The organism is Vibrio sp. 661 (assembly GCF_033339315.1).
Taxonomy (GTDB): Bacteria; Pseudomonadota; Gammaproteobacteria; order Enterobacterales; family Vibrionaceae; genus Vibrio; species Vibrio alginolyticus.
In genome coordinates this window covers 115,344-171,824 of sequence record NZ_JAWOUJ010000002.1, presented here as the reverse complement: position 1 = coordinate 171,824, position 56,481 = coordinate 115,344, and the positions used below count along the sequence as shown (strand labels likewise).

At 44.9% G+C, this 56,481-nt stretch carries 60 protein-coding genes and 1 pseudogene (2 of these 61 running past the window's edge); 19 read left to right on the top strand and 42 right to left on the bottom strand.

The genetic code is table 11. The annotated features are described in order from the left end of the window. The 3 genes from R7P69_RS05065 to R7P69_RS05055 all read right to left on the bottom strand — a co-directional run. On the bottom strand, nt 1-1,517 hold the 5' portion of the coding sequence (locus R7P69_RS05065) for an ABC transporter substrate-binding protein (protein ID WP_238952769.1). It extends 151 nt beyond the left edge of the window; only the first 1,517 of its 1,668 coding nucleotides appear in the window; it begins with the start codon at nt 1,515-1,517; its stop codon lies off the left edge, out of view. 160 nt (nt 1,518-1,677) lie between these two features. Continuing rightward, complete coding sequence (locus R7P69_RS05060; RefSeq protein WP_005373936.1) at nt 1,678-2,292, bottom strand: outer membrane beta-barrel protein; 615 nt, start codon at nt 2,290-2,292, stop codon at nt 1,678-1,680. 180 nt (nt 2,293-2,472) lie between these two features. Then, complete coding sequence (locus R7P69_RS05055) at nt 2,473-3,357, bottom strand: LysR family transcriptional regulator (protein ID WP_005387224.1); 885 nt, start codon at nt 3,355-3,357, stop codon at nt 2,473-2,475. A 93-nt stretch (nt 3,358-3,450) separates the two neighbouring features. Here R7P69_RS05055 and R7P69_RS05050 point away from each other — a divergent pair, with 93 nt between their 5' ends. After that, the gene (locus tag R7P69_RS05050; RefSeq protein WP_238952770.1) at nt 3,451-4,332 is read left to right on the top strand and encodes a DMT family transporter; all 882 of its coding nucleotides are present in this window, start codon (nt 3,451-3,453) and stop codon (nt 4,330-4,332) included. 63 nt (nt 4,333-4,395) lie between these two features. Here the strand turns inward: R7P69_RS05050 and R7P69_RS05045 are convergent, their stop codons facing one another. The 4 genes from R7P69_RS05045 to pncB form a co-directional block, all read right to left on the bottom strand. After that, nucleotides 4,396-5,175: a methyltransferase domain-containing protein gene (locus R7P69_RS05045; protein WP_017819786.1), complete on the bottom strand. Its 780-nt coding sequence runs from the start codon at nt 5,173-5,175 to the stop codon at nt 4,396-4,398. Between the two features lie 170 nt (nt 5,176-5,345). Further along, nucleotides 5,346-5,864: a glycine zipper 2TM domain-containing protein gene (locus R7P69_RS05040; RefSeq protein ID WP_005373945.1), complete on the bottom strand. Its 519-nt coding sequence runs from the start codon at nt 5,862-5,864 to the stop codon at nt 5,346-5,348. Between the two features lie 214 nt (nt 5,865-6,078). Next, on the bottom strand, nt 6,079-6,438 hold the full coding sequence (locus R7P69_RS05035) for a hypothetical protein (protein ID WP_005373947.1): 360 nt from the start codon (nt 6,436-6,438) through the stop codon (nt 6,079-6,081). 321 nt (nt 6,439-6,759) lie between these two features. Beyond that, nucleotides 6,760-8,070 carry a nicotinate phosphoribosyltransferase gene (gene pncB / locus R7P69_RS05030; RefSeq protein ID WP_005373949.1) on the bottom strand — a complete coding sequence of 437 codons (1,311 nt, stop codon included), beginning with the start codon at nt 8,068-8,070 and terminating at the stop codon, nt 6,760-6,762. Nucleotides 8,071-8,368: 298 nt separating this feature from the next. On the opposite strand from pncB, the gene R7P69_RS05025 reads away from it, so the two are divergent. The 4 genes from R7P69_RS05025 (at nt 8,369) to R7P69_RS05010 (ending at nt 11,214) form a co-directional block, all read left to right on the top strand. After that, entirely contained in the window at nt 8,369-9,094 is a 726-nt protein-coding gene (locus R7P69_RS05025; RefSeq protein ID WP_005373953.1) for an NUDIX domain-containing protein, read from the top strand. A gap of 32 nt (nt 9,095-9,126) precedes the next feature. Continuing rightward, nucleotides 9,127-9,780: an isochorismatase family protein gene (locus tag R7P69_RS05020; protein ID WP_054579245.1), complete on the top strand. Its 654-nt coding sequence runs from the start codon at nt 9,127-9,129 to the stop codon at nt 9,778-9,780. A gap of 29 nt (nt 9,781-9,809) precedes the next feature. Beyond that, nucleotides 9,810-10,166, top strand: coding sequence for a VOC family protein (locus tag R7P69_RS05015; RefSeq protein ID WP_042523322.1), 357 nt, complete (start codon nt 9,810-9,812; stop codon nt 10,164-10,166). 154 nt (nt 10,167-10,320) lie between these two features. Beyond that, nucleotides 10,321-11,214: a DMT family transporter gene (locus R7P69_RS05010; RefSeq protein ID WP_005373960.1), complete on the top strand. Its 894-nt coding sequence runs from the start codon at nt 10,321-10,323 to the stop codon at nt 11,212-11,214. Here R7P69_RS05010 and R7P69_RS05005 read toward each other — a convergent pair whose 3' ends face one another. After that, nucleotides 11,215-11,955, bottom strand: coding sequence for a DNA-binding transcriptional regulator YciT (locus R7P69_RS05005; RefSeq protein ID WP_054701518.1), 741 nt, complete (start codon nt 11,953-11,955; stop codon nt 11,215-11,217). Between the two features lie 217 nt (nt 11,956-12,172). On the opposite strand from R7P69_RS05005, the gene R7P69_RS05000 reads away from it, so the two are divergent. Next, complete coding sequence (locus tag R7P69_RS05000; protein ID WP_054701515.1) at nt 12,173-12,652, top strand: peptide-methionine (S)-S-oxide reductase; 480 nt, start codon at nt 12,173-12,175, stop codon at nt 12,650-12,652. A 38-nt stretch (nt 12,653-12,690) separates the two neighbouring features. On the opposite strand, the gene R7P69_RS04995 is transcribed toward R7P69_RS05000, so the two are convergent. The 4 genes from R7P69_RS04995 to R7P69_RS04980 form a co-directional block, all read right to left on the bottom strand. Beyond that, nucleotides 12,691-13,746, bottom strand: a complete 1,056-nt coding sequence (locus tag R7P69_RS04995) for an NAD(P)H-dependent flavin oxidoreductase (protein ID WP_170896882.1) — start codon at nt 13,744-13,746, stop codon at nt 12,691-12,693. Between the two features lie 187 nt (nt 13,747-13,933). Then, on the bottom strand, nt 13,934-15,337 hold the full coding sequence (gene eat, locus R7P69_RS04990; RefSeq protein WP_149192166.1) for an ethanolamine permease: 1,404 nt from the start codon (nt 15,335-15,337) through the stop codon (nt 13,934-13,936). An 11-nt stretch (nt 15,338-15,348) separates the two neighbouring features. After that, complete coding sequence (eutC, locus tag R7P69_RS04985; protein WP_238952771.1) at nt 15,349-16,233, bottom strand: ethanolamine ammonia-lyase subunit EutC; 885 nt, start codon at nt 16,231-16,233, stop codon at nt 15,349-15,351. Next, nucleotides 16,226-17,638: an ethanolamine ammonia-lyase subunit EutB gene (locus R7P69_RS04980; protein ID WP_047102789.1), complete on the bottom strand. Its 1,413-nt coding sequence runs from the start codon at nt 17,636-17,638 to the stop codon at nt 16,226-16,228. Before R7P69_RS04980 ends, eutC begins: the two co-directional genes overlap by 8 nt. A gap of 184 nt (nt 17,639-17,822) precedes the next feature. Between R7P69_RS04980 and R7P69_RS04975 the strand changes: the two genes are divergently transcribed. Next, on the top strand, nt 17,823-18,773 hold the full coding sequence (locus tag R7P69_RS04975) for a helix-turn-helix domain-containing protein (RefSeq protein WP_005373973.1): 951 nt from the start codon (nt 17,823-17,825) through the stop codon (nt 18,771-18,773). 44 nt (nt 18,774-18,817) lie between these two features. Here R7P69_RS04975 and R7P69_RS04970 read toward each other — a convergent pair whose 3' ends face one another. Next, nucleotides 18,818-19,345: a TetR/AcrR family transcriptional regulator gene (locus tag R7P69_RS04970; RefSeq protein ID WP_005373975.1), complete on the bottom strand. Its 528-nt coding sequence runs from the start codon at nt 19,343-19,345 to the stop codon at nt 18,818-18,820. A 122-nt stretch (nt 19,346-19,467) separates the two neighbouring features. Between R7P69_RS04970 and R7P69_RS04965 the strand changes: the two genes are divergently transcribed. Beyond that, entirely contained in the window at nt 19,468-19,689 is a 222-nt protein-coding gene (locus R7P69_RS04965; protein WP_017635120.1) for a hypothetical protein, read from the top strand. Between the two features lie 98 nt (nt 19,690-19,787). Here R7P69_RS04965 and R7P69_RS04960 read toward each other — a convergent pair whose 3' ends face one another. Continuing rightward, on the bottom strand, nt 19,788-20,159 hold the full coding sequence (locus R7P69_RS04960; protein WP_005373979.1) for a VOC family protein: 372 nt from the start codon (nt 20,157-20,159) through the stop codon (nt 19,788-19,790). 59 nt (nt 20,160-20,218) lie between these two features. Beyond that, the gene (locus R7P69_RS04955) at nt 20,219-21,109 is read right to left on the bottom strand and encodes a LysR family transcriptional regulator (protein WP_213866878.1); all 891 of its coding nucleotides are present in this window, start codon (nt 21,107-21,109) and stop codon (nt 20,219-20,221) included. Nucleotides 21,110-21,218: 109 nt separating this feature from the next. Between R7P69_RS04955 and R7P69_RS04950 the strand changes: the two are divergent. Next, nucleotides 21,219-21,831: pseudogene (locus R7P69_RS04950) on the top strand (LysE family translocator). Between the two features lie 130 nt (nt 21,832-21,961). Here the strand turns inward: R7P69_RS04950 and R7P69_RS04945 are convergent. The 3 genes from R7P69_RS04945 to R7P69_RS04935 form a co-directional block, all read right to left on the bottom strand. Then, entirely contained in the window at nt 21,962-22,171 is a 210-nt protein-coding gene (locus tag R7P69_RS04945; protein WP_238952772.1) for a hypothetical protein, read from the bottom strand. 105 nt (nt 22,172-22,276) lie between these two features. Then, on the bottom strand, nt 22,277-23,875 hold the full coding sequence (gene groL, locus R7P69_RS04940; RefSeq protein WP_053304624.1) for a chaperonin GroEL: 1,599 nt from the start codon (nt 23,873-23,875) through the stop codon (nt 22,277-22,279). A 33-nt stretch (nt 23,876-23,908) separates the two neighbouring features. Then, nucleotides 23,909-24,199, bottom strand: a complete 291-nt coding sequence (locus R7P69_RS04935) for a co-chaperone GroES (RefSeq protein ID WP_005373989.1) — start codon at nt 24,197-24,199, stop codon at nt 23,909-23,911. A 267-nt stretch (nt 24,200-24,466) separates the two neighbouring features. Between R7P69_RS04935 and R7P69_RS04930 the strand changes: the two genes are divergently transcribed. Next, on the top strand, nt 24,467-24,817 hold the full coding sequence (locus R7P69_RS04930; protein ID WP_025768015.1) for a rhodanese-like domain-containing protein: 351 nt from the start codon (nt 24,467-24,469) through the stop codon (nt 24,815-24,817). Nucleotides 24,818-24,910: 93 nt separating this feature from the next. On the opposite strand, the gene R7P69_RS04925 is transcribed toward R7P69_RS04930, so the two are convergent. From R7P69_RS04925 to R7P69_RS04910, 4 genes are all read right to left on the bottom strand, one after another. Next, nucleotides 24,911-25,309: a GFA family protein gene (locus tag R7P69_RS04925; RefSeq protein WP_005388696.1), complete on the bottom strand. Its 399-nt coding sequence runs from the start codon at nt 25,307-25,309 to the stop codon at nt 24,911-24,913. A gap of 252 nt (nt 25,310-25,561) precedes the next feature. Beyond that, complete coding sequence (locus R7P69_RS04920; RefSeq protein ID WP_005373992.1) at nt 25,562-25,825, bottom strand: DUF3012 domain-containing protein; 264 nt, start codon at nt 25,823-25,825, stop codon at nt 25,562-25,564. Nucleotides 25,826-26,019: 194 nt separating this feature from the next. After that, nucleotides 26,020-27,039 carry a type 2 isopentenyl-diphosphate Delta-isomerase gene (gene fni, locus R7P69_RS04915; protein ID WP_005388695.1) on the bottom strand — a complete coding sequence of 340 codons (1,020 nt, stop codon included), beginning with the start codon at nt 27,037-27,039 and terminating at the stop codon, nt 26,020-26,022. A gap of 238 nt (nt 27,040-27,277) precedes the next feature. Beyond that, nucleotides 27,278-29,077, bottom strand: a complete 1,800-nt coding sequence (locus R7P69_RS04910) for a cation:proton antiporter (RefSeq protein ID WP_005388694.1) — start codon at nt 29,075-29,077, stop codon at nt 27,278-27,280. A 440-nt stretch (nt 29,078-29,517) separates the two neighbouring features. On the opposite strand from R7P69_RS04910, the gene R7P69_RS04905 reads away from it, so the two are divergent. Further along, entirely contained in the window at nt 29,518-32,175 is a 2,658-nt protein-coding gene (locus R7P69_RS04905) for a DUF2339 domain-containing protein (RefSeq protein ID WP_373921173.1), read from the top strand. 94 nt (nt 32,176-32,269) lie between these two features. Here the strand turns inward: R7P69_RS04905 and R7P69_RS04900 are convergent, their stop codons facing one another. From R7P69_RS04900 to flgB, 12 genes are read right to left on the bottom strand one after another with little or no spacing between them, the layout of a single operon-like run. After that, nucleotides 32,270-33,310: a flagellin gene (locus R7P69_RS04900; RefSeq protein WP_238952774.1), complete on the bottom strand. Its 1,041-nt coding sequence runs from the start codon at nt 33,308-33,310 to the stop codon at nt 32,270-32,272. An 18-nt stretch (nt 33,311-33,328) separates the two neighbouring features. Then, nucleotides 33,329-34,228 (bottom strand): flagellar hook-associated protein FlgL, encoded by a 900-nt coding sequence (gene flgL, locus R7P69_RS04895; RefSeq protein WP_005373998.1) that lies wholly within the window; start codon nt 34,226-34,228, stop codon nt 33,329-33,331. Between the two features lie 13 nt (nt 34,229-34,241). Beyond that, nucleotides 34,242-35,615, bottom strand: coding sequence for a flagellar hook-associated protein FlgK (gene flgK, locus R7P69_RS04890; protein WP_005374000.1), 1,374 nt, complete (start codon nt 35,613-35,615; stop codon nt 34,242-34,244). Next, on the bottom strand, nt 35,616-36,164 hold the full coding sequence (locus R7P69_RS04885) for a rod-binding protein (protein WP_005374002.1): 549 nt from the start codon (nt 36,162-36,164) through the stop codon (nt 35,616-35,618). It abuts the gene before it with no gap. Nucleotides 36,165-36,174: 10 nt separating this feature from the next. Next, complete coding sequence (locus R7P69_RS04880; protein WP_086026720.1) at nt 36,175-37,311, bottom strand: flagellar basal body P-ring protein FlgI; 1,137 nt, start codon at nt 37,309-37,311, stop codon at nt 36,175-36,177. Beyond that, entirely contained in the window at nt 37,296-37,967 is a 672-nt protein-coding gene (gene flgH / locus R7P69_RS04875) for a flagellar basal body L-ring protein FlgH (RefSeq protein ID WP_017635111.1), read from the bottom strand. The genes R7P69_RS04880 and flgH overlap by 16 nt, the downstream gene beginning before the upstream one ends. A gap of 32 nt (nt 37,968-37,999) precedes the next feature. Further along, nucleotides 38,000-38,785, bottom strand: a complete 786-nt coding sequence (gene flgG, locus R7P69_RS04870) for a flagellar basal-body rod protein FlgG (protein WP_005374008.1) — start codon at nt 38,783-38,785, stop codon at nt 38,000-38,002. 24 nt (nt 38,786-38,809) lie between these two features. Beyond that, on the bottom strand, nt 38,810-39,541 hold the full coding sequence (gene flgF, locus R7P69_RS04865; protein WP_005374009.1) for a flagellar basal-body rod protein FlgF: 732 nt from the start codon (nt 39,539-39,541) through the stop codon (nt 38,810-38,812). Nucleotides 39,542-39,553: 12 nt separating this feature from the next. Beyond that, nucleotides 39,554-40,750, bottom strand: coding sequence for a flagellar hook protein FlgE (gene flgE, locus R7P69_RS04860; RefSeq protein WP_017635110.1), 1,197 nt, complete (start codon nt 40,748-40,750; stop codon nt 39,554-39,556). 27 nt (nt 40,751-40,777) lie between these two features. Next, a complete protein-coding gene (gene flgD / locus R7P69_RS04855) occupies nt 40,778-41,461 on the bottom strand; it encodes a flagellar hook assembly protein FlgD (RefSeq protein ID WP_238952775.1) in 684 nt (227 codons plus the stop codon). Further along, nucleotides 41,461-41,895, bottom strand: a complete 435-nt coding sequence (flgC, locus tag R7P69_RS04850; RefSeq protein ID WP_005374012.1) for a flagellar basal body rod protein FlgC — start codon at nt 41,893-41,895, stop codon at nt 41,461-41,463. Before flgC ends, flgD begins: the two co-directional genes overlap by 1 nt. 2 nt (nt 41,896-41,897) lie before the next feature. After that, nucleotides 41,898-42,260 carry a flagellar basal body rod protein FlgB gene (gene flgB, locus R7P69_RS04845; protein WP_005374013.1) on the bottom strand — a complete coding sequence of 121 codons (363 nt, stop codon included), beginning with the start codon at nt 42,258-42,260 and terminating at the stop codon, nt 41,898-41,900. Nucleotides 42,261-42,337: 77 nt separating this feature from the next. On the opposite strand from flgB, the gene flgA reads away from it, so the two are divergent. The 4 genes from flgA (at nt 42,338) to R7P69_RS04825 (ending at nt 44,738) form a co-directional block, all read left to right on the top strand. After that, nucleotides 42,338-43,135 carry a flagellar basal body P-ring formation chaperone FlgA gene (flgA, locus tag R7P69_RS04840; protein ID WP_005384406.1) on the top strand — a complete coding sequence of 266 codons (798 nt, stop codon included), beginning with the start codon at nt 42,338-42,340 and terminating at the stop codon, nt 43,133-43,135. A gap of 136 nt (nt 43,136-43,271) precedes the next feature. Beyond that, nucleotides 43,272-43,553 (top strand): flagellar biosynthesis anti-sigma factor FlgM, encoded by a 282-nt coding sequence (gene flgM, locus R7P69_RS04835; RefSeq protein ID WP_017635108.1) that lies wholly within the window; start codon nt 43,272-43,274, stop codon nt 43,551-43,553. A 20-nt stretch (nt 43,554-43,573) separates the two neighbouring features. Then, nucleotides 43,574-44,011: a flagellar export chaperone FlgN gene (gene flgN / locus R7P69_RS04830; RefSeq protein ID WP_005374018.1), complete on the top strand. Its 438-nt coding sequence runs from the start codon at nt 43,574-43,576 to the stop codon at nt 44,009-44,011. After that, on the top strand, nt 43,992-44,738 hold the full coding sequence (locus R7P69_RS04825; RefSeq protein ID WP_042523341.1) for a lytic transglycosylase domain-containing protein: 747 nt from the start codon (nt 43,992-43,994) through the stop codon (nt 44,736-44,738). Before flgN ends, R7P69_RS04825 begins: the two co-directional genes overlap by 20 nt. A 435-nt stretch (nt 44,739-45,173) precedes the next feature. Here R7P69_RS04825 and R7P69_RS04820 read toward each other — a convergent pair whose 3' ends face one another. Further along, the gene (locus R7P69_RS04820) at nt 45,174-45,692 is read right to left on the bottom strand and encodes an NUDIX hydrolase (RefSeq protein ID WP_005374021.1); all 519 of its coding nucleotides are present in this window, start codon (nt 45,690-45,692) and stop codon (nt 45,174-45,176) included. A gap of 277 nt (nt 45,693-45,969) precedes the next feature. Between R7P69_RS04820 and R7P69_RS04815 the strand changes: the two genes are divergently transcribed. Further along, nucleotides 45,970-46,236 (top strand): DUF333 domain-containing protein, encoded by a 267-nt coding sequence (locus R7P69_RS04815; RefSeq protein WP_005374023.1) that lies wholly within the window; start codon nt 45,970-45,972, stop codon nt 46,234-46,236. Between the two features lie 249 nt (nt 46,237-46,485). Next, nucleotides 46,486-47,142 carry a hypothetical protein gene (locus R7P69_RS04810; protein WP_005374025.1) on the top strand — a complete coding sequence of 219 codons (657 nt, stop codon included), beginning with the start codon at nt 46,486-46,488 and terminating at the stop codon, nt 47,140-47,142. Here the strand turns inward: R7P69_RS04810 and R7P69_RS04805 are convergent. Beyond that, nucleotides 47,132-47,974, bottom strand: coding sequence for a YdcF family protein (locus R7P69_RS04805; RefSeq protein ID WP_238952776.1), 843 nt, complete (start codon nt 47,972-47,974; stop codon nt 47,132-47,134). The genes R7P69_RS04810 and R7P69_RS04805 overlap by 11 nt on opposite strands. Nucleotides 47,975-48,105: 131 nt before the next feature. Between R7P69_RS04805 and R7P69_RS04800 the strand changes: the two genes are divergently transcribed. Continuing rightward, nucleotides 48,106-49,476: an L-serine ammonia-lyase gene (locus R7P69_RS04800; RefSeq protein WP_005374028.1), complete on the top strand. Its 1,371-nt coding sequence runs from the start codon at nt 48,106-48,108 to the stop codon at nt 49,474-49,476. A gap of 121 nt (nt 49,477-49,597) precedes the next feature. Here the strand turns inward: R7P69_RS04800 and R7P69_RS04795 are convergent, their stop codons facing one another. Next, a complete protein-coding gene (locus R7P69_RS04795; protein WP_005374030.1) occupies nt 49,598-49,834 on the bottom strand; it encodes a hypothetical protein in 237 nt (78 codons plus the stop codon). Between the two features lie 248 nt (nt 49,835-50,082). Here R7P69_RS04795 and R7P69_RS04790 point away from each other — a divergent pair, with 248 nt between their 5' ends. Continuing rightward, nucleotides 50,083-50,958 (top strand): LysR family transcriptional regulator, encoded by an 876-nt coding sequence (locus R7P69_RS04790; protein ID WP_238952777.1) that lies wholly within the window; start codon nt 50,083-50,085, stop codon nt 50,956-50,958. A 68-nt stretch (nt 50,959-51,026) separates the two neighbouring features. Here R7P69_RS04790 and R7P69_RS04785 read toward each other — a convergent pair whose 3' ends face one another. The 5 genes from R7P69_RS04785 to R7P69_RS04765 form a co-directional block, all read right to left on the bottom strand. Next, on the bottom strand, nt 51,027-51,896 hold the full coding sequence (locus R7P69_RS04785) for a LysR substrate-binding domain-containing protein (protein ID WP_033906283.1): 870 nt from the start codon (nt 51,894-51,896) through the stop codon (nt 51,027-51,029). A 200-nt stretch (nt 51,897-52,096) separates the two neighbouring features. Beyond that, nucleotides 52,097-53,077, bottom strand: coding sequence for an OmpA family protein (locus R7P69_RS04780; protein WP_005374035.1), 981 nt, complete (start codon nt 53,075-53,077; stop codon nt 52,097-52,099). A gap of 455 nt (nt 53,078-53,532) precedes the next feature. Further along, a complete protein-coding gene (locus R7P69_RS04775; RefSeq protein WP_017819760.1) occupies nt 53,533-54,657 on the bottom strand; it encodes a M14-type cytosolic carboxypeptidase in 1,125 nt (374 codons plus the stop codon). A gap of 113 nt (nt 54,658-54,770) precedes the next feature. Next, nucleotides 54,771-56,171 (bottom strand): FAD-dependent oxidoreductase, encoded by a 1,401-nt coding sequence (locus R7P69_RS04770; protein ID WP_042523350.1) that lies wholly within the window; start codon nt 56,169-56,171, stop codon nt 54,771-54,773. A 218-nt stretch (nt 56,172-56,389) separates the two neighbouring features. Beyond that, on the bottom strand, nt 56,390-56,481 hold the final stretch of the coding sequence (locus tag R7P69_RS04765; protein WP_017819758.1) for a DUF3316 domain-containing protein. 268 nt of this gene lie beyond the right edge of the window; 92 of the gene's 360 nt are visible here — the last part of the coding sequence; its start codon lies beyond the right edge, outside the window; its stop codon occupies nt 56,390-56,392.

Below are 56,481 nucleotides of genomic sequence, written 5' to 3'. Positions count from 1 at the left end.
TTTAATAAAGACTGTAGCGAGTGATCATCTGCCATCGCCCTGCGAACCTTTTCTCTATGGCTTAACATCTGGCTTTGATCAAAACTAAAACGCAGTCCAGTTGCTATCGACAGCCATTCGAAGATGCCATATTCAAATGGTGCTTCCATGACTTCCTCAATGAAGAGCAAATCTGCTTGGTGAGACACTACCTCAGGAAAACTAATGTCATCAATAACAATGATCTCTAACTCTAATCCCGTTGCACGAATCACACTGTGCAACCATTCGGAATGACGAATTAAACTCGGAATCGTCCAGACAGGTTCAGCTAATACCACTTTACCTTTCAGTTTAGGTATCACAACACCATCTGTTATTGATAAATCTTGCTCGTGAGTCTCTAACTGAATGCTGTCAACGGCACTTGGCGCATCATAAATTTGCTTTTGCACATGGATGTAATCAGCGAGTTGATACCAAGTCTCTTTTGTGAGTTGGGATTCCACGCGTTCGCGGTAGGTCAGATATGAAAATGCGCTAATTTTTTCCACTTCAACGTGATCGGAGCTTTGGTTAAAGCTCAACATATTTAAGGTTTTAACATCACCATGAGACAGCGTTATTTGATCTAACAATGCGCGTGCTGAAAAATACTCTTTGTGCGCTTCAAGAGTCATACTCTCCTGGTTCCAGCCGCTGATTTTAAATGGCCCAGTCCCTATGTGGTAGGAATAACTAGAACCGAAAGAGACGACATCTCGACACAGAATAGACGCATGAGGAGTTGCTAGCATGTATGGAAACAACTTGTTCGGATACTTCAATATGATTTTTAAGCAGTTAGATGTTTCTGCAACCACGCTATCAATGCATTGCCAGAGCTCGTGAACTGGTCCTTTTATCTCCCTAAGTCTTTCTATACTCCAAACCACATCCTGTATGTTAAGGGGCTCGCCATCATGGCGATATATGCCTGGCCGCAACCATAACGTCATTACCTTGCCTTCCATTTTCCATTCGTGTGCTAACGATGGCTCGATACCACCATTGGAATTTTGGGTCAGCAATACGTCATAAACGCTTTTCGCGACGTGTAATTCAGTGTGACGGTAAGTATTCGCAGGGTCGATTTTGGATACCCAAGGGTAAGAAGAAATCAAAATAGCGTTATTTGATTCATTCAATCGATTCACTTTTTCAGAAGCGATAGTCAGTGCTCTAACCGCGGTTTGACCGAACCAATCAATAAGTTTCGTTATTGAGTTCATTCTTCCTCTGCCAAGCTCCTCAACCAAAAACTCGGTCATCGCTTGTTGGAGGGAAATATTAATACTGAGACGGCTAGCGTTACTTCGGCCAATCGCAGGTTGCCAATCGACCCAATCGTAAGTGGCAAGCTTTTTCATCACAATAGAAACATTGCGCCTCGACGTGCAAATCACCGCTTCTAGCTCAGAAAGCGTAATAAGGTGATACTGGTGAGGTTCAAAGTGCTTTAACAGTAGATCCAGATACCTAAGATTGACATCGTTCACAAAGATTCCTAAGAGTTATTCCAAAGCAAAAAAATAGCACAGGACGCTTAGCAACTAAACTTCCTGTGCTATATCTAAACAAATTCAAAGCTTGGACTCAGCTCGACCAACAGAAGTCAAAAACGTTTACTAAGCCAAGAGGTAACTTGAATAAGTATTCTTAGAAACGGTAGCTCATACCTACAGAGAATACATTGATGTCTGCATCAACCGTTACTTTTTCATTGCCAAATTTCGCAATGTCTAGCTCAGGCATCATGTATTCCCATTCAACTTGTAGAGCAAAGTTTTCAGTAATAGCGAACTCTGCACCTAAACCGTACATGCCTGTTACAGTGCTGTCAGAAATGGTGGTATGGCCTGCGCTACCGTCAATCACAGAGTTGCTAATTTTGAATTCAGCATTGAAGTAAGAAAGACCAGCTTTAGCAAAAAGGTTGAAACGATCGCCAATCGGTAGAGTCGCTTTTGGCTGAATCGATAGATACTTCATATCACCAACAGTAACAACTTTGCCGTCTAAAGCATCGTAGCCACCAATGGCTGCTTCTAGAGAAATGTATTCGTTGAATTTGTAACCACCGAATACTTTGCCTGAAAGGCTTGAGTCATCTTCAAGTTTAAGTTTAGTGCTAGCGTTAGTACCACCACCATTGATAGAGCCATTAACATCACCAAACGATGCTTGACCTACAGATGCACCAACGTAAGGAGCTGCGTTTGCAACAGAACATGTTGCTAGAAGGGCTGTCATTAGCCATGTTTTTTTAAACATTGTATTTCACTGCCTGTTAATTATTGAGGTTGTGTTTTGCCCATCCTTAAGCATGCCATGCTATCCATTTCACTTGGTTTCAAAACCAAGTGGATGTTAATGAATAAAAACTCAATAAAACATGAAATATTTAGACACAACTTTGCCACTTTCTTTCTTAATTTTGACAATTTAGTCATTTCACAAGCATTGCTGCTTCAACCAGTTAGTGAGTTTGATGATTTCCGCTTGCTTGGCTCGACTCTTTTTATGAATAAAATAAAAGCTGTCTCCGGTTTCCAATCCATGAGAAGGGATGTACACCAAATCGTGCGCTTTATCTCTTTCATTGAGCATAAAATCATTCGCAAATGCGATGCCTTGGTCATAACGCGCCGCCTCTATTGCCAACAACATATGACTAAAATGTTGAACATCGACATCTTTCGGCAAGGTGTAACCGCCCGCTCTGCACCACTCAGCCCAGTCTTTTCCTCTCTCACGATAAATTGAGTCTGTCGACAAAATAGGGTATCGCCAAAGCGCTTCTGGAATCGGTTGATCTTGCAACTCTTTCCAAATTTTATGGCTGCAGACCGGATACAGCGTCTCCGCGTATAACTTTACCGACATGTAGTTTCGCTTTGGCTTTTCTACCGTGATAAAACAATCGCCAACGCTGTCTGTCTGTTCAGGATCACCAACGACCATATTGAGTGTCAGATCGATTTCTGGATGTAAGCGCTTAAAATCAGACAAACGCGGAATAAGCCACTTTACGGCAAGCGAGCTATAAATCGCCAACCGTATGCTGCCTTTGTCCCCTTCTCGCACCTTTTGGCTGGCCATCGCAATTGAGCTAATTGCTGGGCTAATATCCTCTAAATAGCGGGTGCCCGTATCGGACAAAGAGAGCTTTCTGCCTTGACGGATAAATAATGATTCACCCAAATAATCTTCTAATAATCGTATCTGGTGGCTAACGGCACTTTGCGTCACATTGAGTTCTTCAGCAGCAAGCGAAAAGCTAGAGTTTCTGGCAACAGATTCAAAACAGTGAACAGCTCTGAGTGGTGGCAATTTCATTATCTAAAAATCTCATACTTAAACTAATAAATATCACTTCACTTCATCCTATGACATCACCTACTCTTTGGCAAAGAAAGAGGAGAGGAAAAAGTGAAAGTTACATCGGTCGGAGCAGCGATGCTGCTATTAATTATTGGAAATCTCATTGCGGTGCTTTCGGACTCTTTAATTAAAAGTGTCGGAAATGAAGTGCCTATTTTTCAATTTGTCTTTTTCCGACAAATATCAGCGGTGCTTTTCCTGCTGCCAGTCTACCTGCTAACAAAAAATGCGCCTTTTCTTGAAGGGTTTAAGTGGCATGCTGTTCGCGCTCACGTATGGTTACTTGGTGCAATATTCATGGTTTTGGCGATCTCATCTTTACCGCTCGCAACTGCGAACGCGATCTTTTACGCCGCGCCATTGATCATGTTGCCACTTGCAGCAATCTTTTTTGGAGAACAGTTGTCTAAGCAATCGGTCGCTGCAGCGATAATGGGCTTTGCCGGTGTATTGGTCATCATTCGTCCAGACCAAATCGATTGGGCAGCCATTTCAGCTTTAGTTGTTGCAATTACTTTAGCAATCAATAACTTGCTCATTCGAAAACTGCCAAAAAATCAGTCTGTGATGCAAACGTTATTGATGACAAACTTGGCAGGTATTCCAGTAGCCTTCTTGCTTGTTCTGATCGAAGCAGAACCTTGGGACTGGAGTGCTTTCCCTGTTGCTGCTGGCTCAAGTTTGTTCATCATGATTTATGCAGCAACATGTGTCATCGCTTACCGCTCGATCGATAGCAACAAAATTGCTAGCGCTGAATACAGTGGCTTAATTGGTGCCGTGTTTGTGGGATTGATTTGGTTTGGAGAAGTGCCAGATATATTTATGGCAATAGGAACCATTATGATTGTTGTGCCTCTGGTTTGGCTTTCTAAACGAGAGCGTCGCAAGAAAAAGTTGCAAGAGCAACAAGAAGCGCACGTTACTTAAAGTTGTGCTCTAGCCCAAAGACTAAAAAACCGAGCCGTAAGTGCTCGGTTTTTTTATGTGGCTCTAATCATTTTTTACGTAAGCGACTACGTGAGATAAAAACTGCCTTGCAAAGCGATCATTAAACCGGATGCGATATTCATGCTCGGCTTCCGACACTAGACGCCAGCCTTCAGCAAAGTATTCTTTGATATCATCAACCGCCTCTTCTTTATTTTTGATGTGTTTCGCGTTCCACTGATAAGTGCAAGAGACAACGATCAGCCCACCCACCTTGGTGGTTTTTTTTAGAGCATTGATCACGCTAAGTGGCGACTCACATTGATCAATCACATTTAAACATACGACTAAATCAAAGCGAGATTGGAGAGTATCAAGCTCAAAAGGCTGGTTAATTAGCGTCAAATCAACATGAGCACATTTCTGTACGATATCTCTATTCTCTACCTCTAAAGTGTTTAAGGTGTTCACATCGTGAAGGTAAGTAAGCTCGACGCGTTGTTCTTCTATTAATAGTTGCTTCAAGCCATCCATTAACCTATTTGAAGGCTCCACAAGCGTCGCTTCTCTAAGGTTAGGTAAGCGTTGCACTAACTCATAATAATTTCTTCCCAGCGCCGCCCCAACCTCAAGTAGGGAATACGGCTGAACGCTGCTTTCGATTACCGCCTGCGCAATAAAATCAGCAACTTGGGAGCAGTGAGGTGATGACAAAAAAGAAAGTGGGACTTGTTTTGAGCGACTGGTTATCATCTCAATCTGTTGATCCTCAATGAACTTGTCGAACCATTGCGCTTCGAAATAACCAGCCAAACCGTGCTCGGTCAGGTAAAAATCTTCCATGTTTTTTCCGTTCGTACTTTTAGAAAAGTGATTGTATCGAACACGGAAATTAACGGGTATTTCTGGCCGCACATTCCAATAGGAAAACAGATGAAAACGCCGCTTGTGTGAAAAAGCCCTTTCATCTCAAAGATAAAAGGGCTTGTTAATCGCTTCGGTTAAGTCGCTAACTATTGTGGTAGAACAACGTTACCATCTTGAATTGGGAACGTTTTTGTCGCTGGCTTGCTCGCCAAACGAACCGTCGTTGGTGCACCTGAAACTTCGTAAGTGACGTCGTAACCCACTACTTTATCAGATGTCGTATATTCTGTATGACACTGTTTTTTCGTCGTTGTTACTACATCACCTTTTTGCACATTCTCCTGGATCTTACGACCTGTCAGTGCACCAGCAATCGTACCAGCTGCAGTTGCAATCACTTTACCTGAGCCACCACCGATTTGGTTGCCCAGCGCTGCTCCAGCTGCTGCGCCACCAACCGTACCAATAATTTTATTGTCATCCGCAGGGGCAACTTGCTCGGTTACTACCACGTCTTTACATACTTGGTGCGGCTTTTTCACCGTTTCAGTCACCGCTTCAACCAAAGTAATGTTTGCTTGAGTTGGAGCTGGTGGCGTTTTGTCTTTACAGCCTGCTAGTACAGCAACAACTGCCGTTGCAATTGCGATAGATTTCATATTCATGATTTACATCCCAGTATGGTTTGCTTTGATGAGCGTTATGGTAAATCGCAAAAGGGAAATCACATCAGACGAAAACAAACCCTCTGTCATTAACAAGTAAAGAAACACTGTTTTATAAAAGATACGTCAAGAAACACTCAGCAACGTGTCAACAGAGCTAAAACTGTATCACTACTGATTATGATTGGGCTGAACTAGTCTATGAGATTTATTTTTAAGCCAAGCTCAAAAATAGTTCGTCATCCGTTAAATACTTATGACGGTGGCTTAGATTACGCACGTGCATAAACATAAAATCAGGGAAACCAGGCGCTATAATGTTATTTGGTTCCCAGCATACACCGCCAACAAACACATATCGCCCCTGCTTGTCATCTTCGTGAAGGGGGTTATTAAGAGGAGAAGAAAACTCTGCTCGGCAACCTTCAACCACACAAACAATTTGTCCTTTAAAAAGGCCAATCACGCGCTTTACAAGATTTGCCTTGATACCACACTTCCATGCTTGGCGAGTGGCCATCTCATAGCCATATTTTCGGATCGCTTTCTTTTGCAAATGTACTACTAGGTTCATTTTGACTCCTGATTCAAGCAACTACGTGAAGCCCAAAGTCATAAAAGCAGATAGACGCCTATACCCGAGTGAGCTCATGGTACGTGGGAACAAACTACGTGATTAGACTGAGTTTAGTGTCGGATAAAGATACGCCGTCCACGATGCTGTAACGTATCGATTTACACCAATCAAAGGCAGATAACACATCAATTTTCGAGTGCTTTCCTGCGCTGTATCTGGTTACTTCTGTATATTACTATAACGAAATCACCCTCCACGTTTACCTATATAAATTTGTCGTAACGATAGAGGGTGCTTATCATGGAGAGAGGATAACGCCTACGCGTCGATGAGATAATTTTGACCTTCAGTTTCTAAACGATCAATCATTTTACGACACTCATTTAAATCAAGAGGTTGTTCAAAGCGGCGCTTGAGATTCATCAAAAAGAAGATATCTTCACACATGGCTTTCTCAGGTTCGTCACTGATTTTGGCGACCGGTGAACCATTGCACGTGACCATTTTTATCACGATAGAAAGTGGCTGGTAGGCTTCACCATCTTTATTGACATAATCACCCATATCATTGGCAAGAAAAGTACCGATACCAAAACTCACCTGAATACGTCCTTGGAAATACTCGCAAATATCTAACGCTTGTTCGAAGTTAAGTCCGTCGGTAAACACCAGTGTTTTTGTTAATGGGTCTATATTCAGCGACTGGTAGTGTGCAATCATTTTTTCACCCCAGCTATAAGGGCAACCACTATCGTGACGTACACCGAAGTACGCGTTACTTAGTTCTTCATCAAAGTCTTTAAGGAAAGCATCGATACCAATCGTATCGGTTAACGCAATACCTAGTGCACCATTAAACATTTTTTGCCAACGTTGCAACGCCACTTTTTGCGAATCTCGCACATTCACCAGAGCTTGGTGTCCCATAAACCATTCATGAGCAACGGTGCCGATAGGCGTCAAGTTTAGCTCTTTTGCTAAGTGATAGTTACTTGTTCCTGTCAAACATTCCGGCACTTCCTGGCACAAATATTCCAGCATAGTGCGCTGAGCTTGGAAGGAAAAACGTCGACGCGTCGACATGTCAGAAAATTTAAAGTTAGTGATTTTACGACGTTTTAGTTCCGACTTTAGGTGCCGAACTTTCTCTTCTAAAACAGTGGTAAATTGCGCAACAGGGATATCTGACCAACGCTGACGGCTACGAACTTCAGACACGATACTCATGATGATCGTTTCGTACAAGATGGTATCTCGCCACAAACCGTTAATGGTAATTCTTAACTGGCTTGAGCCATCAGCCATGGCTTTATTATGGAAAGAGACATCACTTTGTGGGTTGAAACGGAAATGGCGCAGTGCATCAACAAAGTCAGGATTCAGGTAAGGCGCGACACGCTTAATATATTCAATTTCTTCTTGCGTAAATTGAATATCTTGCAGTTTAAGGACTTCGGCTTTTACCTCAGGCAAAAGCTCAGAGAGGTCTTCCTCACTGCGCACGATAAACTTATATGACACCATCGCATCAGGGTAAAGCGCTGTTACAGCACTCATCATATTGACTTTGTAGACATCGAAATCCAAAGCGCTTTGAATGATGCGGGAAGAAAATAGTTTGGTGGTCATTAGGTGCCCTTCTACATGCCCTTCCTGGGTATATAACTTTTTGTTACTAACTAATTTGCGTAAACAATAAACACCCATCTATAGTTTGTCAACTTTTGTTACTAACCACTCATTTTTATAAGGTTTTTTTGTCTAGAATTCGAGCAAGCATTGTGAATAAGTCAGAGTCATCCGTAAATTTATGCTCAAACCGTATTACGAACACTACCAAAAACGTTTCTAACAACTCGTTACTTACCCATTGATTGACCACTTGTTATGCGCTAGATTACTTACAAATCAATATTAGGACCCAACCATGATCGTATCTGTCGACATTATTCCATTCAGGCTATCTGGCTGTGCCGATAAGGGATTGGAAGTGTTGTTGATTAAACGTTCAAATCCAAATCGGCCATACCATGGAGTCTGGGCACTACCGGGCGGATTTGTCTTTGATAAAGACTTAACCAGTGAAGGCGGACGCCCGGCCGATGAAAACTTTGAAGCGGCGCGTCGCCGAATTTGCCGTGAGAAAATCCATACCTACCCTCGCCATTTTAGCGAAGCGTTTATCGACGGTGATCCAAAGCGCGACCCAGAAGACTGGAGCTTAAACATTACGCACTACGCCTTAGTCGATCGTAACAATGTAGAGCAAATAAATAATGCAGGTGTACCGGAATGCCAACTTAAATGGTTTTCGCTACAGGCTATTCTCAATGGAGAAGAGACTCTCGCATTTGATCATCAAAAAACCATTGAAAAAGCGTGGCAAAAGCTTCGTGCATCCATTGAATACACATCGGTTCTTTTGTTTGCATTAGACAAAGAGTTTTTGGTTGCGGACATCATTTCTGCTTATCAAGAGTTTGGTATTGATATCAGCCGAATGACGATTAAGCGCCGCTTGATAGATTCAGGCGTACTAAAACCCACTAATAAAGTCGCTTCAACCAACAAAGGCAAAGGTGGAAAACCCGCAATGGTATATACGCTGACTAGCGACGAAGTAACCTTTTTTCAAAACTGTTTGCGTGGATAAACGCAGACAATCAGACAGACAAGGAGTCTGCCATGACTGTTCGAGTAAACTATCAAACTACAGCAGTGATCGACGTTGATCCAGAGAAAGGCTTTAGTGAGTTATGTCCAAATGAACTGCCCGTTGCAGGTGCGTTGGAAATCGTACCGGAGCTTCTGAGTAATCATGCCAAAGGCCGATTAAAACTGGTCAGTCGTGACTTACACCCACCAAAAGCAAAGTGGGATGCAGAATCGCCATCCAATATGCTTGAGCCCGTTGGTTTACCGAATGTGGATATAAAGTGGAACCGTCACTGTGTGCTTGGCACAACAGGTTCTGAGCTGCTAGATGGTTTACCACCCGTGTTGGACTATGATTTTCAAGTTAATAAAGGTATGGATCCTGACGCGCACCCTTACGGTATTTTTTTCCATGATATTGCCGACACCAAAACGACAGGCGCGCATGAATTTCTAAAGTTCAACGGGATTGATACCTTAGTTATCGGTGGCCTTGCCTTAGACTTTTGTGTGAAAAAATCCGTCATGCAAGCGCTGGAACTTGGCTACAATGTGGTAGTTAATCTTGCTTCAACTCGTGCGGTGCTGCCTGATAATGTAGAGAATGTGCTGACAGAGCTCAGAGATAATGGCGCATTATTTGTCGAAAAAGCGGACGACATCATCGTAGAAAAGTTCGCTTAGAAACGATAGTAACCGAGAAGGATTTCACCATGCATCAACATGAAAAATTGAATTACGTTGAATTTGGTTCCACTAATGTCAGTGCGACCAAACAATTTTTTGAGCGTGCTTTTGACTGGAGCTTTACCGATTATGGTCCAGAATATTCTGCATTTTCAGGACAAGGGTTGGATGGCGGATTCTTCAAATCTGAGTTTATAAACCAAACCGCAAATGGTGGCGCACTTTTAGTATTTTATAGCTCAGACATTCAGGCCACTCAGACAAAAGTAGAGCAGCATGGTGGAAAAATTATCCGCCCTATTTTCGAATTCCCCGGCGGCTGTCGATTCCACTTCACTGAACCGAGTGGAAATGAATTCGCAGTATGGTCAGAGAGCCATTAAGTGATCACAAATCAACAACACACCATCAACGTGAGCCCAAGCTAGCCAGATCCGGAACTGGCATTACATTTCTGGTTGACCTCATCCTTGGTTTAATTCACTGTTAGCGCAACAATTAATCGATGAGGCGCTAGACCTCGACCAAGGATGTCAAATGACTGCCGTCAGTTTTTTTCGCTTACTCTGCCTCGCTGCTATTTGGGGTGGCTCGTTTCTGTTTATGCGAGTCGCCGCCAACACATTCGGGCCGGCTTACTTAATCGAATTTCGAGTTACATTTGCCGCCGTCGCTTTGTTATTGATCGCCGTATATTTGAAGAAGAAACTCACGTTAACTGCGCATACTAAACACTTCTTTATTATTGGCTTATTCAATAGCGCAGTTCCATTTTTACTCTTTGCGTACGCAGCCCAGACACTGAATGCATCAACTTTAGCAATATTGAACTCAACCGCCCCAATATGGGGAGCACTAGTTGGCTTTGTTTGGTACCGCAGCCCACTCACAGCGAAATCTGTTCTCGGTATGCTAATAGGCATAGGAGGCGTTGCAGTCTTGGTCGGCTTAGATACTTCAACCATAGGTGAAGAAGCCATGCTCCCTATTGCCGCCAGTTTGATGGCTTCTTTCAGCTATGGCATTGCTACCAACTACACTAAAAATGCGCCACAAGTACCTGCTTTTGACAATGCTCACGGCAGCATGTGGGCGGCGGTTATTTGGGTACTGCCGCTGCTACCATTCTTACCAATGCGTGCAGAACCAAGTCATTTCGAATGGAGCTCTGTTGTCACGCTCGGCGTTGTATGCACAGGGTTCGCTTATTTGCTCTATTTCCGCTTAGTTTCTGATATCGGCCCAGCTTCAGCACTGACTGTCACTTTTCTTGTTCCTGTTTTTGGTATCTTATGGGGCTACTTGGTGCTAGATGAGCCCGTCGGCTCTAACACCATCATAGGAACAATTCTAGTGCTTAGCGGCACTATGCTAGTCACCGGTTTCTCCCCAACAGCAATGCTCGCGAAGAGAAAACGAAGCGTGGCTTAATCAGCCTAATATAACTTCCACACCTAGCTTTTTGATTTGTTCAAGGTCGCTTTTCGGAGCGGCTTTGTCAGTCAGCAGCACTGATATTTCGTCAGTCTTACCAATTGATGAGGGATAAATTTGCCCAAATTTACTAGAATCCGTTAGAACAATATTGCGCCTTTTTTTCGCAATGATGGTTTCTGCGATCTCAGCGCGCATCATGTCGCGGCTAGTAAAGCCAGTGTCTTGATGGAAGCCGTCAATACCCAAGAAGGCCGTGCTGAAATGAATGTTCTCAATACACAACTTAGTCAGCGGTCCGACCAAGCTCTCGCCTTGGTGCTGATACACGCCACCAAGCAAGATAATGTTGGCAGAAGTGTTACGGATGAGATGGGCGATATACGCCGATGGCGTAATAATGGTCACATCGCCGCGCTCAGCCAATGTCCGAGCCAACAACGCATTGGCACTGCCTCCTTCAATCAGCACTGTCTCATTCGATGCGACCAAATCCGCAGCTTGGTTTGCGAGCGATTGTTTAATATCGAAACGTACTTCTAGGCGGGCATCAATGTCATCACTTTGCAACGCGGTAGCTGCGCCGTGAACGCGCTTTAGGTAGCCCTGTTGCTCCAGAAAGTTCAAATCCTGTCTGATGGTCACACCCGACACGCCAATGATGTCAGAAAGCTCTGTGACTTGAACGCGTTTACGGTCGTTCACTAATTGCAGGATTTCATTTTGTCTTGGGTTCACAGGTTCGCTCCTTATTGATGAGCTTACAGTATACTCACCTGATGTTTCATATGAAAAGAACTTGAAAGTAAAAAGGAAAAAACGCGTGGTCTGATTAGCCAAGCTGTACCTTGCGAATATCGCTCCCATCAACAGATAATAGGGCAACGAAAATGGGATGGAAGAAGAGGGGTTAACTCCCTACATCCCAACAACGGTAAAGACTAGGATAAAAGTAATGGAAGAAATTTACTTCGCAGGCGGTTGCCTTTGGGGCGTGCAAGAATTTATGCGCCACCTTCCGGGCGTAATCAACACAGAAGCCGGGCGAGCAAATGGCACAACGGATAACACTCAATCCGAATACGATGGCTACGCAGAGTGCGTGAAAACCCAGTTCGACCCTGAGCAAGTTTCGGTTGAAACTTTAATGGGGTATTTGTTTGAGATAATCGACCCTTACAGCGTTAACAAGCAAGGTGAAGACGTAGGTGAGAAGTACCGTACTGGTGTTTATAGCCAAAACGAACAGCATCTCACCATCGCGAAAGCGTTTATCGCAGCACGACCGGACGCCGACAAGATCGCCGTAGAAGTACTGCCACTCACAAATTATGTGCCAAGTGATGATGAGCACCAAGACAGACTCACAAACTTTCCGAATGATTACTGCCACATCCCATTAGATTTACTACATAAATACAGGGATAACTCGTAACCATTCAGTCAGCATCGCTTTAAAAGGCAAGATGCATATCAGTTTAAATCGATGCCTTCCACTAATGACAATGTCATTTCTGCCGCCGATATTTCTTTACAACCCGACGAGTTTTGTCCGCACCACAACGGAGTGAATTCATCTCGGTTTTGCTTTTCCATAAGCGCTCTTAGTTGAGCCATTTCAATGGAGGCGTATGGGAATTTCGGCGCAAACTCACTGATGTAGCCTAGCTCCGACATCGCGCGATTCACAATGCCTCTCGCTGGTCGGCCCGAGAAAACATTGGTCACAGCGGTATGTTGCGCGCGTTCACTGGCAATGGCATATCGATGTAAAGACGATGTTTTCGCCTCATCACACAACAAATAGGCGCTGCCAACTTGAACGGCACTAGCTCCTAATCTCAACGCGGCTTCCACCCCACTTCTATCAGCGATTCCGCCTGCAGCAATAACAGGCAAATTCACCCGTTTGGCGATTTGTGGTAATAACGCCATCAAACTTAATTGAGTAGTTAAATCATCCGATAAAAACATACCTCGGTGTCCACCAGCCTCCAAGCCTTGGGCGATAATACCGTCAACGCCTTTTGCTTCTAGCCAAAGTGCTTCGTCCACCGTGGTCGCTGACGAAAGGATCTTCCCTCCCCACCCTCTAATTCGAGCTAACAGATCATCGTCTGGCAAACCAAAGTGGAAACTGATCACTGGCGGTGCAAATGGTTCAATCGCGTCAGCAATATCATGATTGAAAGGCATCCTTGTCGGAGCGTTTGGCTGAACCTGAACGGTTGCATCAACCTCGGAAAAATACGGTTGCAGCGTTTTTTGCCACTTTTCGTGCTTGTTGGCGTCATACTCCGGCATTTCATGGCAAAAGAAATTGAGGTTAAACGGTCGGTTAGTTGCCTGCTTGATAAGTTGAAGTTCTTTTACGATGGCGTCTTTGTTCAGCATTCCACAAGGTAACGAGCCAAGCCCGCCAACATTACTGACGGCTATGGTCATTTGGCTGTCTTGCACACCGGCCATTGGCGCTTGAATAATCGGTAACTCTGTTCCCAAAAGTGTATTAAATACCTTGTTTATCATGCTCTTTCCTTGAAAACTTAACCTTTACCTGTGATGGATCTGCGCCATCGTTATCCAGACTAGACTTTCACATGATTAACCGCTTATAAAGTTAAAGTGATGCATTTGTGCGCTATGCACTTTTGATAGAAATGACAAAGGGAGCCTATGGCTCCCTTGATATGCTGAATAACAAGAATCAAAGTGACTATCGTACGACATCTGATTCAAGCTCTAGCTCTGCTACAGACAGCATGGCAAACTCTTCCTCGGCGGTTGCTGCCACCAGTTTGTTGCGGCTGTATAACCCATAATAAACACCACCGATAAGAAACAATCCCATTGTCATGAAAAAGGCTGAGGGATCAAAAGCATAAACACCTGTCATTGCGATCAAAGAAAGCACCAGAGAAATACTCGAAGTAATTATCCCACCAGGCGTTTTATATGGACGAGTTAATTCCGGCTGTTTAATTCGCAATAAAATATGGCTCAAGGACATTAATGCGTACGATACAGTCGCACCGACAACAGCCATCGCCAAGATTAAGTCCCCCTCACCCGTAAGTGAAACCAAGAACCCAAAAACGCCCGGAACCAAAAGCGCACGAGAAGGCACTTTTTTGTCACTGGTTAATGACAAAGTTTGCGGTAAATAACCCGCGCGGGAAAGCGCAAACACCAAGCGACTGTAACCATAAATGATTGAAAAGAAAGAAGCGATAAGGCCAGCCAATCCAAGTAAGTTCACGGCCATTGCTACCGTTGAATTGCCCGTAAGCTTTAGGGCGTCAACTAATGGCACCGCGCTATCGCCTATGACCTTTGAGCCAACCGCACCAGCCAAAAGGACGACTACGATAGTTGCGGTTAGCAATAAAAACAGCATCGCACCAATGATGCCTTTGGGAACATCTTTTGCCGGATTTTTTGCCTCCTCTGCCGCTAAAGGCACACCTTCAACCGCAAGAAACAACCACATTGCAAATGGCAACGCAGCCCATACGCCATACCACCCAAACGGCAAGATTTCTGTTGCCTGAGCCGTCGCCGGAGCAATATCGAATAAGTTATTAACGTCAAAGTGACCAATAAGCACAGCAGCAGTAATTAGAATAGCTAGCACAGCCAAACCACTGATGACCATCATTACTTTGAGAGCTTCGCCAACCCCTGCCATATGAATAGCGATAAAGACGGCGTAGAAAAGTGCGTAAACAACAGGGCCATCGATACCAACCAATTCATTCACTGCTGAGCCAATAAAAATCACTATCGCAGCAGGCGCGAGCGCATATTCAATCAAAACTGATAAGCCAGTGAAAAAGCCACCTGTCGGCCCCATCGCCTGTCTTGCGAAGCTGTAACCACCACCCGCAGCAGGAATAGCCGCAGACATTTCAGCTAAAGACAATACTAGCGTGAAATACATTACTGCCATCGCGATAGCAGCAATAAGAAAGCCTCCCCATCCTGCTTGAGCGATGCCAAAGTTCCAACCGGCAAAGTCACCAGATATAACATACGAGACACCTAAGCCAGCAAGTAAAATCCAACCTGCGGTGCCTCTTTTTAGCTGCCTTTTGGCCAAGTACTCCTGATGTTTAGACATAGTAAATCCTTCTACTTTGATGAAATTAAAAAGTTGTCGCTGTGTTTATCTTCAACGCTTGCGCCACTTGGCTCATTGATATCGGAGCGATCTTTCAGATTCACTCCTGACAGTTGTAATTTTCGAGCCTCCTTGAGCAAGTAAAATGCGCGTTCACAGGCATCGTCATAGTTGAGCCCCTGAGGGCGCACATTGGAAATGCAGTTTCTTTGGGAATCTTTAGAGCCTCGTTTAGCCCCCCAAGTGAGATACATACCCATGCTATCCGGAGAAGTTAGGCCGGGCCTCTCTCCAATTAAAACCAGCACGGCCTTGGCGTTAAAACATTCACCAACATCATCCCCTACCGCTACTCTTCCTTGCTTTACGATTGTGATAGGTGCGAATTTCCATTGATGTCCATCATCAGCGCTTAAAAGAGAAATCAATCGAGTAACAACAGGCACGGCATGGTTTTGAATTGCGACGGAAGAAAGTCCATCAGCAATAACAATCGCAAGATCAATGTCAGTGTTATGCTCATTTGCTATCGAGTTGAGCGTTTGCCAAGAAGATTCATCGAGTTGCCTTCCTAAATCGGGCCTTTGCAGGTACATAATCCGATCACTCACTTGGCTGCTCACTACCACTGGAGGCTCTAAGGTATTTTCAAGAATCGAGTAAGAGTCCGACAAACCAGCAACGAGAGACTCAATATTCAAACTGCAATGCACTGCATCCATAGCTTGGGCGTGATCCAGCTGAAATGAGAGTAACTCGTTGGTTGGTACACTGTTCCCGCTACGACCCAGAGCGATCCGAGCAGAGGTGAAGTCGCGTAACTTGCCCCACGGGTTGTGTGTGACAACTTCAGACTCATCTTGTGGGGACTGAGCAATGGTGATTACTTTACCCATGAGAATACCCCTTATTCAGTTGGTTAATTGCTCCCGAAAACGAGCGAGAGATTTGCTCACTTAACCGAACGTCTTGCACGCTCTCGAAAATCTGCATCTCCATTAACCATTGTTCAAACTCTGGTGCTGGCTTCAAACCGAGTACTTTTCTTGCGTAAAGGGCATCGTGAAATGAGGTAGTTTGATAGTTGAGCATGATGTCATCAGCCCCTGGAATACCCATGATGAACGAGCACTCGGCCACACCTAATAGTGTCAGCAAGTTATCCATGTCATTCTGATCGGCATAGGCATGATTGGTGTAACAGATATCGCAACCCATAGGTAAACCAAGCAACTTCCCACAGAAATGATCTTCAAGCCCAGCACGAATGATCTGTTTGCCATCAAACAGATACTCAGGGCCAATAAACCCAACGACAGTATTAACCAACAAAGGATCGAACTGTTTCGCGACAGCATAAGCGCGGGCTTCACAAGTCTGCTGATCGACCCCATGAAATGCATTAGCAGACAGCGCTGTACCTTGTCCGGTTTCAAAATACATCACATTGTTTCCTACACTACCTCGATTCAAAGACAACGCGGCTTCATGGGCCTCTTTCAAAATCGACAAGTCGATTCCGAAGGTATCATTCGTCCCTTGCGTGCCGCCTATCGACTGAAAAACGAGATCGACTGGTGCGCCCATTTCAATGGCTTCGATCGTGTTCGTGACATGAGTTAACACACAAGACTGAGTCGGTATTTGATAGTGTTGAATCACCTCATCCATTAAGTTCATTAACTTAATAGCTTGAGGTACATTATCTGTTGCCGGATTGATACCGATAACCGCATCGCCATTTCCGTACATCAGACCATCAAAAATGGTCGCTGCGATACCGTTGAGAGAATCAGTGGGATGATTCGGCTGTAAGCGAGTAGACAGGCGACTCGGCAAACCAATCGTATTCCGAAAAGCCGTGACAACTTGGCATTTTTTAGCAACGAGAATCAAATCCTGGTTGCGCATAATCTTACTGACTGCGGCCACCATTTCTGGTGTTAAACCTTGACGAATTTTAGCCAACGTTTCACCATCGGCTTCTTCACTCAGCAGCCAATTTCGAAAATCTCCGACCGTCAAGTGCTCAATCGGCTTAAAGGCTTCAAGGTCATGCGTATCGATAATTAGGCGAGTGATATCGTCGCTTTCGTATGGAATAACCGCCTCGTTAAGAAACGTTTTAAGTGGTAACTCAGACAGCGCCATTTGTGCGACTACACGTTCTGCCGCTGACTGAGCACAAACCCCGGCTAACGCATCGCCTGAGCGCTCCGGTGTCGCTTTCGCCATCAAGTCAGCTAATGACTTAAAGGTATAGACTTTACTTCCTTGTTGCCGACGATAAGTTGCCGTCATTGCTCTTCCTCTTCACTATTTGGTTCGCTTTTTGCTGAACTATCAATAAGCTTTAAGAAAGTATTGCCAAATGTGTTCCGTAGCGTTATCAAAAACTGGCAACATTTATAAACCAATAATAAACAATGAGTTATGTAAATACTGCTCCAACATGACTCACAAAAAAGGAATGAGCATCACAAGGATGAGTAACCAAATGCCCCAAACTGCACCAATGCTGTGCATCCATCACACTAAGGATGCAAACCAACAAGCTGCGAGTCTGATAAACTGGCAACAGGAATATGACCAACTCAGCGATGGTCGATTTTTAGGTCAAATTCGAGAACGACGATTTCCCAATTTCCATGTGTTTCGTGAAGACAGTAACCGCTCGCTAAGACAGCAATGCAGGGTTGAAGAGGGAGGTATTTGGTTGGGTTTGAGTGCGGAAAATAAGCCGCTACACCTAAATCACAGTCAGTTTAATTCAAGCCAACTTTTACTTAGGCAAGGTGGCGCTGATTTTGAGTTAATGACACCGGAGCAGTTTTCTATCTATGGAATAGTGCTCGACAAAAACTTCGTTCACATCATAGAAAATCAACTTGAGCTTGGGAGTATCCAAAACAACACATTACACTTAACGGGTTTGACGGAAAAACACATTCAACAACTTAAATACTACTTAGGCACGTTACTTGGTTCCGCCGAGCCAAGATGGTCTGAAACCACACATCAAGCAATCTTAAAAGATATTGTGCTGGAGTTGTTCTCACTCAGTTCACTGCACACGAGCCATCCGATATCAATCTCTCATCGTCAACACGTGATGCACCGTATAAAACAACAGCTACAGGATCTAGACTACCGTACACCGATAACCGTCAGTGAACTGTGTGACGCAGTACACGTCAGTCGTCGCACACTACAGTACACCTTTGAACATTGCTGTAATACTTCCCCAAAGCAGTTCATACATCGAATGCGCCTGAATCAAGTACGTAGAGTGCTACAAAGCCCTGAAGATAATCGAACAATTGCAGAAATCGCTTTTGACTTTGGTTTTTTCCATCTCGGGCAGTTCAGTCAAAGCTACAAGCGGCTATTTGGTGAGACGCCAACTGAAACGAGAAAATGGGAGCCCAGCAAATAAAATGACAGGCAGTATATTCTTTCAGATCCTGCGTTGGGGCCATGTTATGCAGTCGCAATGATTTGCTGAAACTTAGCATGAAGCTCTTCAAGTGCCGCTTCAACATCCGGTTCTGCACGGCTCAAGTGCGAGATTAACGTCATAAAATAGCAGTCAAAAATCAGCGGTATTTTTCCCTCAAGGACGGAGCTTCCGTTTACAGATTGAAACAAAGCTTGGTTAAACGACTGATAATAATCCAAATCCCAAATCACTTCTTTCAACAAAGCTCGGCTCAGCTCAACGTTCGCAAAATAGTAGCGATAGTATTTCTCCGTCAGTGCCAAACCAATGTCGATATCGGTTTTACCTTCCACACTGACTAGCGTTTCTTGGCTGATCTGTTGCAGTTGCGCCAGCATCCCTTCGCGCAAAATCGACAGTTTAGTCGGGAAATGGCTAAACACTGTACCATCGGCTACTCCTGCTTCTCTCGCTATCTGCCTTGTGGTCGTCATGTCATAGCCATTTTGAGCAAAAGATGCCCATGCGGCTTTTAGAATTTTATCTCTGGTTTGTTGTCGCTTCGTCATTGATGTGTCTGCTTAATGAGCCTGAAAGGATCATACCTTGCGTGGTTGAGATTGACAAATTGAGCGCGCTCATTTATAAAATTGAGCATGCTCATTTTATATAAAAACAAAAGGAATCGCTCATGTACGTATTAAACAAACTAGGCCAAGGATTGATTTTCTTCCCGACCATCTTCTGCTTTTCGTATATTTTAAGACCGATATTAATGGTCATCCTTATTCCAGGAGGACTCGCACTTTTGGCGTTAATCGGTGGCGCAGAAGTCAGAGCAGAACTCAAAGCCATGCTGCTTGAGGAGTTTTTTGGCGTTAGCCCATCGCACACCACCTCGAAAAAGGCGTGAGTGCGCTACAAACGTTGGCAAGGCTAAGTAAAAAAGAAAACGCGCAGATATCGAGATCTCAATACCTGCGCGTAGATGTGGTGAAAATAAGACTGGCGTTAGTCAGTATTCATGTTCTGGCCAATTCGCCATAAAACGCCACTAGGGTCAAACAAACAACATTCGCGCATGCCCCAAGGTTGCTCGACCAGCTCAGTCAAACGCGAACCAAATTCTTCATGACCCACTTTGGATAAGTGCTGATGCCAGCTTTCTGCGTCTTCTACGAGCAAGTGCATCATGAAGTTATTGCCGTGTTCTGGCTCATAAAAATTCTGTAAAAGAAACGCGCAGCTACCTTGAGAGAAGTATGCTACATCACCGAAGTCCGATGCCATTTCAAAGCCAATCGCCTCATAAAAACGTTTTGATAGCGCGTAATCTTTCGCCGGAACAAATGATTTGATTTCAACAATATTGAGGTTTTCCATTTCCAATTTCCTAAGCCTTTTTCCATAAAACTGACTGACGTAATCTCGCTCTATGCCTTCTATTCGCCTTGCGTAATCTGCTGTGATGACAGTGGCACACACTCTGCCATTTGCGTTTGTAACCACGTGATAAATTTATGTTCGAGTTCTGTACGCTTTTTATCTTGACTCAATAAAACGTAATTGCAACTTGATGGAGAAAACCCAAATGGTGCGACCAAATTACCACGCTTAATATCGTCCATGACAAAAGGATACGATCCCATTGCGACGCCTAAGCCATCCACCGCTGCTTGTATGCAAAAATAAAAATGCGTGAATGATTGCTGAGTGTTGCCGTTGAAAGTTTCACAACGTGTTGATTGCTGCCAATCCGCCCAAGCATTCGGTCTGGTTTGGCTATTCAACAATCGAGCTGCTTTCAAATTGTCTTTAATGGATTGCCAATACTCAGGAGAAAATACCGGCCCCACCCACTCTTCCACAAGAATGGTTTTGTCGTAATCGTGATGCTGCGCAAAATCGTCTCGACGAATCGCCATCGAAAGCCCAGTTGATCCTAATGTTACCGGGCCACCAGCCGTCGACAAACGAACATCAGCACGGTGTTCATCATTAAACGCGGCCAACCTTGGCATCAACCAGCGCATGGTTAATGTCGGTTCACAAGACACTTCAAGATGCTGATGCTTCTCTTGCATAAGCGTATTCACGCCTGTTTCTAGCGTTTGGAATGCCGTTTCTGTGTATGTCTTGAGTAATTCGCCTTCTGCCGTCAACACGACTTTCCTGCCCTCTTTGAAGAACAAAGGTTGAGACAGATATTGCTCAAGTTGCTTGATCTGCTTACTCACGGCTCCGTGGGTAATGTTCAGTTTGTCAGCCGCTTCAGTGTAGCTTGAAGAACTCGCCGCAACGTGGAAGACATAAAAAGATTTCAGGTGACGCATCTGTGAGTTTTTCTCACCAATATGGGAATATTTTTCGATTATAGTCAGTAATAAAGACGCCTACAATTCCGCTACATCCCAGACTTCATCATTCAAACAGGAAATCGATATGGAATTTGTAACTCTTGCGTTATTAGGTGTGCTTATTGTTATTAGCCCTGGCGCAGACTTTGTTTTGGTATTAAGAAATAGCTTAAATCAAGGACGAAAAGCAGGCGTGTACAGTGCGATTGGTATCAGCATGGCGATCAGCATCCACATCGCTTACTCCATGCTGGGGATCAGTTACTTAATTTCACAAAATGAATGGTTGTTTAATCTCGTGCGCTATCTTGGGGCCGCTTATCTTGTCTACCTTGGGATTAAAGGAATATTCTCCTCGCAGCCTGCGTCAAACTCAGAAACCATTCAACAGAGCGAGTATTCAATGTGGCGATTTTTCATGCAGGGATTTCTGTGTAATTTACTCAATCCCAAGACGATGCTGTTTTTTCTGAGTATTTTTAGCCAAGTGATTTCTCCCGACTCTAATCAGCAACACATCGCCTTTTTTTTACGGGATTTATATGATTGCGCTGCATGGTATTTGGTTTTCTATCGTTGCTGTTTTATTCACGTCATCCCAGCTACAAGCTTTCTTGTTGAAGATTAAGCATCGACTCAATCAAGCATGTGGGGCGGGATTGATCATTTTCGGCGCAATGCTGGGCTTAAAGGTGTAGTGCGCTTGCGGTCCGATTACCCCAGTTCAAATTGATCATTGAACAAGTGGCAGTAATCAAATAAAAATCTACATTATCAATACTTTAAATTAGAAAAAACAGCCAACGTGCGCTGGCTGTTTCGATACAGTTAATGGATGACCCGAGCGTCCCCTTTAAATAACTGAGACAGATCGATAGTGAATATCGTCTCTGTCGGACGTTTAGGCAGAGCATTTTCGATCGAAAACTCTGGCCCAGCTGGAACGAGGGGGAAGTGAATAGCAGTCGGCCACGTTGACGAAGCTTCATTACCGCCCGGCTCAGATATTGAGAAAGAAAACGCAGGTAAACGGGTCATAACACTTACCTCAAATGACTGATTAGCGGGCTCAAGCGAGCCCGCTTAGGTTTTGCAATGTTATTGTTATTTTAACGCTTACTTAATCACTAACGATTGATGACGTTAGATATCAAGTTCTTTGTCTTCAACGTGGTTGGTGATCATCGCTTCAGTGGTGATCATCAAGCCAGCAACAGACGCTGCGAATTGAAGCGCTGAACGTGTTACTTTCGCAGGGTCCAAGATGCCCATTTCGATCATGTTGCCGTATTCACCTGTTGCAGCGTTGTAACCGTAATCGGAATCACCAGCTTTGACAGCGTTCGCCACAACAGAAGCTTCGTCACCTGCGTTAGTTGCGATTTGACGAAGAGGCTCTTCCATTGCACGTAGCGCAACTCGGATACCCACGTTTTGGTCATCATTGTCGCCTTTTAGATCCGCCAATTCTTTCGCGATCTTAGTTAGGGCAACACCACCACCAGCAACAATACCTTCTTCAACCGCTGCGCGAGTAGCGTGTAGCGCATCGTCCACGCGATCTTTCTTCTCTTTCATCTCAACTTCGGTTGCAGCGCCGATCTTGATCACCGCTACGCCGCCAGATAGCTTCGCAACACGTTGTTGAAGCTTATCTTTGTCGTATTGAGAAGTGGTTGTTTCGATTTGTTTTTCAATCGAAGCCACACGATCAGCAATCGCGCTTGCTTCTGCTGCGCCACCCACAATGGTTGTTGTGTCTTTGGTAATGGTCACTTTCTTCGCACTACCTAGTTGCTCTAACGTTGCTTTTTCGAGCTCTAGGCCGATTTCTTCAGAGATGACCGTACCAGCAGTTAGTACCGCAATGTCTTCCATCATCGCTTTACGGTTGTCACCAAAGCCAGGCGCTTTCACCGCAGTCGCACGCACGATGCCGCGCATGTTGTTCACAACCAATGTCGCTAGCGCTTCACCTTCGATGTCTTCAGCAATGATCAATAGCGAGCGAGAAGATTTCGCCACTTCTTCTAATACAGGCAATAGCTCGCGGATGCTACTGACTTTCTTGTCCACCAATAGGATGTAAGGGTTGTCTAGCTCTACGCTGCCATTTTCTTGGTTAGTGATGAAGTATGGCGACAAGTAACCGCGGTCAAATTGCATACCTTCAACCACAGACAATTCGTTGTTTAGACCTTGGCCTTCTTCAACCGTAATCACGCCATTGCGACCCACTTTCTCCATCGCTTCTGCAATGATTTCACCGATCGCGCGATCGCTGTTTGCAGAAATGCTACCCACTTGGGTGATGGATTCTTTGTCGCTGCATGGCTTAGACATTTCACGTAGTTTCTCAACCGCCGCTTCAGTGGCTTTGTCGATACCACGTTTTAGGTCCATTGGGTTCATGCCAGAGGCTACCGCTTTAAGACCTTCATTGATGAAAGATTGCGCCAGTACGGTAGCGGTCGTTGTACCGTCCCCCGCTTCATCATTCGCTTTGGACGCCACTTGTTTCACCATTTGTGCGCCCATGTTTTCGAACTTATCTTTCAGTTCGATTTCTTTCGCTACAGACACGCCATCTTTGGTGATGGTTGGCGCGCCGTAAGATTTATCAAGCACAACGTTGCGGCCTTTCGGGCCTAGTGTCACTTTTACTGCGTCCGCCAGTAAGTTCACACCTTTCAGCATTTTTTGACGTGCGTCATTAGCAAATAATACGTCTTTTGCAGCCATGGTTATCTCCTCAAAAAACTACTACAAAAATAATTACTCAACGATTGCTAACACATCAGATTCGGACAGAATTAAGTATTCTGCGCCGTCAATTTTCTCGGTTTTCACGCCGTAACCGTCATTGAAAATGATTTGGTCGCCCACTTTGACTTCCATCGCAGCGCGTTCGCCATTTTCAAGACGTTTACCTAAACCAACAGCAATGACTTTCCCGCGGTTTGATTTTTTCACCGACTGAGAAGTTAAAACGATTCCCCCTTCAGATTTATTTTCCACCTCTTGTCTTTCAACAATTAGCTTGTCATTTAAAGGACGAATTTTCATTTTTAAGTGCCTCCTACTTGGAACCAAAAATAAAAGACAAAATAAACATCAAGATGGATTTGCGAGTCGACAGCTCGCTTTCGATGAAAATAATAAGGTCGAAAAATGAGAGTTCAAGAGGTGAATTTGATAAAAATTTTTTATTAAATTAAATAAAATTTTCTATCGAATTATCGCATTCACAACCACTTAGCATCTCTTTATGATGGAAAATGTGCTCAATCAAATCTAGAGTGGTTACGTACTCTTAAAAAGGATAATCAAACAATGAAAAAGGCCGTATCTCTATTTCTTGCAACGTTATGCGTTGGCTTCCTCTCACCCAACGTGTCAGCTTCTGAACGCGCTGAACAAGGTTGGCAATTGATTGACGAGGGCGCGATGATTGTCGATGTGCGCACGCCGCAAGAGTTTTCTGAAGGGCATTTGGATAATGCCGTCAACTTCCCTTTATCTGAACTTGATAAACATTTTCAAGACGTCGATAAAGATCAAGCTATCGTGTTGTACTGTCGCAGTGGTAACCGCTCTGGCAAAGCGTATCAATACTTACAATCGCAAGGCTTTACGAATCTGCACAATGCAGGTGGCTTTGAAGAACTACAAGACGCCAAATAGTCGTCTCCGTTCTAATATACAAAGTAAAAGCACAGAGCGCGTCGCAAGCGTATTGTAACGCGCTCTGTTTCTAAATACTTATCTACAACAACTCTATTTTGGCCCTGCATCAAATTGAGTCAGGTTATCCGATATCTCGAGCCACGGCGCTTTCGACGCGACAAAAATATGGAAATCAGGCTTGTGAGAAGGTGTGTCATCCAAGATACCAAGGCGAATATTGACGATCCCATTGTTCTTTTTCGAATACAGACTTGATCCGCAGTGGCGACAAAAGCATAGCATGGTATTTTCGCTTTTCTGATAAGTTTGAATATCTTCTTTCCCTTGGATAATAAGCAGTTTATCCAACGCAATACCACCGGCAGATGAATAGTCAGAACCTGTGAACTTGCGGCATTCAGAGCAATGGCAATTTCCCATGTACTTGAATTCATCTGCCACTTCCAACTTTACCTTGCCGCACAGACATGAGCCTTTTAGTACTTCCATTTGAATTCCTTTTTGTTATGAATCTAATTGAATTAGATGGCTATCTCGACACCATGCCACTGCAATACGAAAAATTAAAGACAGGCAATACAGGTTTTCAAAAATGAAACGAAAATGTAAAACATTCCATTCAGAGGGAAGTGCGCTCGACACGTGAAAAATCGAGCTATTTTAGATACAAAAACACCAAGCAATAACGCTTGGTGTTTACCTCACAGAATGTCGCCTCAGAAAAGGCGCGTTCCGCTGTGCTTAAAAAATGCAGTGTTTAGTAAAGCTGGTCGCTTCGTTTGCAGTCCAGTCACCTTTCGGCTTATCTTTCAGGTTTTCACACCATTGCTCGCTGCCGACACCATCTTGCAGAACACAATGCTTTGCAAAGTCTACCGCGTTGTCTGCTGTCCATTCTGTTTTTGGCTTATCGCGCATGTCGTTACACCAGCCTTCAGTGCCCACTTCATCACTACAAGCGGTCAAAGCAGAAGCCGCCAACATCAGCATGACTAGTTTTTTCATAAATTTGAGGTTCCAGTTGCAAACAATAGTAAAATTAAACTCAATCTCTTCAACACATGCCCATTCAAGTGTCTGAATAAAGGCGTCACTAGCTGAAGTGACTTTTGTATCAACTATAACGAAATTATCAGTCTACGTGTTAAGACACCGAAAAATTATTGAGCGACTCTGTGTAAAGCGCGCCATTCTAAAAGCTATAGGCAGCGCGCTTTTGTTAGCTCACCAACCTTAAAAGAGCCAGTACCAAAGCACGCTAAACGCAGCTCTAATGCCATTTGTTCAAAGTGATCGACGACAGACTGCGTGCTGATCGTCGCAGCTTTTAATACCGCACCAGCTTGCCCAATGAGATTAGCACCCAAATGAATGGCTTTCGCCGCTTCAAGTCCGTTATGAACACCTCCCGAGGCGATCAAGGGTAATGTAGGATGCAGTGCGCGGATTTGAGCCAAACATGTTGCTGTAGGGACACCCCAATCGCGGAAAAGCTCGGCTGCACGCTGCATTTTCGGATTATCTTGGCAATACCCTTCAACCGCACTCCAGCTTGTGCCACCCGCGCCCGCAACGTCGATTGCATCCACACCAGCATCAATTAATCGCTGCGCAACGTGTCCGCTAATACCAAAACCGACTTCTTTGATAATGATAGGAACCTTCACGCGAGATTTAAGCATCTCAATTGCCTGGAAAACACCAACCCAATTGTGGTCGCCATTTTTCTGAAACGCTTCCTGCATTGGATTAACGTGCACAAACAAGGCATCTGCTTGAATCGCCTCAACCGCACGTTGCGCATTATCGAGTTTACCTTTATCGAGCAATTGAGCGGCTCCAAGGTTGGAATACAACGGTACTTCTTTCGCCAACTCACGAATGGTTTTACCCAAGCCCGAATGCTGACTTTCTTCTAAGCTAATCCGTTGCGAGCCCACACCCATGGCAATACCTAATTCACTTGCGGCTTCAGCCAAACGACAATTGATCGTTTCTGCGTCTTTTGCTCCGCCAGTCATCGAGCTAATCAAAAATGGTAGCGCTAATTGATGACCAAGAAACTCTGTCGATAAATCGATCGCGTGAAAGTCACATTCTGGCAGCGCACAGTGTTCGAACTCGACAGACTCAAAACCCGCCGTTTTATGCTTCATGCTCATATCATGATGTAAAACAGCATCTAGGTGTAAATCTTTTCGGTTAGTTTGCGGAGCCATAATGTCACCCTAAAGTAAAACAGTCGCGCAGTATTGCGATCCTTATCAGTAACGTCAATGCGAATTTTGTGAATTTGCCGGATTACTTTTCCGAAACGAGTAATGAATCTCGACTGCCCCTGACATTATAAGAAAAGAAACTCGCTTTCCGTTTTCAACAAGCCGGCAAGTTTCTCTTCAAATTGAGATAATCAGCGTACGATACCCATGATGCAAATGGATCACATTGCTCTGTAGTTTACTTTACGCTGTCCGACAGAATTAGCGACACAACAGTGCTTGTCGTCGTTGGTTCAAACTGCTCTGGATCATCACAGAATTGAATTTTTCCTTTTTCTTCTACATGGAACAGCGGTACAACTGAACTACCTTTGTGATGCGCTAAATAATCTTGATACGTGAAGTTATCGCTCAATTTCGTGTGTTTAACCTCTGCACCACGACTTAACATACTGGCTAGCTGGGTATAGCTTACATTGCCGCCCATCAGCAATTTACCATGGTACTCCTGAGCCACGGAGTGCTTCTCGCTGCCATTGCTGTTGGTTTTCACTTTTTGTAAGCAGTGAACTTTATCTTCCCCGAACTCGTCGACGAATTGCATGCAAGCCATAATGTTGAAATGCTGATCGGGCGTTAATGCAACCACTTGACCTATTCCTATCAAGTTCAAGTTGTCGTCCGCGTGACTAGAAATAGGGTTGCCGTAATAGTAATCCAGTCCCAACATACGAACCTGACTGATGTACTCCCAGTTTGAGTCAGTCATTAATACGCGACGGTCATAACGCGACAACGCCTGCCCTATTTCTCTTGCTACTCGGTTAGCACCAATCAACAAGAAGCCGCGTGGTGCTGGCTCTGCGACGCCCAACGTCAGCGCTACAGGACGTGCCGTCGCACTTTGTAACACGACCGTTCCTATAATCACCATGAAGGTCATAGGGACCAGTAAAATCGCTTCATCAATGCCGTATTCAGTCAATTTGATCGCGAAAAGAGACGAAATCGAAGCAGCAACAATACCGCGCGGTGCAACCCAAGACAAAAACAGCTTATCTTTGAGACGCAAGTTGCTGCGGAAGGTTGAAAGAAAAATCGATAACGGACGCGACACTAACTGCATAAATACAAACAACAATAACGCACCGCTACCTAGCGCAGCAAAATCATCCAGACTGATTCGAGCCGCAAGGAAGATGAACAATCCGGTGATCAGTAAAATGGTTAAATGCTCTTTAAAATGCAGAATTTGCTGAATATTGATGTCTTTAGCGTTTGCGAGCCACATACCCATTACGGTGACGGTTAGTAACCCAGCTTCAGACTCAATGTGGTTAGAGACCGAAAATACACCTAGAACCACCATCAAAACCGCAAATGGCTGCAAATATTCCGGTAGCCAAGAACGACGCATGATCGTCGCAACTGCATAGCCTGAGGCCGCACCTAGCATGACACCGACAGCAATGATCGTCCCAAACACTTCGACGCTATTTATCGCACTGTGAGATACGATAAACTCGTAAACCATCACAACAAAAAGCGCACCGAGCGGGTCAATCAAAATCCCTTCCCATCGCAAAATGTTAGCAAGCGTACTGTTAGGTCTTACGGTTCTTAGAAGTGGCACGATGACCGTCGGCCCTGTTACTACGGTTAAGCTGCCGAACAACATGGCAAGCTCCCAAGTAAAGCCGAGGAAATAGTGTGTTGCGATACTGGTCGCTGCCCACGAAATGATCGCCCCGATGGAAACAATGCTCCATACCGAACCACTCACGCCACGAATTTCTTTAAAATTTAAGGTCAAACTGCCTTCAAATAAAATCACTGCCACCGCTAAAGAAACCAACGGAAAGAGCAAATTACCTAATATCTCATCAGGATTTAACCACTGCATAAATGGCCCGACGATCAGCCCTGCCAACAACAAAAATAAAATCGCTGGCAAACGCAATCGCCAAGCTAACCATTGGCAACCTAAACCAATAACCCCAACCGCTGACAGCACCAGCGCTTCATTACCCACTTGCATCAATAATTACCTGTTTTTGTCTTTTTTCGCGTGAATGCGCTATACCCGAATACATTCAGCCTTACGGTCAAATAGAAACAACCGAACGTGCAAATCAAACGACTGACCTTCGATGACATCGCTACGAAACGCACATGTTTGAAGTCATTTGGCGATCGCATCAGAACTATTAATATAGTTGACCCCCAATGACTTAACGACTCATTTTTGTTCATCAGGTCTTAAAGTGGCACACAAGTGTGCGACTTTGTCGAATTCATCATTACGCATTGAGTTTCATTATGTAGAATGATTTCTGAAGAAAGCGCGGAACCTAGCACTATATGAGGCTAAGGCATAGAGCATGAACTAAGCTTTAGCGTAAGTGCTCAAAGTTAAGAATCGTGGGTCACGCGACGTACGCAAGGAGAAATGGATTGTACGTAATACTAGCACTGTTCATGGCGTGTCTCGCCATCCTCATCGGAGTGAAAGCCGCCAACCGAGCTGCACTTTTAGAAAAAGAACTAACCAAACTTCGTGAGGAAGTCACATCACTACGAGCCAGTGTCCATGGGGGCTCAAACCAACAAGTACACCAACAATCCAGCATCGAAAAAGACACACCATCTGTAGCGACGTCACCTCACATAGAATCACAACAGAAAAATGTCTCATCCTCTGGGGAACATGATCCAGCTGCCAACCTAGACTTGGACCAGAGCGCTGCGAATCAAGGGTACGCCCAGACAAGAGAAGTGCAACTGGATGTTTTTAGTCAAGAAAATGAGTCATTCCTTCAGAGTAAAGTTCAGAGCCTGCTTAGCAACATTCAAGAAAATTGGTTGGTTTGGGTAGGCGCATTGGCCATGCTGATCGGTGGAGGTTATCTCGTACAGGTGATTGGTAGTCACATCCAGTTTTCGCCATTTATGCGAGTGTCCTTTGCCTTTGTGATCTCATTACTTATGGTGCTTGTTGGCGAGTGGTTTCACCGTAAAGAACAACAGAATCCGCAACGGGCAGCACGAGCCCAAGGCTTTACGTATGTTCCTGCTGCTGTTACCGGTACGGGATTAACGGGCATTTACTGCACCGTCATTTTTGCCTTTGTGGTTTATCAAATGCTAACGCCGAGTATCTCGTTGATCATTTTGGCTTCAGCGGCATTTTTCAGTTTAGCATTATCATTGCGACAAGGGCCGTTAATGGCCGTGCTTGGCTTAATTGGTGGCTACACAGCACCACTGTGGATTGGGGGTAATGAACCCAACTACTTTTTGTTAGCCGGATACATCTGCGCAATTTCGTTCGCGGCGACCTTATTGATGCAAAAAGTGCGTAGGTCATGGATTACGCCAAGTATCGCGATTCCACATGTCATTTGGATGTTGCTGTTGATTGAGAGTACACCAACAGAACTGTTGTTCTCGTGGCTCGCGATTTATCTCTCCATCACTTTGTATCTCATTTTCGCGGTTCCGAGAATGGGTTGGATGCTCAATCCTCGCTTTCGTCACTATCAAAGCAAGTGGACAAACTCGCCGACCGCTACCGCTCTCGCAACTGCTTTATTGACCTTTTCTGCCGTCACCAGAATGCCGGATCTGAACACTCTACAAATGGCGTACTGTTATACGCTGCTTGTTGCGATCATCTGGCTACCAGCACTTCGTACAGGCTGGTCATTACGTGTATTTTTGCCATCCATTCTCGTCTCAGCAACCGCGCTGATTGTTCTTACCATCGCTTTTAATGCGCTGTATATGTTAGAGCGAGAAGCTAGCATCCTATTCGCATTGGCGGTGAGTATTGCGCTGATCTGCTATCGAACATATTGCCAATCACTTAGTGACCGTTCGCAACTCAGTGGGCTGCTTCTGCTGGTACTGGCTCCCGCGATGAGCTTAATTACGTTGTTTTATATTGACGAATTTATGCAAGGCTACCTGTGGTATTGGACTGCATTCTGCGCATTGATGGCCACTTACTACGTTGTGCTTGGTCAGCGTGCACGTTCGTTGGCATTAGAATGCTCTGCCGTTATGCATGCTTTAATCGTAGGTATCGCTTTTGTTTGGTTGAGTGATACTTGGTTAACAACAGCAATCTCAATACAAGTTGCGATAATGGCCTTACAGGCTCAAGTCGGGTTATTTCGACCTGCGAGTTGGGCGATTAAAGTGGCAATGGGAATACTGGTTATCCGACTCACGCTGCTACCTTTCATACCCGAATGGCAACCGGTAGAAGCTGGGCATTGGGCTTGGGTTCTGGTGAGTTATCTGCCTTCTCTCTTCATCTTGTCTTATGCTCGTTCAACACTAAAACAAGTGGACCGAGAACTGACCAACTGGTTTGAAGGGGCGTTTTTACATGTATTCTTAATGGCATTGTTCACCCAAACTAACTACTGGTTAACGGGGCAATATGGTTACTTGGGGCACATCGACTTCACAAGTGCGGCAGTCTTTGCCAATCAAGCATTAGTTATGGGTTTGGTATACAGCTACCGCAGCCAATTTGCGCAACGCTTAAGTCGTATCTACGAAATCTATAGTTACTTGCTTTGGTGCGCGTTCGCTATATTGATTATTTTGCTTAATACGGCAGAATCGCCGTTGGTGACTGATAACGTCTCGGCACAAGCACTTCCCATCTTTAACATGCTGAGTATCGGCTGGCTGTTACCAGCTTGCATCCTGCTTATCGCAACATTTAAACGCTGGAATACGTTGCAAGTTCATCGATTTGCGATTGCTAGTCTAGGCTTTTTACTTGCAGCCATTTGGTTGGGGATGTCTATCCGTCAATTCTGGCAAACCACATCGATGATGCTGTATCAGCCAACCAGCATGGCAGAGTTGTTTAGTTATTCAGTGGCTGGCTTGCTCGTAGGCGGATTACTGACTTGGCGCGGCGTGACCCAACAGGGGCTGATGATGCAGCGTGTCGGTCTAGTGGTCCTTGCCTGTGTCGCACTGAAAGTATTCTTATGGGATGTGAGCTATCTGGATGGGTTCTGGCGAGCGATAAGCTTCTTAGGCTTAGGTGCGTCTTTGATAGCACTTGGATGGCTATTCCAGAAATTGAATCGTTCGGTGGCAAAAGCACTCTAGCCCTAGACGAGTCGAAGAGAGATTCCCGACAGTGCGCTGTTTTCGTTATTGGGGGACGATAACAGTGTAAAGCCGGGAATCATTGGAGTGTTCGTTACTTCAGTAAAGCGACCACGGTATGACGACGCACGTTTGCTTGCGCATTCAATGCCTGAAAAGTCGAAGTAAACTCGCCAGACTTTTGCATGAATCCATCCAGTTTTGCATTCACCTCATTGACTGAAAGCTGTGCGGTTTTGGTTTGGATAGAACGCATTTGAGTATTCAGTTCACCATGAAAAGCTTTCGCTTCTTGCAAACTGGTTTGAACTTGTTTCAGATGCTGATTTACTTTGGCAATCGTCTGCTTGATGCCGTCGCGTGAGCCTAGATCAAACCCGATCTCCGCAATACCATCTGGCTCAGACTTTAAGTTCAAAACGTTAGGCTGTCCCGCAGGGAATCGGTGCCCTTCCCCCGTTACCATCACCTTTTGCTGCATTTGTTGATAAGCGTTGTCTCTGGCTTCAAATAAAATGCTGCCATCATCGGCTAATGAGGCTCGCATTCCTAACGCAATCAAGCTGCGATCCAGCATTTTGACCGTTCGCTCACCGTCTGATTGTCCATCAAACTGAATCATCACCGCTTGACCTTGAGGAAAATCCAAACGGATTTGCTCGGCCTTGTCGCTTAAGCGATGAACATTCAAACCTGGAATAGAAAAGCGACGAATATCCGCTTTATCCAGTTTTAAATGCAGTTCGTTATTTAGGACTTTCTGGCCATCGAAACGTGCTTGCTCAACGACTTTTTGGATGGTGGCTTTAGAACGAACCAATGTATCCTGCAAACCAGGAACATTTTGTACGCCTTGATTAATAGCTTGCGTCAAACCACGTTTAATTTGCGTGAGCTCTTTGCCAATCACCTGCAGCGATTTGGACGCGATCTGAACCGCCGTGGCTTGCTGCTGACCCTGCGTAAGCTGAATACCAGATACAGAGTAGGCTGACGCAGTGTCAGCCTGAATTTGCGCCGGGCGCGGTTTAATTGCCGTACTTGAGTCTGCAGAACGGGTCGGCATGATAGAGGCTTGTTCTTGTCCACCTAAGCGTATGCTATGGGGTCTAACCTCTACTGTACTCATTACCATAAAAAGAACTTCCTAACCTTATAAACGGTCAAACAGCGACAAACCATCGATCTTCACATAGCTTGCTTGCGTTGCTTGCAAAGCGGCCATGTAATTACTCAATCGTACCGACGCTTCACCATAGTCCAGAGCAGAGAGGTCTCCAGATACTTTGTCAACGAACAGCTTGTTTTCACTGTGCGCGCCACCAACAAGATCTAAGTTGTTGTGTCGACCACCAATCTCAGTCATGGTCCCTAGTACGTTTGAAAAAGTATCGTCGATAGCGCTGATACTCGCCTCAACTTCAGCTCTGAAGTTGGCGGTAGGGCTCTCAAACTCTTTGATCAGCGCATCAATTTGGTTAAGCACGTTATGGCCTCCCCCAAGGTCCAATATTTCTTTTGCAGTCATATTGGAATCCATCGTGACACCTTTAGCAATTGTTACTACGCGCTTGTCACTATTACCTTCAATTACGTAGCTGCCGCTCGCTTTACTTACAGCCGCAGTATCCGTTTTAGTACCAGAGAAAAGGTAGTGCCCTTCTTCATCCTGCGCGTTAAAAGACGACTCAATAGAATCACGGTAACTCTTAAGCTCTGTAATCATACCGCCACGACTTTCGTCAGTAAGAGAGCCGTTCGCACCCCAAAGCGCGATGTCTCGCATGCTTTTTAAGCTTTCTTTGATCGAATCTAAATGGGTTTCTTGACTCGATAGCGTCGTTTTTACGTTTTCAATGTTGTTTTTGTACTGAGCAATCGCACTGGTTTCTCGGTCTAAGTTAAGCAACTTGATCGAAGCCATTGGATCATCAGACAGCTTGGTCAAGCGCTTGCCAGTAGACATCTGTTGCAGAGCTTCGCCTAGTCCCGCGCTATTGCTCTGCAAGCTGTGCAACATCATTTGACTAAATTGATTGTCACTAATTCGCATCTAAACTTTCCTCTTAGAATAACTGCAGAATAGAATCGAGCAGTTGATTTGCTGTGCTGATCACTTTCATGTTGGCATTGTGCGCATTAGCAAACATCATTAGGTTAGCCGCTTCTTCATCGCTGTTTACGGAACTAACATTATCGCGAGCTGCGTGCGCTTGCTTGTTCATGGCTAACTTCGCTTGATAATCAGCATTAGCTTGGCGTGCTTTAATTGCGGTTTGACCCACCATTGAACTAAAGGCATCGTTCAAGCTTACTGAGCCGTAACCTGATACCGCCACTGGCTTGTTGCTTAACTCGATCAATGATTGCAACGCATCTGCGTTACCAGGTGTTCCATCACTTGAGAACGCAAGCTCATCTGGAGTTAGCTTGGTAATATCCAAACTGGCTGCAGGGTTTGCTGGGTCATAGCTGAACAAAGGTTTACCTGGGTTGCCATTTAAGTCTTTGCCAGTCGCAAGCACGGCGTTGTATTCATCCGCGAGAGCTTTCGCCATGTCATTCAGAGCCAGTTGGTTTGGTTTCAACACTTCGGTTTGATAGTCATTAATCGCACCTAATTTACCACCAAGCGAGTCACCAATCGCAAAGCTTTGATTCGAGAACGTGACGTGTAAGTCCGCTAAGTAAGGATCACTCGGGTCAGGAATGGCTTCCAGTTTGCCATGGTCCGTACCCATCACAAGCGGTTGACCAGAGGTTAGTGTGACCTGAACACTGCCGTCATGCTGCTGTGTTGTTTTGATTTCAATGGTTTGAGATAACTCACCGATTAACCTATCTCGTTCATCCATTAACTGTGATGGGTTACCACCTGTACCTTGCATCTCTACCAGTTGCTTGTTCACCTTCGCGATATTTTCCATAAGGCTATTCGCGTGGTTAAGCGCTGCATTACGTTGGTCGCTCATGTCTTTATGTTGATTGTATAAAGATTCGGTAAGCGTATTAAAACGGCGGGCCAAAGCTTCAGATTCGTTAATGATCTGCTGGCGGTAAGGTATGGATTCCGGCTTAACGGTCGCATCGTTAAGCGCGGCGTTTAGCGAGTCCAAGCCAGCCGATATACTGAAACCATCGGCACCAAGCGTATTCTCCAGCTGACTCATGTTACTGGTGTATCCAGATGCGTATGCCGCCATACTGTTAGTCGACCACGTTTGCTTAATCAGAAATTGATCAGTAACGCGGCGAATGCTAGTGACTTCTACCCCTAAACCTGGACTTAAGCGATTGGCTTTACCATCATCGACAGACGCCATCAACGCTTGTTGACGACTGTAACCCACGGTATTCACGTTTGCCACGTTTTGCGCGGTTACGTCTAGGGCCACACGGTTCGCGCCTAAACCTGAAAGGGCAATATTAACTAGGTTCATTTACAGCTCCATTTTTCTGATCAACGGCTGAGAAAACGCGGTAGTCATACCGGCCTCACCGAATACCTGTTTAACAGAGGCGACGGCTTGAGAAGCGGTATTAAATAGGCTTGAATTCTTCTCCACCTCTTTAGAATCTACTTGTGAGATAGATTCAGAATTCGAAGCTTTACCATCGTTAGCGGATGAGATGTTGCGCGCAGCATCGAAAGCAACCTCACGCATAGACGGGCTCAGCTGCTGGATGAGCATATTGGCAATGCCTGAGCTCTGTTTCTTTGCTAGTTCCATCGCCAGCTGACCGTCATACATATCACGGAATACCCCTTGTTGCTGACTGGCGAACGGGCTGTCTTTATCAGCAAGAGCATCACTACTGCTGCGCATTTGGCGTAACACCATTTGTAGGAACATTGCCTCAAATTGACCTGCGACGACTTCAAGTGCGCCTTCTTGATCACGACTATGCTTGATGTTAGCCAATGCACTATTGTCGTGATAAAGCATCGAATTTAACTGAGTTTGTTCATTGGTACTGTCTAGCTTCATCCTTAACTCCTTATATCACGACCAATTCAGCGTTCAATGCACCCGCTTCACTCAAAGCTTGCAGGATAGACATCAAGTCTGTAGGCGTGGCACCTAAACTATTTACCGCATTAACTATGGTGTTAAGTTCCGTGCCTGGAGGCCAAATCACCATCTGAGCGAGATCTTCATTCACATCAAGGTCCGTTTGGTTAACGACTTTCGTATCGCCATTTGCAAACGCATTAGGCTGACTAACTTGTTGTGATTCAGAAATTCGCACGGTCAAGTTACCGTGACTTACTGCTGCTTCACTCACTTTGACACTCTTACCGATCACCACGGTGCCAGTGCGAGAGTTAAAGACAATACGAGCAGGTTTACGGCCTTCAACGACGCTCATTTCTTCAAGCATCGACATCATGACGACACGCTGCTGTGTATCTTTTGGTGCACGCATATCAATGCGAGCTTTATTGATCGCAACTGCAACGTTAGGTCCAAAAGTGTTGTTAATTTCACGCGCAATATTTTTTGCTGTAGTGAAGCTAGGCTTGCGCAGGTTTAGGGTGATTTCATCACGTTGGTTGAAATCGGTTTTGATTTCTCTCTCTAAAGTCGCACCATTCGGAACGCGACCCGCCGTTGGTGTGTTTACTTCTACTTTGGAGCCACTTCGCCCCTCTGCAGATAAGCCCCCCACAACCACGTTGCCTTGCGCAATCGCGTACACTTCGCCATCAATACCACGTAAAGGCGTTAGCAATAACGTACCACCGCGAAGGCTCTTTGCATCACCGATTGAAGACACAACCACATCCAACGTTTGTCCTGGGCCTGCCATTGGATCAACGGACGCTGTCACACTCACAGAAGCCACATTTCGTAGCTTAGGGTTCATACTGTCATCAATTTGAACCCCAAACTGACGTAGCATGTTGGTAATAGATTGAGAGGTAAATTTCACTTGGTTTCGGTCACCTTGGCCGGCTAAGCCAACCACCAAACCATAACCAACCAGCTGGTTTTCTCGAATGCCGCGAACATCGACCAAGTCCATGATCGGAATTTCCGCTTCAGCACGTGAAGTGCCTGGTAGTCCCAAGGTCAACACCAATAGGAGAGACATAAAGAAAGATTGCATTGTCTTCATTAGAAAGGTACCCATGGGCTGTTGAAGAACTGAGTTAGCCACCCGGCTGCGTTGCTGTCAGCTAGCGCTCCGCGACCTGCGTAGGTAATTCTTGCATCAGCAATTCGTTGAGAAGAAACTTGGTTACTGCGGTTAATATCATCCACACGGACGATACCGGTTAGACGAATAAACTCGTCGCCTTGATTCAGACGAAGCCATTTTTCACCGCTGATACGCAATACGCCATTAGGTAATACTTCGTGTACCGTTACCGTAATGGCACCTTGAAGCTTGTTGCCTTGTGAACTTGATGCACTGCCATCGAAGTTACGTTTGCCATCCACGCTAACCCCTAACTCATCGATAGTTTTCGTGCCTATGGTCGGCGCCACAAAGTTAATTGCTGAACTTTTACCGAACTTAGTACCCGCATTTTTACTCGATGAGGTTTCTTCTGATAGTTGAACCGTTAATACATCGCCAACTCGGTAAGCACGACGATCCTGGAACAGGGTCATCGTGTATTGGTGACGATAAAGGCTACCAGATTGGGTTTCCGGCAGCGTGTAATCGAGCGTTGGTGGTGCATATTCCTCAGCATTCGGCTCAGGCGGAATAAATTCCTGACGGCCAGCACATCCCACCAGCAACACGGCGGCTACTGCCCAACTCTTAGAAAGCCATTTCATTGCTTTTTCCTTCATCATCACCAATTTCATACTTACATTGATTGCGAAACAAACTTCAGCATGTCATCTGCAGCAGAGACCACTTTCGCATTCATCTCATACGCACGTTGAGTGGTGATCATGTCGACCATCTCTTCTACTACTTGTACGTTTGACCCTTCCAGTGCACCTTGCTTGATAATGCCGGCACCATCAGCTCCTGCAATCAGCTCATCAGCTGGACCGCTGGCTTCCGTTTCACGGAATAAGTTGCCACCCATGGCCTCTAAGCCTGCTGGATTGATGAATTTTGCAAGTGTAATTTGACCAAGCTGCTGAGGTGTTGGATCGTCTGCTGTTGTTGTAGTCACGGTGCCATCAACACCCACAGAGAAAGAGACCGCATTGTCAGGGATCTGGATTTGAGGCTCTAAAGGCAGGCCCTGACTGTTCACCATTAAGCCTTCTGAGTTTCGATGGAACTGACCATTACGTGTATACATGATCTGCCCGTCCGAGTTTTCTATTTGGAAGAAACCCTGACCCATTACAGCAAGATCCAACTCTTGCGTTGTGTTTTGGGTATTACCTTGCGTGAACACTTTTTGTGTGCCAACAACGCGAACACCGCTACCTAGCTGAATACCACTTGGTAATTCGTTAACTTGGTCTACTTGAGCGCCTGGTTGACGCTGAATGCTGTAGAAAAGATCTTCAAATACGACTCGGTCACGCTTAAAGCCAACCGTGTTTACGTTTGCTAGGTTGTTAGAAATGGCAGTCATCTTCGTGTCTTGCGCTGCCATGCCTGTTTTACTTACCCATAATGCTGAATGCATTTTTTACTCCTTGCGGGGCGAGACTTAGCTCGCCGCCATTAATTTGTTACCAGCTTTTGCTAGAGTTTCCGCCGTTTTCATCATGCGAACTTGCATTTCAAAGTTGCGCGTCAGCGACATCACACTAACCAATTCATCAATAGCAGATACGTTACTGCCCTCAATGTGCTCAGGAGAGAGTTGCACGGTTTCATCTGCCGCGAATGGCACGCCATCTACGCTGTGCAGCAAGCTATCGCTCTCTTTTTGCAGTTGATTAATTTCCGGTTTAACCAACTTCAAAGTGCCTGCCACAATTTCTGCGCCGCCACCTGGTGGGATCACTGAGACTTGACCACGTTCGCTGATTTCAATCTTTTGATAGTCCGGCACAACCAAAGGACCATTGTCACCGAGGACAGGGAACCCATTGATTGTTAGAGCGCCAAAAGTATCGACCTGAATATTGCCTGCACGGGTGTAAGCTTCGTTACCCGCTGGGGTTTCTACAGAGAGATACCCCTCACCCATAACCGCAACGTCCAACGGACGTCCTGTTTTCACAATATCGCCAGCGTCGAAACGTGTTGAGGCAGAGTTGGTCACAACCATAGTGCGACCATCAAAACCTGGGCCTTGCATCTCTACACTACGCACACGCTCCATATCCGCTCGAAAACCCGCAGTATCAGCATTTGATAAGTTGTTTGAACGAACGTGCTGCGCTTTAAGAACTCGGCTGGCACCCGACGTTGCCGTAAATAACAAACTATCCATGCAAAACTCCCATTACACCGCGTTAAACAAAGCTTGAGTAAGCTTGTCGCTGGTAGAAATTGTCTTTGCGTTTGCTTGGTAGTTGCGTTGTGCAGTCATTAGAGCAACAAGCTCGCTGGTTAAGTCAACGTTAGAACCTTCTAATGCACCCGGAGTTAGGTCACCCATCGTACCTGACCCCGGAACACCCATAATTGGAGCACCTGAGCTAAAGCTTTGAGTCCATGATGTTCCACTCACTTTCGCTAAGCCTTGTGTGTTTGCAAAATCAGCAAGAACAACCTGACCTTGTAGCTGTGATTGGCCGTTAGTGTAAGTCGCGTAAACCATGCCGTTACCTTCAACGCGTACACCTGCAAGTTCACCTGATGTGTAACCGTTAGGGCTATTAGTACTTACGCCAAAAGCTGCACCAAATTGCGTGCTGCCTTTCAGGTTAATGTCTACACTCATCGCGTTCGCACCTGCTGCAGGGAATGAAACATTAAACGGCGCAGTTGGTGTTGAAAGCGAGCCGTCTTTACCAAACGTTACAGGCACAGTTGCTACTGGCGTCGTACCGCCATCTACTTGAACGTTCACTTCCCACGAGTTAGAAGCAGTCTTAGTAAAGTACTGAGTTACCGTGTGCGAGTTACCCAATGAGTCGTAGACTTTTGTTGTGTAAGACGAGTTAAATGAGCTTGGATCTTTTGGATTGAATGGCGTTACGGCTTTATCAATAACAGACGCGCTTGCGTCGAAGTTCGCAACAAAATCTAAGCTGTCTGTTGCTTTAGCATTCAGTGAGGAAGTCGATACCTGAATATTACCCACAGAACCTGTCATTAGGTTGTTGTTGCTATCGACACTGTAACCTTGAAGCTTTGCACCGCTGTTAGCCGTAACAAAGTTGTTCTTATCCGTTGAGAACACACCTGAACGTGTGTACAACATTTGGCCCATATTATCTTTAGTAACAAAAAAGCCACCGCCATTAATAGCTAGGTCCATCGCACGGCCAGTTCCTGTGATACTGCCGTCTTTGTCGAAGTTCTGTGAAATTGACGCGACTTCCACACCACCAGGTTGCATGCCGTTATATACAGCGGAGAATTCTGTGCGGCCACCTTTAAAACCATACGTTGATGCGTTGGCAATGTTGTGGCTGATTGTGTTTAGCTCTGTGTTGGTCGCGTCCAGACCACTTAGTGCGATGTTAAAACTCATAAATAGACCTCTGATTTCCGTATTTGGTTAAGCACCAAACTGAGTGATTTGATAGAAAGGAACGTTGCCAACGCCATGGACATTGACTAATGCTGCGCCACCGGTATTAGGAATGCGCACTTGCTCAACAGTGCCTGCCATCAGCACATTTGGACTTGCTTGCCCTTCTTGCACTTCTACGGCCACTGAGTATTTGCCTGGTTTAAGACCAAGTTCTTCAGGATTAATTGAAAAGTCGACGTCACCTTTGCCGTGAGCACCTAGTGGCACTTTAGTTGATTGACCAAATTCATCTTTAACAACTAACGTGACTTGGTTTGAGCTATGAGCGAGTTCGATTTTTCCGTTTTGTACGTCTTCACCAAGCTGAAATTCATCCGCATTGACGTAAACCGTTTGCCCAACAAGGCCCGCTGTTGACAGCACTTGCATGTTGTCCAGTAACACCATGCTCTGTTGCATTGTCTTAGACATATTCTCGGTACTTTGTACCTGCGAGAACTGAGCCAATTGACCAACGTATTCCGTACCATCAAGGGGATTAAGTGGGTCTTGGTTTTGAATTTGAGCCACCATCAAAGAAATAAACTCATTCTCCAATGAAGAAGCACTGTTCATGTCTTTAGGGTTTGGTGAGATACCGTTGCTGTCTTTTGCTTTTGTATTTACTGGAGCGTCAAACGATAAAGGGGTGTATTGTGCAATACTCATTAGCTACCCTGCCCTAATCTAAGCAGACCTTGCTGCATACTTTTTACATTGGCTAATACTTCAACATTCGTTTCGAAGCTGCGTGTTGCGGACATCATGTCTGCCATTTCAGCAACTACATCAATATCTGGGTAAAACACATAGCCTTCATCATTAGCCAGTGGGTTGTTCGGCTCAAAACGCTTCTCTGCATCTCCAGCATTTTTAACAACGTCAACAATGCGAACTTCTGCATTGGGATAAGCTCCATTTTCTGTTGTCATTTGCGTTTTTTGGTACACAGTCGCAAATACTGGCTTAAGCGCTTTATAAGCATCTTCTGGATTTGCAGATACTGCATCTGCGTTTGCTAAGTTACTGGCTACCGTATTCAGACGCACAGTTTGTGCTGTCATCGCGGAACCAGTGATCGAGTAAATATCAGTGAATGACATAATTAACGTCCCTCAATCGCTTTCGCTAAGCCATTAAATTTCATGTTGAGAAACGTCAGGCTAGTTTGAAAGTCCATGTTGTTTTGCGTGAATTTTGCTTGTTCAACACCAAGCTCTACGGTGTTGCCATTTTTGCTATTCTGGTAAGGCACCGAGTATTGGGCCTGAACCTGGAACTTTGGCACCGGTTTGTTCACACCACCTGCCGTTACTTGGTTCATTACGGTGGTGAAACTTAGGTCTTTCGCCAAATACCCAGGGGTGTCAACATTTGCTAGGTTACTGGCGAGGACTTTGGTACGCTGAACGCGAAAATTAAGTGCCTCTGGATGTACTCCTAAAGCATTTTCAAATGTGATCGCCATGCATCTTCCTTACAGTTGGCTCGAATACGCCAACATACAAACAAGATACGTGCCATAAAAAATAGCCATATATATCAATGATTTACAAACAAGGATGGAAGCCAAACTTCCGGTTCTCGGAAAGCATTAAAAACAAGAGGAAAGTGTCTACTTCCTCAACAATAATGCTGACGTTACTCGCTTTGACATCAGAACAAGCATTCGCCAACACCAATGACAAAACCCTCAGCGTTGAAGAGATAAGGTCCGTTGTAGCAACGGATTTCGAACAAGAGGTGGATCGCGTAGCGCTCTCCAATCAGTGGGGGAAGTACAAACTGGACTTCGACATGTGGGTGCCCGGTTCAGCCAATCACTTGCCAGAATGTGAATCGCCTTTAGTTATCACAGGTCGTGACAACAACACGTTGCCAGTCGGTAACCTCAAGCGCTCAGTCAGCTGCGACAATATCGCATCACCATGGCGAATTAACGTTACGATAAAGTCTTCGCTGACTCTGCCTGTTTTGGTCGCGACAACCACGGTTGGCCGAAATGAAGTCGTAACGGCTAAACACATAAAGCTTGAAACCCGAACCATCTCTCGCCAAGACGATTTTTATACTCGCCCCGAGCAAGCAGTAGGCTTAGAAACCTCTCGTCGTTTGAGGGCTGGACAAGTGGTTAATCCATCCAATTTGTCGGCCCCACCTCTAATCGAGAAAGGCAATGAAGTCATAGTCATTGCGAGCAAAAATGGATTTAGTGCCAGCACAAAAGGAGTCGCCTTAGAAGATGGAGCGAAAGGGCAACAAATTGACGTGGAAAACCCAAGTTCGGGCAAGGTCATAAGAGCAGTCGTAACTGGATTAAACCAGGTTCATACTCAATTTTGATTTTTTGACTCGGGGTAACATTTTTTAATTTTGGCTCTCGTCAGTAACACTGAACTTCGAGTACAAAAAAAATATTTAATGTTTATCACATTCTAACCGCCTACTTAATTTAGAACATGATGATGAGGACCACAGCATGAAAATCGACAAAGTCGCGGGCGGTCATGTCCCACAAACAAAATTACAGCAAGCAAGCAAACAGCCTCTCGACGTCGTCGAACAGAGCAAAGTACACGAGCCTGCATTTCAAGCGAATACCGTAGCGATAGATCGCGCTCAAGCTGAAATGGCATCACTACCTGATGTTGATATGGAAAAAGTAGAACAAGTACGCAACGCATTAGCGCGTGGTGAACTTAGCCTAGATACAAAAGTGCTATCCAAGGCAATCATGCAGTTCCATACAGGTCACGAGTAATAAAACGCTAGGAAGACATCATGGCAAGCGCAGTATCGCAGCGAATTCAACAATTTGTTCGCTCTATATCTGAGGATATTAAGCTTTATCAACAACTGCTTCCTTTGCTTCAGCAGCAAAAGGTATTGTACTTAAAGTTTGATGGAGAGGCACTGAACGACAATGTTCAGAAACAAATGCCGATACTCAATAAACTCAGCCGCTCCGCCAATGACAGAAGCCAGTGTATGCGAGCGCTGGGGTTAGCGTGTAATGACGCCAGCGTAAAACGAATTTTCAATGCTTTGCCTGCCCAAATAGGTATGCAAGCTAGAAAACAATGGGCGCTATTGGAAACGTTGGTAAGTCAGTGCCAACAATACAATCAGAGCAATGGCCACAGCTCTGCGGCGTTCCATGAGTTGGTCAGTCAACTCAAACAACCTGTGCAACACACTTATGAAGATAAATCGTTCTAAACGATGTTCGTCTTGCCTACAGATTCAGTCGCCATCTCGGCTGAGTACTGTAGGCCTTTTTATTTTTATTGCCTTTCTGTCCTACCTTCCATTCACATGCCAGGCAAAACCAAATGCTGTCGATATTCAAACGCAGTATCAAGTATTAGCCCCATACAAACCACAAATTGCCAAGCGTCTCGATTCATCCAAACCGGTAATTAACCACATTTTCAAACAGCTTCAAAACCACTCATTACCAAATAGCCTAGCCTTAGTGCCAATGTTAGAATCTTCTTACAACCCCAAAGCCGTTTCTCACGCTAACGCCGCCGGACTTTGGCAACTGATACCAGCCACAGCGAAACGTTTCGGATTAACGATAAATACAAAACAAGACGATCGCTTTGACACAGAAGCTAGCACAACGGCCGCGCTCAAGTACCTGGCGTTTTTATACAACAAATTCGATCAAAATATGGCTCTCACTTTAGCTGCATACAATGCCGGAGAAGGACGTGTTGCACGTGCTATTCAGCGAGCAGGAAGTCGAGATTTCCAACAACTCACGCTGCCTAACGAGACTCGCCAATATGTCAGCCGCTTCTATGCATTGGAAAAGTTGATAGATATCGGTCAGTTACAATCCTCATCATTTCAACCTTTACTCTTATTTGCTCCAGACGCTCCTATGATTTCACAACCGCTGGTCGACTTTAGCCGACTGCCTCCGCTAGTTAATTTGTGATAAAAGCTACGACAGAGCTCAATGTCAGAGAAACGTAAAATCACAAGATCCTGTTCGGCGGATTTGAAAACTCGTGATCTCTATGCAAACGTGTGCAAAAAAGTTGAGGTAAGGTATCTCAAAGATAAGAAAGAGTAGTGGTTTACTAAAAAGCGCCCCAATTGCGCTTGGCAATTGGGTAGATATGCGTCACATTGCGTTTGCAAAAAAACATGAAAACCAATGGTCAGACCTAATAATTATTTACACACTAAATGTAAAACAGCTATTGTTTTCATAGTTCGAAACAAATCTAACATATCAAGATGACGCTTCGCTTGCGCGTCTGGAATAAGTCCGGGTTCCGGGGGGGAGTCCGGACTTTTTTATTGCTCTAAAATCTTTGCCCACAATAGAGCCAACAGAAGCTAAGTCGTAATGATGCAAACTAGCTGTTTATAGTAATTCTTTAGAAATCAACTGAAGTAAAAACGTTTCGCGCTCAATGCTCATGCCTTTTTTCGGGCTTTCTGCCATCGTTTTTTCATTGTGTGCAATTGCTTCGTGTATGTTCATCCATACCGGGCGCATTCCATTTTTAACTTCGTAATCTTCATACGCCGTTTCGCCTAGCTCACGTTCGATTTTACATGTATAACAATACGACACCATGTGCATCACGTCAGCGTCATCCTTGTACCACGGACGAAACTCCTCAAAGATTCCGAAAGGCTTAATACCATGTATATTTTGGGCGCCCGTTTCTTCCTCTAATTCACGGACTAATCCAGCAATGACATCTTCACCATCATCAATACCACCGCCTGGTAGCGTGTAGTCATGGTAACGTTCTGTATAGAGCAACAGCACATCTTCACCATCAAGTACAATGGCTCGCGCTGCATTGCGCTGAAAAACAATTTTGTCATCCAAATGCTCTATGTCTGGATGAACGGTCGATTTTAAATGTCTCATCGAAAATACCACGGTCAATGTTTTGTGCGCATATTACCGAATTTCACACTTTAAATCATTGTTGTATGCCAGGTACGTTCGAGCGCTTGTCAGGAAGTGATTGATATGACCTTCACAACAATACGCCAAGAACAGAAGTGTGACGTGCTAATCAGCAATAAATGAGAATATCTAAATTCTTATACGTCCCTCTTACTTTTAACATCGATAAGACAATAATCTCTTAAAGTTGCCTATAATCAATACAATACTCGCCCACCCCATGCGGAGATAAAGAATGAAAAAGACAAATTTAATGATGGCTATGGCTGCAACATTGGTACTGGCTGGTTGTTCAACTTACGAGGGAGCGACCCGATCAACTGAGTATACCTCCGTTGCAAATCCCGCAGCCGTATACTGTGTTCAGCAAGGTGGTGAGCTGGATACCGTGTCGGAAAACGGCGAACGTGTCACTTACTGTGTGCTGTCGGACAATGAACGCGTCGAGCAATGGGAATACTATCGCGAGAATCACAAAGAAAATGAGGGTGACAACTACTAATTATTTTTATCGATACGTCACCTTCCCTCTATCACTTAGGAGCCTTTGGGCTCCTTTTTTATTTGATTTATCAAAGTGTTCTTACGTTGTTTTTACATATCTCTGACTTTACCGCACATCGACCCTATATCGAACAGTGTTCTATTCTTGACATTTCTCTGACATAACTTTCCACTTGGACAATAAAATTCCAAACACAGATCACACTAATTCACATTTCTTCCACATTTTCTGGGACAGGTGAGCAAGATGAAAACACAAATAGTAAAAGAAGCCGAGTCAGCCCCAAGCAACGTTGTTACTGAAAAATCGAAGCGCATTATTTATAAATCGAGTTTAAACGCCTTGATGATTGTCGCTATCAGTATTCTCGTTAACCTTAGTCTTCGTCTTGATTATGTCGTGTTGGGATCAAGCCTTGGCGAGCTTTCCGTTACAGAAACGCTCCAGCTTGTGATGCTTGCTATTGCATCATGGTCGTTTTTCAGCTTATCGAAACAACAGCCTCAGCTAAAGCATGCGGCTATTTTGATTGCAGGATTTTTTGCAGTACTTATTATTCGCGAAACGGACTATTGGACAGACATGATTCATCATGGCTCTTGGGTTTTCCCAGCACTTGCTGTCACCGCACTGGCTTGCGCCAAAGCCTACCAAGGTGGTAAAGGTACCATGAACGAAATGGCGACCATTTTAACGGTGCCACATATGAAGCTATTAGTAGGCGCTGTGATGCTACTATTAGTCTTCTCTCGTTTGTATGGTATGGGCAGTTTTTGGCAACAAGTGATGGATGAAAATTACATCCGTGATGTTAAAAATATCTCAGAAGAAGGTATAGAACTGCTTTGCTACTGTTTGATCGCATTAAGCGCCGTCCGTACAAAACGCGAGCTTAATGAATAGACTCAGGATCAAAGCGACGGTTCAATGCAGTCAGTATCGGATGGAAGATACTTAATGCCTTTTCCGCAGCACCTACAGATTCATCCAAGGCCGTCATTTCGACGGCCTTTTTCATTTCTTCAATATCTTGCAAAGCCTCTTTATCGAGCGGGAAAGAGAGCAATTTGTGAATAGCATCTCTTGCGATCATAAGTGGCTTTTTTCGGACAATTGATAAATCTCGGAAAAATACGCCATGCTTGACCCCTTCTAAATAAACTCGGTAGGTTGTGAGTTCATCGAGTAGCAAGAATGCCTCCGCCATAAGCCCTTTATGTGGGTATGGCACGCTAATATGTTTGCTGATATCCAGTGGAATATTGAGGGTCACCCCCATGGATTCGCAATCGGATTTAAGTACTCGTAATAAGCCTTGCTCATCCATCAAATTCTGGATATCAATGATTCGTTCGAGGTGGTAGTCATTAGACAGCAAGATAACCTCAACCGGATGCCCCAACCATAACTCGAACAACCCACTTTTGCACAAAACTTGGGAAACATAACGCATGTTTTGAAACGTGTTCAACGACTCCGTTTCTAAGAGTATATGACGTTCAGGGAACGGATTCACAGAGTCTGCGTTTAGGGTTCTAAAATACGCGTACATCGCCTCTGCTTCAGAAACACTTTGTCCTTGCGTTACTCCGCCACAAAAAACAATCACCGTTCGGTCTGTCGGTAGTGATGCAGTCCTACAAGACAAAGCTTCGACTCTTGTTATGCCCTCAGAGGTCAACCTGTTATTGACGAGGCGTTTACCTAAAACGATGACGATGTTGTCTAACTTCATTTTAAAATCTCGCGCTTAGTTGGCAGTGTTACAAAAATCTTCTTTCACTCCCGACCCACAAGCTTTAACATCTAGTTAACAACACTGTTCTAGAGACCTTTATAAAGGTTCACTGCTAAAGGAAGTCAATTATGCTGTCGATTTTCGATATATTTAAAATTGGTGTCGGGCCATCCAGCTCCCACACTAATGGTCCCATGCTTGCCGGATTCCATTTCACTCAGCTAGTTAGCGACTCTATGGCGAAAGTGCATCGGGTGCAAGTGGACCTTTATGGCTCATTGTCACTGACAGGTCGAGGGCACCATACAGACCGAGCCACGGTCCTTGGTTTGATGGGAAATAAACCTGATACCATCAAAATGAGCAGTGCCAAAAGTGCGCTACAAAATACCATAGACAATAATACGCTCATGCTCGCCGGTACACACCAGATTGAGTTTAGCTACGACCATGACATCGTCTTTCATAGCGACAACCTTCCCCTGCATGAAAATGGTATGACGATTACGGCATTAGACGCAGCTGGAGATCAAGTAGCGTTTGAAATTTATTACTCCATTGGGGGCGGATTCATCGCCACCGCCGACGAACTAGAGAACGGCACGCAACAAAATGAGGTCGCAGTACCATTTCCGTTTACATCCGCAGATGAGATGCTGGAAAAAGCCGAGACGAACGGTTTCAGCTTGGGAGGCATGATCCTCCAAAACGAACTCGCATTTCGCTCAGACGAAGAAATTAACCAAAGAGCAGAGCAAATTTGGAAAGTGATGTCGCTCTGCATGCAACGTGGCTTCGATACGGAAGGGATTTTGGAAGGTGGTCTAAATGTCACTCGTCGAGCACCAAACCTTTTGAAAAAGCTCGAAGCCAACGCTGCAGTTGAAAACGATCCGATGGAGATCATGGATTGGATCAATCTCTTCGCCTTTGCGGTTAGTGAAGAAAATGCAGCAGGAGGGCAAGTCGTTACTTCTCCAACGAATGGTGCAGCAGGGGTGATTCCGGCGGTATTGATGTATTACCATCGCTTCATCAAAGAGCTCGATGTTAAACAGCTAAAAGACTTTCTCGCAGTCGCCGGCGCTATCGGCATCTTATATAAAACTAACGCGTCAATTTCTGGTGCAGAAGTGGGGTGTCAGGGAGAAGTTGGGGTTTCTTCATCCATGGCTGCCGCTGGCTTAACAGCGCTAAGAGGGGGCAGTAACGAGCAGATTTGTATTGCTGCGGAAATTGCGATGGAGCATTCATTGGGTATGACTTGTGACCCGATTGGCGGCTTGGTTCAAGTACCTTGTATTGAAAGAAATGCCATGGGAGCAATGAAAGCGATTAATGCATCGCGTATGGCATTAAAGCGCACAAGTAAATGCTTAATTTCGTTAGATAAAGTTATCGAAACCATGTATCAGACTGGTAAAGATATGAATAAAAAATACCGTGAAACCTCTTTGGGGGGCTTAGCTGTCATTCATATGGCACCGCCATGCGAATAATGGCAGGTGGTCATTGCGCTTAGCTTCTCACCATGCGCTTATCTGGTAATTGTGATCTGATGATATTACATATAGAAATGCCGCGTTCTTCGCGGCATTTTCTTAACAAGAAACTATTCGATTAATCACGTCGACCACGAAGTTCAATTTTTTGAGTTGCAGCATCCGAATGGATTGTTACACCGCCATAGGCCATTTCATTGCGACCCTTCAGCGTCAATTGAGAATCTGCACGCTCTACGTCAACCTGATTTTTCGTTGCCATCGTCATATCAATCGTGCCCGTGTATGACCCATCGCCAGCAAATGCTACGTTTGTTGAGCAAACCATCAAAACAAGTGCGATTAGTTTTTTCATACATCACCTCTATTATCGTTCTAACTTTCTTTCGGTGGAAAAACTGTAACAACAGAAACGCGCTCATACGAGGAAAGCCATTATTTACCAAATGGAAATCCATGCTAATAAACTGGTGTAACCAAGAATAACTTATCGTTACCTTCAATAAATCAGGGATAAGGCAGCAACTTAAATTGACCGAGCGTTGTCTTTTCTTAAGAAATTCAGCGATATGATTTGTCGACAAAAGCCAAGCGAGAGAATGTATGAGCGTTAATCTGGATATTCAAAACATTTTGGTATTAAAACGGATGTATGAGCTACGTAACGTCCGGTTAGTCGCAGAATCACTCGGTAAAACGTCAGGAGCAATCAGCAAAAATCTGACTAAGATGAAAACTCAGCTCAATGATCCGCTATTCGTTCAGACCAAAAATGGCTTTGAACCAACAGCTTTTGTGGAAGCGAACATTGCGCATTTTGAGCAAATAATCAACAGTATTGATTCCATCAAACCACAGCATTTTTCACCAGCTCATTTTGACGGTTCAATCACTATTTATGCCAACACATTGTTTTGGGAGTACTTTGGTGACAAGTTTTACTTGGAGTTACTAAAGCACGCCCCAAGCGCAAAATTCTCATGTTTGCGCTGGGGTAGCGAAGCAAAAAAACGATTAATTGACGGTGAAAACGCCACTGCGATTCATTACTTTGATGAAGATCTGCCACAGTCAATTGTTCAGACCGAACTAGGGCGAGGCAAAGCGGTATTTTTTGTTCGAGAAGATCATCCCGCTCAAAACTCCCAAGAACTAGAAGAATACCCTTTTATACTTTTTAAAACGCCGGGATGGAACGACTACCGATACCCTGTGTTGGAAAGGCTCAAACATATGGGTTTTAGAACCACACCTAAAGTGGAAATTGAGCATCCAGCGATGATTCAAAAAGTGCTTCTGCAAACGAATCATTTTGGCATAACGATGAGTGGACATGTTCCTAAGGGTTGCCGAAGTATCGCGCTTCCTGCTGGGCTAGAGCTTGATGTTCGCTACGTGATGAGCTGCCGTCGCTCTCAACAGCAAGCTCCGGTAAATCAGTGGTTATTAGATGTCATTAAGCATGTCGCTCAGTCCTAGACTGAGGACTTGCCATTGCTAATAAGAGCCAAACCACACATGCGCTCTACTCACTCGCTGAACGAACATTAAAGACTCTGTATTAACCATTGAGCAAAGGTGTTTACATGTGATTTTTCGGATGCTCGAACCATCATATAATGTGCACCAGAACTTGGCATATTCCAATTTCCAGCCTGGACTAATACGCCCTGTTGCAGCTCATCCTCAACAAGAAAGTCTCTTACCAACAACACGCCAAGTTGATTAATCGCAGCATGAATAGCAAGCAATGAGTGTTCAAACTCGGCGACGACTTTGCTCACCTTCCCTTGGTAACCTTGGTGCGTAAGCCACTCTTGCCAAGATTCATGATAACCGCTAGTACAGATTTTAGGCGCTTTAGTTAACTGCAAGAGGTCATTTATCGGGTTTAAATGCATAAAGCCCGGGCTTGCGACAACGATCCAGCTTTCTTGGGTTAATCGTATGGCTTCTTGCTCTTGCCAATCTCCATCTCCGTTAATAATTTCGATATCCGCAATCGCACTGGCGTTTGGAACCGTATTAGCAGTGGTCGAGATTTTAAAGGAAATGTCTGGGAATTGTCGCTGAAAATCAGCCAACCTTGGCATTAACCACTGAGAGCAAAAGCTGTGAGCGACATGTAAGTTAACTTGCGTATTTGTGGGACGAGTAAATAAATGCTGCGTCGTGGTCGATAATGTTTGAAGCACATGATTAACCACAGGCCAGTATTCTTGTGCTGAGCAGGTCAGCGTAAGGTGCGTGCCCTTGCGCTCGAATAACGTCGCATTGAGCTGTGACTCTAGCGATTTCACCTGTTGGCTTACGGCCGCACGAGTCACATTTAGCTCCTCTGCGGCTTTTGTAAAACTCTGTAGTCGCGCCGTGGCTTCAAAAGCTCGGAGCAAATTGAGCGGCGGTAAACTTTGCATATCATTCTCCCAAACACTTGGCTGTCATGCTATGAACTGGTGATGACAAATTGATGAAGGTGCTGAGTTTACGTATGTTGAGCACATGTCAAAGCGTCCCGATATAACTATGTTTCTACACAACTACTGAGTTAGTTAAGCGGGATCAAAAAAGCCAGCGTGATACACGCTGGCTTTTGGAACTTTATCTTAAGCAGGAATTATTCTGCTTTTTCAGTTGTTTGGTATTCAAACGCAGGAACAACCACTTCAACACGACGGTTCATTTGACGACCTTGACGTGTCTCGTTGCTTGCCACTGGGTTAGCTTCACCCATGCCTTTCACTGTCATACGCTCAGCCGCAATACCTTTTGCTTGGAACTCGTCAGCAACGGCTTTCGCACGTTTTTCTGTGAGTTGCTTGTTGTAAGCAGCAGAACCTGTCGTATCGCTGTAACCCGTGATCTCAACTTGAGCTTGTGGGTAAGTATTCATCAAATCAACGGTACCAGAAAGGTTCGACGCGTCTTTCACTTCTGCACTTTCTAAGTCGAATTGTACTGTCGCTGTTGTTTGAGCAGGGTAAACATGATCTACAATGCGTGTTGCAGGACGTGCTTCTACTACCTCTTCAACGGCTTTTTCTTGAACGACAGGCTCAGAACCAAACTTGTAGTTGAAACCAATACCGAAGAAATCTGAATCCATGTCTTCAATTACATCATCAGACATATCTTGGTAGCGTTGGTATTCAGCACGTAGGCTCCAGTTGTAGTTGATTTGGTATTCAGCACCCAGAGAGCCAGTTGGTACGAAATCTTTCTCGTCACCAGCCATCATGTATGCAGCACCAACTTTCGCGAATAGATTCCAAGAATCCGTTAGTGGTAGGTTAAATTTAGGAGCAAGCGTCAACGCCCAAAGATCACCATCAACAGTGTTTAGGCCAGGCTTTTTGAAGTTTGCAGTGAAGTCACCAAGGTAATCAACACCATACTCTGCTGCAACGTACTTGTTGAAGCTGTAGCCTAAATGCATAGATGCTGCAAAACTGTCGTCGTCACAAGGTTCGTTTAGGTAACACGCATCGTTTAGAGAGTTGTAACCTACTTTACCGCCCATGTAAGTGTCAGCAAGTGCAACGTTTGAGATCACACCACCAGCAAGTACAGTAGCCACTGCTATAGCGATTTTTTTCATTATTCTTTTCCTTTTTCTTGTACACAAAGCAACACACCGCGGCAGCATACTGCCGTAAAATATGAAGCCGTAACTTTCTCTTTTCTTCGAATAGAAATAGCTAAATAGCGTAGGAAAGAATCAAAAATGATATTCAAACGCCAATGACGTAAAACGGAAAAAGGTAACCTCAAGACCATCTATTCATGAGCTTCATCCGCATACCCAACCGAAAAATAAAGTTCGTTGCGTTGGTTTAGCCATAGTCAATTCGTTGCGGAGAATATCACAAAGAAGCCAACTTTCTGTGACGCAAATCACCATAAAAAGCCACTTTCTCAAATTTAAGAATCATCATTTAAGCTTGTGAATGGCAACAAATTTTTACAGGGGAGCGTGGATATGGAGAGCACAAAAAAACAGCTCATTTAAAATGAGCTGTTTTCGAAATAATGAAAAAGCGTTAACTCGTCGCGCTAAATTTTATCTGCTACGGTTAACGTTGCAGCTAATACATCTTGCCCAAACAAGACACTACGCTCAGGAGACCAACCGTAAAGTGGATCAGGGTGATTGTTGTTATCTTTAAATGGCATTTCGATTGTGTAAGACAAGCATTTGAACTGCTCTGCAACCCAATTTGAACCCACAGTCAAATTCGCTTTACCAGGCTCATCTTTATCGTAACCAATCTCATCTTGGAACTCTGGCGTAATTGTCAGTAACGCTTGCTTAAATGATGTCTCTAAAGCGGCAAGATTTTCATCGTAAGAAGGAATACCTTCTGAGCCAGCGACGAAGTTATAAGGAATCGCTTCATCGCCATGGATATCTAAAAACATGTCAACACCCGTTTCCAGCATGCGCTGACGCACAAGGTAGACTTCTGGGCTCTTTTCCATTGATGGCGTTTGCCATTCACGATTTAGGTTTACACCTACTGCGTTGGTACGCAAGTGACCGCGAATACCACCGTCTGGGTTCATGTTTGGTACGACGTAAAGCACCGCTTTTTCAAGCAATGCACGCGCAACCGTGTCGTTTTCATCTAACAGACGTTGGATCATACCTTCCATGAACCATTCCGCCATGGTCTCACCTGGGTGCTGACGTGCAATCATCCAGATTTTCTTTTTGCCTTCTTCTGGCTCACCAAAAGTAAGCAAGCTCATGTCATTGCCATCTAGCGTATGACCAAGCGTCTCTAGTTGGCAGTGGTGCGCGCTTTGTGCCATGTGTAACAAGTCTAAATGACGATCGTACGTGTATGGCGCAAAGTACGCGAAGTAAATTGAGCTGCGCTCAGGGATTACAGTGAAAGTCAGCGTGTCGCCATCGAACTCTGCCGGTACTCGGAACCATTCTTCACGATCGTAAGACGCAACCACATCGTAACCTTGCCATCCTTCTGGATAAGCCGATTTAGCCAAATCAAGCAATTTGATGGTGTGTGATTGCTCGGCTTCTGTCTCAAGACGGAAGTGGAACCACTGGTAGAATTCCGACATATTGTCGTTAGGAATTTTGAGTTGGATGTCGTTTTTGTCGTCCGCTTTCACTACGTGAATGCTGCCGCTATCGAAGTTGCTGAATACTTTCATTTTATGACTCACCTTTTAAATCTGAGCTTGAAAGACAGAGGCTAACACAAGGCTTCATCGCGCCCCAATGACTTTCACTGCAAACTGTCTCGTTTGTGGCTAAAGTCTTCAGTTTAGTCAAGCTTATCCGCTTTGCCTGCTGGTCCCGCGAGTTTTGCTAGCCACTTATCCCAGATAAACGGCGTTTTCTCGTTATCTTCTGCTTCCTCTTTTCGACGTACCGCGTTGCGCACTATCATAGCCCCGGTCCAGCGAAGCGGTTCTGGTGGGAAATACCCCAACGGTCCTTTGGCTAAACCACTGTTCGTCCACTCGTTATCGATTCCCAATATCAATGAAGATAAGATCTTTCCGCCCATTCGAGTCTGCGCTACACCATTGCCTGAATAACCAAATCCGTAAAAGATATTGCTCTGTTTATCTAGCTCGCCGAAAAAAGGGAAACCAGTAGCAGAACGATCAGAGCCCCCCGTCCATGAATAAGCAAACTCCTCTCCTCTCAAATGAGGAAACAACTTATCGAACGACTTGCGCAGTAGACCTTGGTAGCGTGTTGGCTTGTTAAACATTGCGTCGACTTGGTTATTGAAAGAAAACTGATTGCCGCCTTTCCCCAACATCAAACGGCCATCTGGCGTATCTCGGTAATAGTGGACGAAGATACGTGAATCCAACACGCTAGAACCTGCCTGCCAACCAGATAGAGGTAGTGCGTCACCAAGGGGCTTGGTGATCACCATGTCGGAAGAGACCACCACGATACTGTTTTTGAACTGTTTAAACTGCTCCACCATCCATGCATTTAATGCCAATACCACCTGCTGCGCTTGAACATTTCCTTTAGGTGTACAGACAGTGGCAGGTTTTCCATAATCTAGACGCGTCATCGGCGTGTTCTCATAAACTTCTACACCCAGATCAATAGCAACACGGCGTAACCCCCTCACTAATAATGCAGGTTGAACGCTGGCTGCAACTGGAGAGTGAAAGCCTTCTATATGTCGAGGTGAACCCGCATTGGCACGCAGTTCCTCCACCGAGCAACGACGCCAACTGTTCACTTCTAATCGCTTTAACTCGTCCACAACTGGCTGCATTCCCCCAGTTTGAGCCTGATTGGTTGCAGTGTAATAAACCCCTTTCAACGATAAGTGCGCATCAATGTTGTGCTGCTGACAAAAGTCGTCAATCTCTAGCACTGCTTGTTCCGACTCTTTTACTAACCAAGCAGCATGTTCTTCACCGAATAACCGTTTCAATGTCGGAAACTTGGTAGACCAAGTCAGCATACAACCGCCGTTTGCGCCCGATGCACCACTGCCACAAAGGCCTTTTTCAATCACGACTACCTTTTTTTCCGGAGATTGCTGCTTAATCATAATCGCGGTCCAAAGTCCGGTGTATCCGCCACCAACAATCGCAACGTCAGTATTAATGTTCTGCTGTAACGGTTGTGGCGTTTCTGGTTGCTCAGCTTCAATTGCCTGCTTGAACCAATATGAATGATGTGTCATCGGGTATCCTCGTTAGTGCGTTACATCCATTTCCGCAAACACTTTACAAACGATGATGACAATCAACGAGCAAGAAAATCTAACGCTGAGCGATAGAAAATGTTGCACTGAGAGTGTGAAATTTTCGCTTTCGACAAAAACAAAATGGGGAGCTCGTGGCTCCCCAAAACAAACAGCAAAAAATATTAGTGGTAAACAATTCAAGTCCGTCTTACTGGTTAGTATTTACCGGTATCACGCATGCGGTACTCGTATTGAACATTGAGAATAGGCTGGTAAACAACTTGCCCGTCACTTTGCAAGAACTCAT

Excerpts from the sequence above, each read along its gene's own strand:
- R7P69_RS05060 (WP_005373936.1), bottom strand. The coding sequence starts at position 2,292 with ATGTTTAAAAAAACATGGCTAATGACAGCCCTTCTAGCAACATGTTCT.
- R7P69_RS05055 (WP_005387224.1), bottom strand. The coding sequence starts at position 3,357 with ATGAAATTGCCACCACTCAGAGCTGTTCACTGTTTTGAATCTGTTGCC.
- R7P69_RS05045 (WP_017819786.1), bottom strand. The coding sequence starts at position 5,175 with ATGGAAGATTTTTACCTGACCGAGCACGGTTTGGCTGGTTATTTCGAA.
- R7P69_RS05040 (WP_005373945.1), bottom strand. The coding sequence starts at position 5,864 with ATGAATATGAAATCTATCGCAATTGCAACGGCAGTTGTTGCTGTACTA.
- R7P69_RS05035 (WP_005373947.1), bottom strand. The coding sequence starts at position 6,438 with ATGAACCTAGTAGTACATTTGCAAAAGAAAGCGATCCGAAAATATGGC.
- pncB (WP_005373949.1), bottom strand. The coding sequence starts at position 8,070 with ATGACCACCAAACTATTTTCTTCCCGCATCATTCAAAGCGCTTTGGAT.
- R7P69_RS05025 (WP_005373953.1), top strand. The coding sequence starts at position 8,369 with ATGATCGTATCTGTCGACATTATTCCATTCAGGCTATCTGGCTGTGCC.
- R7P69_RS05020 (WP_054579245.1), top strand. The coding sequence starts at position 9,127 with ATGACTGTTCGAGTAAACTATCAAACTACAGCAGTGATCGACGTTGAT.
- R7P69_RS05015 (WP_042523322.1), top strand. The coding sequence starts at position 9,810 with ATGCATCAACATGAAAAATTGAATTACGTTGAATTTGGTTCCACTAAT.
- R7P69_RS05010 (WP_005373960.1), top strand. The coding sequence starts at position 10,321 with ATGACTGCCGTCAGTTTTTTTCGCTTACTCTGCCTCGCTGCTATTTGG.
- R7P69_RS05000 (WP_054701515.1), top strand. The coding sequence starts at position 12,173 with ATGGAAGAAATTTACTTCGCAGGCGGTTGCCTTTGGGGCGTGCAAGAA.
- R7P69_RS04995 (WP_170896882.1), bottom strand. The coding sequence starts at position 13,746 with ATGATAAACAAGGTATTTAATACACTTTTGGGAACAGAGTTACCGATT.
- eat (WP_149192166.1), bottom strand. The coding sequence starts at position 15,337 with ATGTCTAAACATCAGGAGTACTTGGCCAAAAGGCAGCTAAAAAGAGGC.
- eutC (WP_238952771.1), bottom strand. The coding sequence starts at position 16,233 with ATGGGTAAAGTAATCACCATTGCTCAGTCCCCACAAGATGAGTCTGAA.
- R7P69_RS04980 (WP_047102789.1), bottom strand. The coding sequence starts at position 17,638 with ATGACGGCAACTTATCGTCGGCAACAAGGAAGTAAAGTCTATACCTTT.
- R7P69_RS04975 (WP_005373973.1), top strand. The coding sequence starts at position 17,823 with ATGAGTAACCAAATGCCCCAAACTGCACCAATGCTGTGCATCCATCAC.
- R7P69_RS04970 (WP_005373975.1), bottom strand. The coding sequence starts at position 19,345 with ATGACGAAGCGACAACAAACCAGAGATAAAATTCTAAAAGCCGCATGG.
- R7P69_RS04965 (WP_017635120.1), top strand. The coding sequence starts at position 19,468 with ATGTACGTATTAAACAAACTAGGCCAAGGATTGATTTTCTTCCCGACC.
- R7P69_RS04960 (WP_005373979.1), bottom strand. The coding sequence starts at position 20,159 with ATGGAAAACCTCAATATTGTTGAAATCAAATCATTTGTTCCGGCGAAA.
- R7P69_RS04955 (WP_213866878.1), bottom strand. The coding sequence starts at position 21,109 with ATGCGTCACCTGAAATCTTTTTATGTCTTCCACGTTGCGGCGAGTTCT.
- R7P69_RS04945 (WP_238952772.1), bottom strand. The coding sequence starts at position 22,171 with ATGACCCGTTTACCTGCGTTTTCTTTCTCAATATCTGAGCCGGGCGGT.
- groL (WP_053304624.1), bottom strand. The coding sequence starts at position 23,875 with ATGGCTGCAAAAGACGTATTATTTGCTAATGACGCACGTCAAAAAATG.
- R7P69_RS04935 (WP_005373989.1), bottom strand. The coding sequence starts at position 24,199 with ATGAAAATTCGTCCTTTAAATGACAAGCTAATTGTTGAAAGACAAGAG.
- R7P69_RS04930 (WP_025768015.1), top strand. The coding sequence starts at position 24,467 with ATGAAAAAGGCCGTATCTCTATTTCTTGCAACGTTATGCGTTGGCTTC.
- R7P69_RS04925 (WP_005388696.1), bottom strand. The coding sequence starts at position 25,309 with ATGGAAGTACTAAAAGGCTCATGTCTGTGCGGCAAGGTAAAGTTGGAA.
- R7P69_RS04920 (WP_005373992.1), bottom strand. The coding sequence starts at position 25,825 with ATGAAAAAACTAGTCATGCTGATGTTGGCGGCTTCTGCTTTGACCGCT.
- fni (WP_005388695.1), bottom strand. The coding sequence starts at position 27,039 with ATGGCTCCGCAAACTAACCGAAAAGATTTACACCTAGATGCTGTTTTA.
- R7P69_RS04910 (WP_005388694.1), bottom strand. The coding sequence starts at position 29,077 with ATGCAAGTGGGTAATGAAGCGCTGGTGCTGTCAGCGGTTGGGGTTATT.
- R7P69_RS04905 (WP_373921173.1), top strand. The coding sequence starts at position 29,518 with ATGGCGTGTCTCGCCATCCTCATCGGAGTGAAAGCCGCCAACCGAGCT.
- R7P69_RS04900 (WP_238952774.1), bottom strand. The coding sequence starts at position 33,310 with ATGGTAATGAGTACAGTAGAGGTTAGACCCCATAGCATACGCTTAGGT.
- flgL (WP_005373998.1), bottom strand. The coding sequence starts at position 34,228 with ATGCGAATTAGTGACAATCAATTTAGTCAAATGATGTTGCACAGCTTG.
- flgK (WP_005374000.1), bottom strand. The coding sequence starts at position 35,615 with ATGAACCTAGTTAATATTGCCCTTTCAGGTTTAGGCGCGAACCGTGTG.
- R7P69_RS04885 (WP_005374002.1), bottom strand. The coding sequence starts at position 36,164 with ATGAAGCTAGACAGTACCAATGAACAAACTCAGTTAAATTCGATGCTT.
- R7P69_RS04880 (WP_086026720.1), bottom strand. The coding sequence starts at position 37,311 with ATGGGTACCTTTCTAATGAAGACAATGCAATCTTTCTTTATGTCTCTC.
- flgH (WP_017635111.1), bottom strand. The coding sequence starts at position 37,967 with ATGAAATGGCTTTCTAAGAGTTGGGCAGTAGCCGCCGTGTTGCTGGTG.
- flgG (WP_005374008.1), bottom strand. The coding sequence starts at position 38,785 with ATGCATTCAGCATTATGGGTAAGTAAAACAGGCATGGCAGCGCAAGAC.
- flgF (WP_005374009.1), bottom strand. The coding sequence starts at position 39,541 with ATGGATAGTTTGTTATTTACGGCAACGTCGGGTGCCAGCCGAGTTCTT.
- flgE (WP_017635110.1), bottom strand. The coding sequence starts at position 40,750 with ATGAGTTTTAACATCGCACTAAGTGGTCTGGACGCGACCAACACAGAG.
- flgD (WP_238952775.1), bottom strand. The coding sequence starts at position 41,461 with ATGAGTATTGCACAATACACCCCTTTATCGTTTGACGCTCCAGTAAAT.
- flgC (WP_005374012.1), bottom strand. The coding sequence starts at position 41,895 with ATGTCATTCACTGATATTTACTCGATCACTGGTTCCGCGATGACAGCA.
- flgB (WP_005374013.1), bottom strand. The coding sequence starts at position 42,260 with ATGGCGATCACATTTGAAAATGCTTTAGGAGTACATCCAGAGGCACTT.
- flgA (WP_005384406.1), top strand. The coding sequence starts at position 42,338 with ATGATTTACAAACAAGGATGGAAGCCAAACTTCCGGTTCTCGGAAAGC.
- flgM (WP_017635108.1), top strand. The coding sequence starts at position 43,272 with ATGAAAATCGACAAAGTCGCGGGCGGTCATGTCCCACAAACAAAATTA.
- flgN (WP_005374018.1), top strand. The coding sequence starts at position 43,574 with ATGGCAAGCGCAGTATCGCAGCGAATTCAACAATTTGTTCGCTCTATA.
- R7P69_RS04825 (WP_042523341.1), top strand. The coding sequence starts at position 43,992 with ATGAAGATAAATCGTTCTAAACGATGTTCGTCTTGCCTACAGATTCAG.
- R7P69_RS04820 (WP_005374021.1), bottom strand. The coding sequence starts at position 45,692 with ATGAGACATTTAAAATCGACCGTTCATCCAGACATAGAGCATTTGGAT.
- R7P69_RS04815 (WP_005374023.1), top strand. The coding sequence starts at position 45,970 with ATGAAAAAGACAAATTTAATGATGGCTATGGCTGCAACATTGGTACTG.
- R7P69_RS04810 (WP_005374025.1), top strand. The coding sequence starts at position 46,486 with ATGAAAACACAAATAGTAAAAGAAGCCGAGTCAGCCCCAAGCAACGTT.
- R7P69_RS04805 (WP_238952776.1), bottom strand. The coding sequence starts at position 47,974 with ATGAAGTTAGACAACATCGTCATCGTTTTAGGTAAACGCCTCGTCAAT.
- R7P69_RS04800 (WP_005374028.1), top strand. The coding sequence starts at position 48,106 with ATGCTGTCGATTTTCGATATATTTAAAATTGGTGTCGGGCCATCCAGC.
- R7P69_RS04795 (WP_005374030.1), bottom strand. The coding sequence starts at position 49,834 with ATGAAAAAACTAATCGCACTTGTTTTGATGGTTTGCTCAACAAACGTA.
- R7P69_RS04790 (WP_238952777.1), top strand. The coding sequence starts at position 50,083 with ATGAGCGTTAATCTGGATATTCAAAACATTTTGGTATTAAAACGGATG.
- R7P69_RS04785 (WP_033906283.1), bottom strand. The coding sequence starts at position 51,896 with ATGCAAAGTTTACCGCCGCTCAATTTGCTCCGAGCTTTTGAAGCCACG.
- R7P69_RS04780 (WP_005374035.1), bottom strand. The coding sequence starts at position 53,077 with ATGAAAAAAATCGCTATAGCAGTGGCTACTGTACTTGCTGGTGGTGTG.
- R7P69_RS04775 (WP_017819760.1), bottom strand. The coding sequence starts at position 54,657 with ATGAAAGTATTCAGCAACTTCGATAGCGGCAGCATTCACGTAGTGAAA.
- R7P69_RS04770 (WP_042523350.1), bottom strand. The coding sequence starts at position 56,171 with ATGACACATCATTCATATTGGTTCAAGCAGGCAATTGAAGCTGAGCAA.